General features: G+C 54.8%; 41 protein-coding genes and 6 pseudogenes (1 of these 47 running past the window's edge). 16 read left to right on the top strand and 31 right to left on the bottom strand.

The genetic code is table 11. The annotated features are described in order from the left end of the window. The 8 genes from ACR0I8_RS21470 to ACR0I8_RS21435 form a co-directional block, all read right to left on the bottom strand. Positions 1–249, bottom strand: the beginning of a protein-coding gene (locus tag ACR0I8_RS21470; protein WP_170693175.1) for a sugar kinase. 669 nt of this gene lie to the left of the window's left edge; only the first 249 of its 918 coding nucleotides appear in the window; it begins with the start codon at positions 247–249; its stop codon lies beyond the left edge, outside the window. A 62-nt stretch (positions 250–311) separates the two neighbouring features. After that, positions 312–1,502 (bottom strand): L-dopachrome tautomerase-related protein, encoded by a 1,191-nt coding sequence (locus ACR0I8_RS21465; protein ID WP_170693177.1) that lies wholly within the window; start codon positions 1,500–1,502, stop codon positions 312–314. A gap of 70 nt (positions 1,503–1,572) precedes the next feature. Beyond that, the gene (locus ACR0I8_RS21460) at positions 1,573–2,223 is read right to left on the bottom strand and encodes an RraA family protein (protein WP_170693179.1); all 651 of its coding nucleotides are present in this window, start codon (positions 2,221–2,223) and stop codon (positions 1,573–1,575) included. Continuing rightward, positions 2,220–2,876, bottom strand: a complete 657-nt coding sequence (locus tag ACR0I8_RS21455) for a bifunctional 4-hydroxy-2-oxoglutarate aldolase/2-dehydro-3-deoxy-phosphogluconate aldolase (protein ID WP_170693181.1) — start codon at positions 2,874–2,876, stop codon at positions 2,220–2,222. The genes ACR0I8_RS21460 and ACR0I8_RS21455 overlap by 4 nt, the downstream gene beginning before the upstream one ends. Next, entirely contained in the window at positions 2,870–3,838 is a 969-nt protein-coding gene (locus tag ACR0I8_RS21450) for a C-terminal binding protein (RefSeq protein WP_170693183.1), read from the bottom strand. Before ACR0I8_RS21450 ends, ACR0I8_RS21455 begins: the two co-directional genes overlap by 7 nt. Before the next feature lie 21 nt (positions 3,839–3,859). Further along, positions 3,860–4,870, bottom strand: a complete 1,011-nt coding sequence (locus ACR0I8_RS21445; RefSeq protein ID WP_170693185.1) for a DctP family TRAP transporter solute-binding subunit — start codon at positions 4,868–4,870, stop codon at positions 3,860–3,862. Positions 4,871–4,889: 19 nt separating this feature from the next. Next, on the bottom strand, positions 4,890–6,176 hold the full coding sequence (locus ACR0I8_RS21440; RefSeq protein ID WP_170693187.1) for a TRAP transporter large permease: 1,287 nt from the start codon (positions 6,174–6,176) through the stop codon (positions 4,890–4,892). 3 nt (positions 6,177–6,179) lie between these two features. Then, the gene (locus ACR0I8_RS21435; protein ID WP_170693189.1) at positions 6,180–6,686 is read right to left on the bottom strand and encodes a TRAP transporter small permease; all 507 of its coding nucleotides are present in this window, start codon (positions 6,684–6,686) and stop codon (positions 6,180–6,182) included. A 124-nt stretch (positions 6,687–6,810) separates the two neighbouring features. On the opposite strand from ACR0I8_RS21435, the gene ACR0I8_RS21430 reads away from it, so the two are divergent. Further along, on the top strand, positions 6,811–7,485 hold the full coding sequence (locus ACR0I8_RS21430; protein ID WP_170380665.1) for a GntR family transcriptional regulator: 675 nt from the start codon (positions 6,811–6,813) through the stop codon (positions 7,483–7,485). Between the two features lie 365 nt (positions 7,486–7,850). Here the strand turns inward: ACR0I8_RS21430 and ACR0I8_RS21425 are convergent, their stop codons facing one another. Together ACR0I8_RS21425 and ACR0I8_RS21420 are read right to left on the bottom strand one after the other, a co-directional pair. Further along, positions 7,851–9,326, bottom strand: a complete 1,476-nt coding sequence (locus ACR0I8_RS21425; protein WP_170693191.1) for a M81 family metallopeptidase — start codon at positions 9,324–9,326, stop codon at positions 7,851–7,853. Positions 9,327–9,409: 83 nt separating this feature from the next. Continuing rightward, positions 9,410–11,011: an ABC transporter substrate-binding protein gene (locus ACR0I8_RS21420; protein WP_480526400.1), complete on the bottom strand. Its 1,602-nt coding sequence runs from the start codon at positions 11,009–11,011 to the stop codon at positions 9,410–9,412. Positions 11,012–11,075: 64 nt separating this feature from the next. On the opposite strand from ACR0I8_RS21420, the gene ACR0I8_RS21415 reads away from it, so the two are divergent. Continuing rightward, entirely contained in the window at positions 11,076–11,927 is an 852-nt protein-coding gene (locus ACR0I8_RS21415) for a helix-turn-helix domain-containing protein (protein WP_170693193.1), read from the top strand. A 125-nt stretch (positions 11,928–12,052) separates the two neighbouring features. Further along, a pseudogene (locus ACR0I8_RS21410) lies at positions 12,053–12,274 on the top strand (DDE-type integrase/transposase/recombinase); the annotation flags it as partial. A gap of 133 nt (positions 12,275–12,407) precedes the next feature. On the opposite strand, the gene ACR0I8_RS21405 reads toward ACR0I8_RS21410, so the two are convergent. The 7 genes from ACR0I8_RS21405 to ACR0I8_RS21375 all read right to left on the bottom strand — a co-directional run bounded on the left by ACR0I8_RS21405 (position 12,408) and on the right by ACR0I8_RS21375 (position 21,118). Next, a complete protein-coding gene (locus ACR0I8_RS21405; RefSeq protein ID WP_170667756.1) occupies positions 12,408–13,472 on the bottom strand; it encodes an ABC transporter ATP-binding protein in 1,065 nt (354 codons plus the stop codon). Continuing rightward, a complete protein-coding gene (locus ACR0I8_RS21400; protein WP_480703618.1) occupies positions 13,472–14,719 on the bottom strand; it encodes an MGH1-like glycoside hydrolase domain-containing protein in 1,248 nt (415 codons plus the stop codon). The genes ACR0I8_RS21405 and ACR0I8_RS21400 overlap by 1 nt, the downstream gene beginning before the upstream one ends. Positions 14,720–14,724: 5 nt before the next feature. After that, positions 14,725–15,933 carry a carbohydrate ABC transporter permease gene (locus ACR0I8_RS21395; RefSeq protein ID WP_170693197.1) on the bottom strand — a complete coding sequence of 403 codons (1,209 nt, stop codon included), beginning with the start codon at positions 15,931–15,933 and terminating at the stop codon, positions 14,725–14,727. Beyond that, the gene (locus ACR0I8_RS21390; protein WP_170693199.1) at positions 15,933–17,168 is read right to left on the bottom strand and encodes a carbohydrate ABC transporter permease; all 1,236 of its coding nucleotides are present in this window, start codon (positions 17,166–17,168) and stop codon (positions 15,933–15,935) included. Before ACR0I8_RS21390 ends, ACR0I8_RS21395 begins: the two co-directional genes overlap by 1 nt. 58 nt (positions 17,169–17,226) lie before the next feature. After that, positions 17,227–18,582 (bottom strand): ABC transporter substrate-binding protein, encoded by a 1,356-nt coding sequence (locus tag ACR0I8_RS21385; RefSeq protein ID WP_170693201.1) that lies wholly within the window; start codon positions 18,580–18,582, stop codon positions 17,227–17,229. Positions 18,583–18,603: 21 nt separating this feature from the next. Next, positions 18,604–19,734 (bottom strand): substrate-binding domain-containing protein, encoded by a 1,131-nt coding sequence (locus tag ACR0I8_RS21380; protein WP_170693203.1) that lies wholly within the window; start codon positions 19,732–19,734, stop codon positions 18,604–18,606. 184 nt (positions 19,735–19,918) lie between these two features. After that, positions 19,919–21,118 (bottom strand): ROK family transcriptional regulator, encoded by a 1,200-nt coding sequence (locus tag ACR0I8_RS21375; RefSeq protein ID WP_170667793.1) that lies wholly within the window; start codon positions 21,116–21,118, stop codon positions 19,919–19,921. 188 nt (positions 21,119–21,306) lie between these two features. On the opposite strand from ACR0I8_RS21375, the gene ACR0I8_RS21370 reads away from it, so the two are divergent. The 4 genes from ACR0I8_RS21370 (at position 21,307) to ACR0I8_RS21355 (ending at position 24,964) form a co-directional block, all read left to right on the top strand. Then, the gene (locus ACR0I8_RS21370) at positions 21,307–22,326 is read left to right on the top strand and encodes a sugar ABC transporter substrate-binding protein (RefSeq protein ID WP_170380654.1); all 1,020 of its coding nucleotides are present in this window, start codon (positions 21,307–21,309) and stop codon (positions 22,324–22,326) included. Between the two features lie 117 nt (positions 22,327–22,443). After that, on the top strand, positions 22,444–23,514 hold the full coding sequence (locus ACR0I8_RS21365) for an ABC transporter permease (protein WP_170380653.1): 1,071 nt from the start codon (positions 22,444–22,446) through the stop codon (positions 23,512–23,514). Continuing rightward, a complete protein-coding gene (locus tag ACR0I8_RS21360; RefSeq protein WP_170429655.1) occupies positions 23,514–24,296 on the top strand; it encodes an ATP-binding cassette domain-containing protein in 783 nt (260 codons plus the stop codon). Before ACR0I8_RS21365 ends, ACR0I8_RS21360 begins: the two co-directional genes overlap by 1 nt. Continuing rightward, positions 24,293–24,964, top strand: coding sequence for a nucleoside triphosphate hydrolase (locus tag ACR0I8_RS21355; RefSeq protein WP_480703615.1), 672 nt, complete (start codon positions 24,293–24,295; stop codon positions 24,962–24,964). The genes ACR0I8_RS21360 and ACR0I8_RS21355 overlap by 4 nt, the downstream gene beginning before the upstream one ends. Before the next feature lie 765 nt (positions 24,965–25,729). On the opposite strand, the gene ACR0I8_RS21350 is transcribed toward ACR0I8_RS21355, so the two are convergent. Further along, entirely contained in the window at positions 25,730–26,011 is a 282-nt protein-coding gene (locus ACR0I8_RS21350) for an HlyU family transcriptional regulator (RefSeq protein WP_170693205.1), read from the bottom strand. 276 nt (positions 26,012–26,287) lie between these two features. Beyond that, complete coding sequence (locus tag ACR0I8_RS21345; protein ID WP_170693207.1) at positions 26,288–28,234, bottom strand: DUF3604 domain-containing protein; 1,947 nt, start codon at positions 28,232–28,234, stop codon at positions 26,288–26,290. Between the two features lie 595 nt (positions 28,235–28,829). On the opposite strand from ACR0I8_RS21345, the pseudogene ACR0I8_RS21340 reads away from it, so the two are divergent. Further along, positions 28,830–28,889 (top strand): annotated as a pseudogene (locus tag ACR0I8_RS21340) (hypothetical protein); the annotation flags it as partial. Positions 28,890–28,918: 29 nt separating this feature from the next. Here the strand turns inward: ACR0I8_RS21340 and ACR0I8_RS21335 are convergent. The 6 genes from ACR0I8_RS21335 to ACR0I8_RS21310 all read right to left on the bottom strand — a co-directional run bounded on the left by ACR0I8_RS21335 (position 28,919) and on the right by ACR0I8_RS21310 (position 38,102). Beyond that, entirely contained in the window at positions 28,919–29,392 is a 474-nt protein-coding gene (locus ACR0I8_RS21335) for a hypothetical protein (RefSeq protein ID WP_480703623.1), read from the bottom strand. 29 nt (positions 29,393–29,421) lie between these two features. Further along, positions 29,422–30,759, bottom strand: coding sequence for an adenylate/guanylate cyclase domain-containing protein (locus ACR0I8_RS21330; protein ID WP_170693210.1), 1,338 nt, complete (start codon positions 30,757–30,759; stop codon positions 29,422–29,424). A 296-nt stretch (positions 30,760–31,055) separates the two neighbouring features. Then, complete coding sequence (locus tag ACR0I8_RS21325) at positions 31,056–32,666, bottom strand: FAD-dependent oxidoreductase (protein ID WP_170693213.1); 1,611 nt, start codon at positions 32,664–32,666, stop codon at positions 31,056–31,058. Positions 32,667–32,830: 164 nt separating this feature from the next. Further along, positions 32,831–35,974: an efflux RND transporter permease subunit gene (locus tag ACR0I8_RS21320; RefSeq protein ID WP_170693215.1), complete on the bottom strand. Its 3,144-nt coding sequence runs from the start codon at positions 35,972–35,974 to the stop codon at positions 32,831–32,833. A gap of 1 nt (position 35,975) precedes the next feature. Then, positions 35,976–37,103, bottom strand: coding sequence for an efflux RND transporter periplasmic adaptor subunit (locus ACR0I8_RS21315; RefSeq protein WP_480669274.1), 1,128 nt, complete (start codon positions 37,101–37,103; stop codon positions 35,976–35,978). Between the two features lie 357 nt (positions 37,104–37,460). After that, the gene (locus ACR0I8_RS21310) at positions 37,461–38,102 is read right to left on the bottom strand and encodes a TetR/AcrR family transcriptional regulator (RefSeq protein WP_170380643.1); all 642 of its coding nucleotides are present in this window, start codon (positions 38,100–38,102) and stop codon (positions 37,461–37,463) included. A gap of 87 nt (positions 38,103–38,189) precedes the next feature. Here ACR0I8_RS21310 and ACR0I8_RS21305 point away from each other — a divergent pair, with 87 nt between their 5' ends. The 3 genes and pseudogenes from ACR0I8_RS21305 (at position 38,190) to ACR0I8_RS21295 (ending at position 43,199) form a co-directional block, all read left to right on the top strand. Beyond that, positions 38,190–39,350: an efflux RND transporter periplasmic adaptor subunit gene (locus tag ACR0I8_RS21305; RefSeq protein WP_170693216.1), complete on the top strand. Its 1,161-nt coding sequence runs from the start codon at positions 38,190–38,192 to the stop codon at positions 39,348–39,350. Positions 39,351–39,362: 12 nt separating this feature from the next. Further along, positions 39,363–42,506: an efflux RND transporter permease subunit gene (locus ACR0I8_RS21300; RefSeq protein WP_170693218.1), complete on the top strand. Its 3,144-nt coding sequence runs from the start codon at positions 39,363–39,365 to the stop codon at positions 42,504–42,506. A gap of 120 nt (positions 42,507–42,626) precedes the next feature. Then, positions 42,627–43,199 (top strand): annotated as a pseudogene (locus ACR0I8_RS21295) (site-specific integrase). A gap of 31 nt (positions 43,200–43,230) precedes the next feature. Here the strand turns inward: ACR0I8_RS21295 and ACR0I8_RS21290 are convergent. After that, complete coding sequence (locus ACR0I8_RS21290) at positions 43,231–44,679, bottom strand: aminotransferase-like domain-containing protein (RefSeq protein ID WP_170693220.1); 1,449 nt, start codon at positions 44,677–44,679, stop codon at positions 43,231–43,233. Between the two features lie 88 nt (positions 44,680–44,767). Here ACR0I8_RS21290 and ACR0I8_RS21285 point away from each other — a divergent pair, with 88 nt between their 5' ends. The 3 genes from ACR0I8_RS21285 to ACR0I8_RS21275 all read left to right on the top strand — a co-directional run bounded on the left by ACR0I8_RS21285 (position 44,768) and on the right by ACR0I8_RS21275 (position 49,589). Further along, the gene (locus ACR0I8_RS21285) at positions 44,768–45,916 is read left to right on the top strand and encodes an aminotransferase class V-fold PLP-dependent enzyme (protein ID WP_170693222.1); all 1,149 of its coding nucleotides are present in this window, start codon (positions 44,768–44,770) and stop codon (positions 45,914–45,916) included. A gap of 270 nt (positions 45,917–46,186) precedes the next feature. Beyond that, a complete protein-coding gene (locus ACR0I8_RS21280; RefSeq protein ID WP_170693224.1) occupies positions 46,187–46,879 on the top strand; it encodes an aspartate/glutamate racemase family protein in 693 nt (230 codons plus the stop codon). 193 nt (positions 46,880–47,072) lie between these two features. Further along, positions 47,073–49,589 (top strand): cation:proton antiporter, encoded by a 2,517-nt coding sequence (locus ACR0I8_RS21275; protein ID WP_170693226.1) that lies wholly within the window; start codon positions 47,073–47,075, stop codon positions 49,587–49,589. A 109-nt stretch (positions 49,590–49,698) separates the two neighbouring features. Here the strand turns inward: ACR0I8_RS21275 and ACR0I8_RS21270 are convergent. Together ACR0I8_RS21270 and ACR0I8_RS21265 are read right to left on the bottom strand one after the other, a co-directional pair. Then, positions 49,699–49,914 (bottom strand): annotated as a pseudogene (locus ACR0I8_RS21270) (IS6 family transposase); the annotation flags it as partial. A 305-nt stretch (positions 49,915–50,219) separates the two neighbouring features. Next, entirely contained in the window at positions 50,220–50,639 is a 420-nt protein-coding gene (locus tag ACR0I8_RS21265; RefSeq protein WP_170693228.1) for a CAP domain-containing protein, read from the bottom strand. Between the two features lie 982 nt (positions 50,640–51,621). On the opposite strand from ACR0I8_RS21265, the pseudogene ACR0I8_RS21260 reads away from it, so the two are divergent. Continuing rightward, positions 51,622–52,249 (top strand): annotated as a pseudogene (locus ACR0I8_RS21260) (IS6 family transposase). Between the two features lie 385 nt (positions 52,250–52,634). Here ACR0I8_RS21260 and ACR0I8_RS21255 read toward each other — a convergent pair. The 3 genes from ACR0I8_RS21255 to ACR0I8_RS21245 all read right to left on the bottom strand — a co-directional run bounded on the left by ACR0I8_RS21255 (position 52,635) and on the right by ACR0I8_RS21245 (position 57,179). Then, complete coding sequence (locus ACR0I8_RS21255; RefSeq protein WP_170693444.1) at positions 52,635–55,190, bottom strand: long-chain fatty acid--CoA ligase; 2,556 nt, start codon at positions 55,188–55,190, stop codon at positions 52,635–52,637. A 5-nt stretch (positions 55,191–55,195) separates the two neighbouring features. After that, a complete protein-coding gene (locus ACR0I8_RS21250; RefSeq protein WP_170693446.1) occupies positions 55,196–55,846 on the bottom strand; it encodes an acetyltransferase in 651 nt (216 codons plus the stop codon). Positions 55,847–56,126: 280 nt separating this feature from the next. Continuing rightward, entirely contained in the window at positions 56,127–57,179 is a 1,053-nt protein-coding gene (locus tag ACR0I8_RS21245) for a hypothetical protein (RefSeq protein ID WP_170693448.1), read from the bottom strand. Positions 57,180–57,421: 242 nt separating this feature from the next. Here ACR0I8_RS21245 and ACR0I8_RS21240 point away from each other — a divergent pair. Then, positions 57,422–57,637 (top strand): annotated as a pseudogene (locus ACR0I8_RS21240) (IS6 family transposase); the annotation flags it as partial. Between the last annotated feature and the right edge of the window lie 34 nt (positions 57,638–57,671).

Genomic DNA, 57,671 nt, shown 5'->3' with positions numbered 1-57,671 from the left:
CCCGGTATGAGCATCCGCGACCTGACGCACGGTCGAGGTGTCGATCCCCTCGGCCTTCCACAGGTCCATGAAAGAATTACCGAACGTATCAGCGCCGACATGCGTCACGTAGCCAACGGACGCACCCTGCCGCGCGGCGGCAATTGCGCAGTTTGAGGTGTCACCGCCATGTCCTGGCAGGTAGTTCCCGTCAGGCTGCTGGTTGAACTCCAGCATCGGTTCGCCAAGGCACAAAATATCGGGGGTCATGGTCATCTCATCTTTGCCAAAAAGGGTCAGCCCCGGTGGGCTGACCAAGGAGTTTGGGAGGGTTATTCGGCCGTATAGCTTTGGCCGACACCCGGAATCTTCCAGATACGGAAGTTCGGGATTTCGGGGTCTTCAAAGTTCATGTCACCATCGACCCAGATATGCAGGTGGTTCGAGACCACATACATCTCGCCGTCCGGACCCCAGGCCAGCGTATCCGGCCAGTTCATTTCCGGGTGGTGGACAAAACGGCTGACCTGACGGGTGGATTCATCGAACTTCATGATCCCGTCCAGCGACAGCGCGGTCATGTAGATGTTGCCCGCATTGTCGGCCGTCATACCGTCGGTGTTGGAAGGCAGCACTGCTGCGACGTCAACCGCGTTTTCAATCACCGTCTCGTTGGTCTCGAAGTCCCGCAGGATTTCGGTCGGCAGGCTATACAGGTGATTGCCCGTCAGGTTGGTCCAGTAGAGCGTCTTCTTGTCGCCTGACAACGCGATACCATCGGCACCAGTGCGCATGCCGCCATTCTTCAGTACAGGACGGTCGTCGATGTTGAAGAAGAAATTCGGCTCATCATTGGTGAACCGGTGCTGGTCCAGAATGCGGCGCACCGAGTTGGTGTTGCCGTCATAGACAATCAAACCGCCATGCAGCGGGTCACAGAAGATGCCGCTGTCGGCGATATAGGCAAAGCCGGTGTCGTTATCGACGGCCAGATCGTTCAGGAAAGAACACTCACGGTCCGCTTCTTCCGCCGTGAAGACATAGCGCTGAATTTCCCTGTTCTCTTTCAGATCCCAAAGCACCAGCTTGGCGTCGCCGTCTTCGAACGGAGGGCCTGCAACATGGCCCTGATCGAGAATCCACATCACGTCATTGCGGTCGATTTCAAAACCCAGCACGGCTTTCAGGCCATCGGGGTTCGACATGCTGTTCATGTCTTCAGACGGAAACGCCTCGAGTTCCCAAGTGTCGCCGTTCTTGACCAGCTTGGAGACGGTTGAGGGGATCTCTGCCCCACCCCAACGCGCGGTGGACACATAGATGTTGCCCTGGCTGTCGACCTTGGCGCCTTGAACCAACGCTTTGCCGTAAATCTCGCTCCCTTCCCAAGCGGATTTTGTCGCCGCGTCCTTGACGGCATAGGGCAGAGTGTTCCATTCCGCGACCACCTCGGGCCCGTTCGCGAGGGCCGGGGTAGCCAGAACGGCGGTAAGGGCCACCGTGTTGAGCATTCGTTTCAGCATGTATTCCTCCCTTGCTGAGATCTGGTGTCCCGCAGGTTGTTGCGAGCAACCTGCGGGACGGATTGTTGTTTTAGATACGGCCGTATTTCGCCAGACCTTCGCGCAGCGAGCCGCTTTCAATGATCAGACGCGCCTGTTCGGCTTCGCGCTCATCAATCTCGCGTGCCATGTCCAAGATGGGTTCTGCATGTTCACGGGGGACCACAACCGCACCGTCGATATCTGCAACGATGATGTCGCCGGGGTGTACAATCACACCGCCCATGTCGACTTCTACATTCGAAGCCAGAGTACGAACGCGGCCCAGAGTGGTACCCGGGTTAACGCAGCGGGAATAGACCGGGAAGTCATAGTCGCGCTTGATCTCGACCAGATCACGCACACCACCGTCCAGAACGGCACCTTCGTGTTTGTTGGCAACGGCTCCGGCGGTCATCAGACCACCCCACAGCGCCACATCGGTAGTGCCATTGGTCGAGATCACGATGACCGAACCGGCCTCGGATTCATCGATGGCGTCAAGCGCGTGCTGCGGTGGCAGGAATTCATCGGTAGGTCCTTCCAAGATTGTCACGGCAGGACCGACGATCTTCCTTTCATTGATGCGCGGCTTGATCGAGGCGGGCAGAAACCCGGTCTTGCCGGACACCTTGTCCACGGCATCCGCGACGGATGCGGTGGCCACGTCGCGAAACCCGGCAACGAGTTCTTGGGTGTTCATGAGAGTATCCTCTTACGTTGGGAAGATTGAAAAGATGCGACCGTGAGAGCCGTGTTGATTTGTGCGCGAGCCAAGTCGATGTGACCGGCCTCGAGCGCCTGGGCGGGCAGCAGATTTCCACCCATGCCAACGCAAAGCGCACCGGCGTTCAGATAGGATTGCGCAGTGTCAGGAGACACGCCGCCAGTCGGCATAAGGGCGAGAATGGGAAATGATTTGACGGCCTTCAGGAAGCCGGGCCCTCCGGCAGCATCGGCCGGAAGAATCTTGATCACCGCAGCACCGTTTTCCGCATGATGGTGAACCTCGCCCGGGGTCATTGCACCGGGCAGATAGGGCACTTTCGCAGCACCGGCTTCGCGCGCAGCAGCATCGCTCCAGCACGGAGAGACAACAAATTCGGCGCCGGCTGCAAGCATCTTTTCAGCCTGATCAGCGCTAAGAACCGTTCCCGCGCCGGTGCAAACATCAGGATAGCGCTGGCACAGCTCAGCGATCAGAGCTGCGGCATCCGGAACCGTAGTGGTGATCTCCAATGCTCGGATTCCGGCCTCGGCCAACAGGTCACAGGCCGTCAAAGCGATTTCGGGGTCGCTATGGCAGATCACCGGGACAATTTGCGCCGATCGCAAAGTGCTGAAGAAATCTACCATTTGTTCACCCAGTGATCGGGTTGCTCGTCCTCAAGGACTCTCGCGACTTCACGCGCAGCACATCGCTGCAGCACCGCAACCGAGCGCTCAGAGTACCAGGCAGCATGGTCCGACACGATGGTGTTGGGGCTATGCAAAAGGGGGTTGGTCAGGTCCACCGGTTCCTGTTCGAACACGTCGATCCCTGCCCCGAAAATGCGACCTTGGTGCAGGGCCTGAGCCAATGCGACTTCGTCCACCAAACCGCCGCGAGAGACATTGATCACGATCGAGGTCGGCTTCATCTGTGCGATACGCTCGGCATTCAGAATATGCCGCGTTTCGGGCGTGAGAGGAGCATGCAGACTGATGACGTCGGACGCTTTGCAGAGGTCGATCAAATCCACCTTTTGCACGTCCGCCGCTTGGGCTGCGTCGTCGCTAAGGTAGGGGTCGAACACCAGGACCGAAGAGAATCCCAGCGCCCGGAATTTCCGTGCAGTTTGTAGGCCGATCTTGCCGCAGCCAATCAGCCCAAGTGCGGCGTTTTCGCGGCTGGGGATCAACGCCGCCTGCCCTACTCCCCATTGACCCTGCCGCACTTCGGCATCCCGGGACGGAATGCGTCGCTGCACGGCCAAATACAACGCCAGCGCATGTTCGCTGACTTCGGTTTCCGCACCATAGTCTGGCACATTCGCAACATAGATGCCGCGCGATTGCGCGTAATCCAGGTCGATATTATCGACGCCCACCCCATAGCGGACGACGGCTTTCAGGTTCGGACAGGCATCGATCACGGCCGCATCCACAATGCGTTCCCGCACAAGGATGGCGACCGGATCCAATGCCTGCAGGGCCGGGACCGCCTCGGTTTCCGGCGCAACCGGCGCGATCTGAACATCCTGCTCGGCCAACACCGAAGCCTCGGTGTCATAGGCGGCATAGCCGGGTTCAAGAATAGCGATGGTTTGGCGGGTCATGTGGCGGTCCCTTGGCATGAGTTATTGGGCCTTGTAGGTTTCGACAGCGGCGTCGAGGCGATCGGGCCACTCCTCGCCGATCTCACCGACGATGTATTCGCGCACGGCAGGCTGCGCGGCTTCGCGGAACAGGGCCTTTTGCTCGGGGCTGACGGGGACCACTTCCATGCCTTTTTCCGACAGGATCGCCGTCGCATTCGCGTCCTGCGCGGCGGTCATGCCACGGTGGATCGTTTTTGAGATCTCAACGCATTGCTCGACGGCTTTCTTCTCGTCATCCGTCAGGCTTTCGAAGAACATGTCCGACATCAGATAGGCGTGCCAGCTGAACACATGGCCATCCAGCGAGACGTATTTCTGGTGCTGGTAGAGCGACGCGTTGACGATATTCGTCACGCCGTTTTCCTGACCGTCCACAACGCCCTGCTGCAGTGCACCGGGCAGTTCCGGCCACGGAACGGGAGTCGCCGATGCGCCGAGGCTTTCGACCAGAGTCACCCAGACCGGCGCGGTCATTACGCGCATTTTCAGGCCTTCCATATCGGCAGGTTCGGCCACGGGCTTCACGTTGTTGGTGAAATTGCGCACCCCGTTGTCGGCCACGCCAAAGCTGCGGATGCCGGTTTTCGCCCGCATGTCTTCAGCCAGCGCGTCACCGAATTCACCGTCCATCACCGCCCAGGCCATCGCCTGATCGTCGAACAGATAGGGCATCGCCAAAACCGAGAAGGGTTTATAGACAGCCGAGATCGGGCCGTCATGGATCGCCGCCATCTGAACGGTGCCCAGCTGCAGCCCTTCCATGATCTCGGACCCGCCTCCCAGCTGCGTTGCAGGGAAGATCTGAACATCAATCGAACCCGAGGTTTTGCCCTCGACGCAGGCCTCAAACGCTAGTGCGGCAGCGTGTTTCGGCGAGCTCAGGTCAGCGGCTTGAAAATGTGCGTATTTCAGCTCTTTAGTCGAGGCCGCACTGGCGGCGGTCATTGCAACAACAGCTGTTGCCATCATCAGTTTCGACATGGTTTTCATGAGGTTCCTCCCTTTCATGTCAGTTCGCAAATCCAAAGAAGTTGGGGATAAAGGTGCTGACGCCTGGCACAAGAATGACCAGAAGCAGCACCACGAGTTCAGCCAGCAGCAGCGGCAGAACCGCTTTTGACAGGCGTTCGATTTTCAATTGTCCGACCGTGGCGATCACGAACAGCACCGGACCAACCGGAGGGGTGATCATCCCGATGGTCAGGTTCAGCACCAGCATCATCCCGAATTGCAGCGGGTCGATCCCGGCGGAATAGGCAATAGGACCAAGTATCGGCGTCAGAATGATCAGCGCGGGCAGCGTGTCGATAAAGAAGCCGCAGATCAGGGCAAAAGCCGCCAGAATGAACAGAATGCCCAGACGGTTGTCGGTGATCTGAGTGATCAGTTTCGCCAGTTCCTGTGGGATTTGCAGGTAGGTCAGCAGCCAAGCAAAGATCGACGCCATCGCCACGATCAGGAAGACCGAAGACGTCACCACAGCAGCCCTTACAAAAGCGGCGTACAGAGCACGGACCGTGAAGGCGCGCAGGATGAACCCAAGGAACAGAGCGTAGGCTGAGGCCACCGCGCCCGCCTCGGTCGGAGTGAACACACCGAATAGGATGCCGCCCAGAATAATTGCTGGCATGATCAGGGCCGGAATGGCCGACAGGGTTGCACCGCGCAATTCAACCATAGTGGCGCGATGTTCGCGCCCGCGGTAGCCGTTGCGCGTGGATACGATATGGTTCGCGATGGCCAGCGCAACGCCCAGCAGAACACCAGGCACAATTCCGGCCAGAAACAGTCCCGCAACCGTCACTCCATTGGTTGAGATCGCAAAAATCACGGCCAGAATGGAGGGCGGGATGATCGGACCGATGGTGGCCGTCGCAGCGGACAGGACACCGGCGTAATTCTTCTCATACCCGGCCTCACGCATCATCCGCATGACGATGGCAGAAGGCCCCGCTGCATCCGCCAGAGCAGAGCCGCTGATCCCCGCGAACAGCATCGACACAAGGATGTTCACATGCCCCAGCCCGCCACGCACATGGCCAACCAGAGCGTTGGCAAAGCGTAACAAAGCGTTTGTTAGGCCGCAGGCCGTCATCAGTTCAGACGCGAGAATGAAGAACGGCACTGCCATCAGCGGGAAACTGTCGATCCCGGCGAACATGCGTTGGGTTGCGACCAGTGGGTTCAACGAACCGTCGATAAAAATCGCCGACAGCCCGGCGATCCCCATCGTGAAGGCTACGGGAACGCCCAAAAACAAAGTGGCAAAGAACAGGATGATCAGGGTTTTTGCCACGGCTCAGACCTCCGCCTCATCGCCCTTGGCGCTGGGACCGTGTTCAAACTCTTGGCTTACGAAACGTTTTGCGAAAAAGGTTAACTGGATCAGGAACAACGCGCACCCGATCGGGATGGCGAGATAAGGGATGCCACGCGAAATGCCGGTGGACATGGTTTCCTTGTTCCAGCCGAATTCAACGAATTTGACGCCCAGCCACAGCATCGTCGCCATGAAGGCAAACATGACGAAGACGATGCCCCAGCGCAGCATTCGGGCCAGAGCTTTGGGCAGCAAATCCGGAATTGTGGTGATCGCGACCAAGCGTCCTTCGCGCAAGGCAAGACCGGCACCGCAAAACGCGCCGAGGATCATCAGGTGTCTGGCGACCTCTTCAACCCAGGCCAGGGACGTACCGAACCCGTATCGCCCCACCACATTGGCGAAGACAATTGCAAAGACCGTAGCCAGCGCCAAAGCCACCAGCGCCCGGTTCAACGCAACAATCCATGTTTCCAGAGTTTGCAAAGACGCCCCTCCCAATGCCGTCTCCTCGTGAGAATCAAAACTGGCATACAGTATGCTAATATGTCAACACTAACACATTGTATGCCAGAAACAGGCCTGCTACTGTTGAACTGAGGAGAGCGACATGAGCCCATTCAACAGACCGAAATCATTGACGGAATTGGTGACCGAAAACCTGCGCGAGCGGATCATCAAAGGCGAGTTCGAACTGGGTGAGCAACTGTCTGAAGCTCGAATCGCCAAGAATCTTGAGGTAAGCCGCACCCCTGTGCGCGAGGCAATCAACCGGCTCGAGATGGAAGGTCTGTTGGTCGTTGAACCGCAAAGAGGCTCATTCGTGTTCAATCTGGAGCCCGAGGAACTGGCAAAACTTTGCGATGCACGTGTCTGCCTTGAAACAACCGCTTTGACCTCGGCCATGCAGACGAACCCAGAGGCGCTTCATGCCGCGCTTGATAAATGCGTTGATCGGATGACAGCGGCCCGTGAGGACGCGGATGATGCAGAATATCTTTATCAAGACACTCTATTTCACCAATGCCTTTTCGACTGTGCGGACAATCGGTTTCTGAACGACGCCTATCAAACGATTGCATTGAAAATGGCCGCTTTGCGCAGCCGGTTGGGGCATCACCCTGATCACATGGCTAAATCCTATCGGGAGCACATTGAGTTGCTTCAGTTCGTTCGGGATGGAAACGTTCCACAAGCCTTGGAAGTGCTAAAACTCCACATAGACAGAAAAGAAGGATCTTATTGGAGCGATGCGACGCAGCCCGACGGAACAGGTTCAGGATAGCGTGCGATGAATCGTCTAACCGGGAATGCCCAACAACGCGAGAACCTCGGCGATTCCGGGCCCATTTGACCAGTTGGTTCTCGTTCTAAAGAACGGCGCATTCTGGCCGGATGAAGAGCGTCAGATATCCTCTAACCTTAGACTCAAACCCGCGTGTTGGCATCATCGAGATCACGCTCCCGCAGAGGGCAGCACCTCTACGGCCAAAGCTTGATTCAGCAAGCCGAACAGGCGGTGGTAGTAGAAAGGGCATTAATAGTCCGAAACGGGTTTTATCTGGCGTGGCCCAAATCCCAAGTCATAGCACCGGATGCTGAGTATGTCTGCGATTGGATTCCAACCACTAGACCTATTGGTTGAAACCGCTATCCGGCGTCCATAAGATTTTCGTCTAAAAATGGCTGCGCAACCGCAGGCCAGAACGGCAGTTTTCGTTTGGTGAGCGCGAGGTCGTGGAACGCAGGCTGTGTTCCTCCGGGGCTGGCAACCTGCAGGATGTGGTTCGAAATTTGGCTGAACGGGCCGTAGAAATGGAACAGGGATTTCACCGCCACCACCAATTTCTCAGCCAGCCGGATGCCGATCTGCTCGAACGCTTCAGGATGGTACACCTGAACACGCAGATCGTTGACCAGCAAGTCGATCTCGCCACCCAAGCGGAGCCAGACCACGGTGCCCATTGGTTCAAGACCAGTGCCGAGATGCTGACCCAGGCCTGTCTCTATGTTCATAACCCTTGCAATCAGGTCGATCGGATCCCCTGAAACTACACCGGTTTTTCCACCAAGCCGAAGCTTCAATCTGCTTCCAATGCCCGCATCCTGACAAATCCGCACTACTCCGGGATCCCAGAACAAACCGCTGGCAAAATTTGTCATTCCACGCGCCAGCATGCCTTTCAGCAAATGGGTGGCGTCGCCCGGCGCTCCTCCGCCTGAATTGTCACCCATGTCCGCCAGAACGCATAGACCGGACCGTGTACCAATGTGATCCAGCGCCTCGGAGATCGGTAGATACCGCGTGGTTACTTCGTTTCGCAACTCAAAGAAGCGCCGCCCCAACTCCTCGGCCAGTCGCGCGGCCAGTTGTGCCTGGCCATCTGTTATTACCAACATCCGCGCGCCGACATCTTCGACATCTGCCCAGGGAAAACCGTGACTCAATGAAACCGACAACACACCGGGTCTGGTTTGAGCTGCGGCCATCTCGGCCACAAAATCCTTCATCGCCCCAGCTTTGGTCAGGTATAGGTTCATCATACGGGTATCAAAAAACGCCATCTTTGGCGTGATCTCACCCTCATGTGCCCGCTTTGCCAGATCAAACAGTTCGGCGGCGCAGGCTGTTGCATCGTCATGAGGGTATTCTCTGAAATGCACGATCAGATCGCTGGCGTTCAGCATCTTCTTTGTCAGATGAGAATGCAGGTCCAGCGAAACGCCGATCGTTGCATCCGGGCACTTTTTGCGGACGCGGGTCAGAATATCACCTTCGCAATCCTCTATATGCTCGGCCACCATCGCGCCGTGAAGTTGCAACAGAATGATATCTGCACCGCCGCATTCTGCGAGATCAGACAAAATCGCGCCGCTCAGCACGTCATAACAGCTGCGTGTGGTCAGACCGGCAGGTTCGGCTATGGCGGTCAGGCTTTCGACAACCTGCCAGCCCAGAATTTCGGCCTTTTCGCGCCACAGATGAAGCGCCTCCGTCATAAGGTTTGGAGGCTCCTGGGTCGCCGTACCATGCCGCAGGAAATAGTCCTCGAAACCCGACATCGCAGTCGGCATCGTGCAAAACGTGTTCGTCTCTGTCGACAGTGTCGCAATGAAAAGCTTCATAAATTCCCTGTTCCCAACACGTCAGAGGACGGCTGCAAGAGCCATCCTCTGATCTTTGGCGATGCAATCATATTTAACCAGAGTTATTCGGCTTTCCACCAACGCTCCATAAAGCTGCTTCCATCCAGATCCAGATTCGAGCCGAATTTTTCGGGCGTACCAACGCTTGGGCGCGTGGCAAAAACATATGAAGCAAACATCGGGATCGCGACACCACCCTGATTGGCGACGATATCCTGCATTTCACCATACATCTGGCGACGTTTTTCGGTGTCCAGTTCAGCTCGGGCCTCAACCAGAATCTTGTCGAATTTCTCATTCGACCAGAGAGATTCATTCCAAGCGACACCGGATTGGAACGCCAATGAGAACATAAGATCCTCGACCGGTCGTCCGGCCCAATAGCTGGCGCACCAGGGTTTTTTTGTCCATACCTCGGACCAATAGCCATCGTTAGGCTCTCGTTTGACAGAAACGTTGATCCCGCATTTCGCCGCCGAGTTCGAAATCAGCGTCGCCGCGTCCACCGCGCCAGGGAAAGCAGCGTCAGAGGACGAGAGTTCGACATTCAGCGACTCCAGACCAGCCTGTTTCAGATAGTATTTTGCTTTGTCCGGATCGAAAGTCTTTTGTTCAAGCTCAGCATTGAAATACTTCTGACCGGACCCGATTGGATGATCATTGCCGACCTCGCCGTAACCCAGCAGAATCTTGTCCACCAGCTCTTGCCGATCGATGCCCCATTTGATCGCCTGACGCACGTTGTTGTCGTCAAACGGCGCGGCATTGGTCAGCATCGGGAAGGAGTAGTGCTGCGTACCGGCAACTGAATGCAGCGTAACATTTGGATCACGCGAGACAAACTTGGCCGTCTTTGGATCAACCTTATCGGCAATGTCGACCGACCCCGCCGACAGCGCCGCCATCCGTGCGGTCGTATCCAGCAGCACCAGAAGCTTCCATTCGTCCACATGCGCGACATCGGGGTTCCAGTGGTTCCCGTGACGGGCCAGATCCGCCGAAATCCCTGGCTGGAAATCCTTCAACTGATAGGCTCCGCAACCGATACCGGATTGCCAGTCAATGCTGTCACCCTCTGCCGGCAGAATGGCAAAGCGGTAGTCGCTGAGGATAGCCGGGAAATCTGCGTTACCGCCCTCAAGCTCGAAAACGACGGTGTTTGGCCCGTCCGCACGCAGTTCCTTCACACCGGCCAACAGCGGCGCCCCAGTCGAGGTTGACCCTTCTCCGCGGTGAAAATTGATCGAGGCAATCACGTCCTCAACTGTCACTGTACGACCATTGTGGAACTCGACCCCGTCGCGCATCTCGAAGGTCCAAACCGACGCGTCCGGCGAGGCCTCCCATGATTTTGCAAGTGACGGCTGCACGTTGCTGTCCGCGTCGATCGCAGTCAGGAAACCGTTCATGCCCAGGCTCAACGGAATCAGGAAACCCGCTGATATCTGCCCCGGATTGAGTTGCTCGGTCGTCCCGCCATGACCAATCCCGGCAATCATGCTGCCGCCCTTTTTGGGCGTAGCCGCAAAAGCGCGATCCGCCAAAAGCGTTGCGGCACCGACGGTCATGCCGGTTGCCAAAACACCGCGCATGAACTGGCGACGATCCACCTGACGCAATTGCAGACGCTGTTCCATCTGCCGCACGTATTGAAATTTATCCATTGCTTGACCTTCCCTGAGCATTCTTCTGTTGCCCGCAAGATCACGCACCAATTTGAGCTTAACAATGATGCCACATTATGCTTTCTTTAGCGAGTTTATGCTAGCCAAGGCCCAACGACCGATGCACCAGAATTTAGCTGCAAACCTGCGTCACCTTTGTGCGGATTACCCGTCAGTGGCAGCTATTTGCAGAGAGATCGGCATCAACCATCAGCAATTCGCCAAGTACCTCAACGGCCGCAGCATGCCTTCGCCAAACAACTTGCGCCGCATTGGCCGGTTCTTCGACGTGGGCGAGCATATCTTGCTGGGAGATCATGCAGAACTGCGGCGCCACACCACCCAACTCGCCAAAACCGAGGCGGATCGGCGACGAGACCCTCTGATCGATGTGTTCCCAGGTGATCTTCAACGGCTGCGGCCATTTCTCGGATCTTATCAAGTGTTCTTTCGCGCACCGAACGATCCAACCAAAGCCATTGTCAACGTTGCCTTTTTGGATGAGCGGAACGGGACGGTTTACAGCCGTGTCGTCGAAGCCTTAACCGAAGGAAAGTCATCGACGCGCCGCTGGACAAGATGTGATGGCAAAGCCGCCTTCCGCGCGGGGCAAGTCTTTGTCGTCGATTCCGAACGCGGTCCAGACGCACCTGTCAGCCTGTACATTCTGAACAAACCCCATCGCGACAAGTCAAAGCTATTGTTCGGCACGATGTCTTATCTCGCTTCGTTGTCCGGCCGAACGCCGACCTCTTCTCCTGTCGTCTGGAAGAGAGCTGAAAACTACCGCTCAGTGCGAGAGCTGTTTTCGAAAAGCGGTATCGTCGATTTGAAGAGCACCAAACTGGATATGAAGGTTCGTCAACACCTTCTTGGTGCGTCCACAGACTCTGGTGCGAATATTATTACTGAGTAGCAGAACCGCAGGATACCTGCGTATGGGGGTCGGTGCCCATTTGTTTCTGCTGGTGGGGGTGGATCACGTCTCAATAGCGAGATCGGTAAACATGTCTGATCTTACCTTTTTTGCATGCCGTGTAGTTCTATCTGCGGTACACGGTGCCTTGTCGTGACCTCGAAGAGAACGCGGCGTGCGGATGGACCACGCCACTTTCAACAGGTGAATTGCTGAGTATTCGCCGATGGTCGCAGCGCGCGCAATTGAAGAAGCGACCAACGCTGAGTTCCTGGCGCATGGACGAGATATATGCTCGTGTTCGCGGCAAATGGATGTACCTCTATCGAGCCGCCAACATTGCTGGAAGCGGCAATTCTCTAGCTCCACGCCGGCTAGTTTTCGGTTATTTGCTAAGATCGAAGGATGGGTGCGTTCAGTAAGTCGCTGGTTCTGGCCGTCGCATAGGTTTGCGACGCATCCTCAAACATCTCGAGAGTGTCACACCCGTTCATCTGGGCTGATCGTCTGCCCTGCCCCGTCGAAAAATTGCAGTTTCTCGGGTGCAAAATACAAGCCGATTTGCGTTCCGGCTTTGATCTGCGTGTCCCCACCAAGGCGAACCGTCACCTTCTCTTCAAACCCGCAATCGACGATGATGAACATATCTGCGCCAAGATACTCGACCACCTCAACTTTGCCGTCGCTGTGACCCGAGCCAGGTTCGACCACACTGATATGTTCCGGACGGATGCCCAGCATCGTGGCTGTACCAGTCCGATCAAACGGGCCACCTCCGCCGTTTTCCAGCTGAAACTGATCGCCAGACACGGTGCAGGGAATGACGTTCATTTTCGGACTGCCGATGAACTGCGCCACGAACAGGTTGGCGGGGCGTTCGTATAGTTCGCGTGGGGTCCCGACCTGCGCGATCTTACCGAATTCCAGCACCACAATGCGATCGGCCAGTGTCATCGCCTCGACCTGATCATGAGTCACATAGATCATCGTGCGGTTGAGGCTCTGGTGAAGCTTGGCAATCTCATACCGCATTTCGACCCTGAGAGCGGCGTCTAGGTTGGATAGCGGCTCATCGAACAGGAATGCGGTGGGATCACGCACAATTGACCGACCGATTGCAACGCGCTGACGCTGGCCGCCAGACAGGTCTTTAGGTTTGCGCTCCAAATAGGGTTCTAGCTTGAGCACCTCGGCGGCTTTGCCCACGCGTTCGGCAATCTCGCCCTTGGATACGCCCGCCACTTTCAGCGAGAACCCCATATTTTCGGCCACCGTCAGGTGTGGATACAGAGCATAGGACTGGAACACCATGGTCAGCCCGCGCTTCGAAGGCGGGTTGTCAGTAACGTCATCCCCATTGATCAAAAGAGACCCGCGCGAGATGTCCTCGAGCCCACCGATCATCCGCAACAGGGTTGATTTACCACAACCCGACGGGCCAACGAAGACGACGAACTCACCCTCTTCGATCTTTAGATCGATGCCTTTGATCACCTGCACTTCGCCGAACCATTTTTCGACGGAATTGAGCTCTATGCTGCCCATCAGTTCCTCCCTGCCCAATGCAGCCAGACGGCAGCGGTCCATGTGAACGAGTTGCCCCCGGCAGGACTGCCGGTAATCGGGTCGTAATATTCGGCAAATCCGTGGCCAGCGATCAGACGACCGGTTTTCAGGCGTAGTGCTTCGGCCTCAACCCCGTGGCCCATATCCTTCAGACCGAACCCCGTCAGCATGTTCATGAACGCCCATGTTGGCCCACGCCAATATCGGCGTTCGTCAAACTTGGGCGAATTGTGATCATAGCTAGGGATTGGGTGCGGGACCGAGGTCAAAACAGTTTTCAAACGGTCCAACATTTGCTGAGATTCAATGCCTGCGTACCAACACAGATAGCTCGCATTTGAGACGCTTTCGGCCCATTTGCCCGTATGCGCATTTCGGGAGTCAAAGGTGCCCAAAGCCTCGTTCCACAGTGACTTTGCACCTGCCTCTAGCCGGTCCACGTCTTCACCGAGGCCTTCGGCCCTGATCCCCAATTCCTCGCTGATCGCCAGCAGATCGCGGGCGGCGCGCAGGGTTGTGAAACTCATCGTCGGATCGGCGACGCGGAAGGGGTTCTTCTCTAGCAATTGCTGCTGATCCCAGCCCGCTTCACGCCCAATCTGAACCAGTTTGATGTAGCGGTCATAGTCGTATTTGGTGGGCCGGTCGGCGCTGTTCACGTGGCTCGTGTCGCGACGCTGGTATTCGCCCACGTCTGAGGCATCAATACTCGCCATTGCGTCGTCCCAGTCCGGTGCATTGTCACGCCCAGCCTCCCAAGGGTGGGTGGTGCAAACCGCGCCGTGGTCATCGAGACGCCATGTCATGAACCATCGATGCCAGGCCAACATGGCCGGGAAAAGGGCGCGGAGGCGGGCTTCACCAGCCGCGCGGTCTTTCTCCCATACCCGCCGGGCCATGGTAGCCGCCAACGGTGGCTGGGTTACGCCAGAGGAGGCAATCGGCCCGATGCCGCCCCAGACATCCGGCCCGGGGAAATAGCCCGGATCCGTTTTGTGGAACAGGATGTGGGGGACCATGCCGTCCTCCCACTGGCCCGAGAACAGCGTCTCAAGCTCAGTCCAAGCGCGGTCGATATCGAACTCGGCAAAGCCCAGCGCGGCGATCGCGCTGTCCCAGTTCCATTGGTAGGGATAGAGCCCGCTGGTCGGGATCGTATAGCCGCCCCGATCATTGGCGATCAGGATATTGCGTGCTGACTCTGTCGGCGAAGTAAAGTGGTTCATTTCTGTCATCCTTTGACCGAGCCAGCCGTCAGGCCTTTGGTCATGAAACGTTCAAGGCCCAGGAACAGGGCCATGATTGGAACAGTCGCAATCACCGCGCCAGCCATGAGGTGTTGGCGAGGGATTTCCGAGGAGTTCAGCATTGTGACGCCTCGGGTTAGAGTGAATTTCGAGGGATCGTCCAGCAGCATGAAGGCCAGCAGGAATTCGTTCCAGGCGATCATGAAGACATAGAGCGACACCGAAGCCAGAGCCGGCAGGCTGAGCGGCAGGGTGATCTTCCAGATCACCGCCAAGCGCGAGAGACCATCCATCAGGCCGGCCTCTTCGACCTCGGTCGGGAGACCACGGAAATACCCCTGCAGCATGTACAGCGCGACTGGGATCGTGGTGACCGGGTAGATCATGACGATGCCGAGGATCGAGTTGCGCAGGCCGGTCAACGAAAAGGCGATATAGATCGGCAGCGCCAGAACGATCATCGGCACCATGTAGATCAGCAGGATCGAGCGCGAGAACGCCTTTTGCCCTTTGAACCGGAACCGCGCGACCGCATAGGCCCCCGGAATGCTGAAGGCCAGTGTGATAAAGACCGTGAGCACTGAGACGTAGAAGGACGTCCACAGGTACGAGCCGAAATTGAAGTCGCGGAACAGTTCCGTATAGCTACGGAACAGCGCCCAGCCCTGATCCAGATCCAGCGAGAAATCCAGCGGGTTCTGCAACAGCGCCTGCTGCGATTTCAGGCTGGTCATCACCATCACGTAGAAGGGGATGACCACGATCGCCGTGAAGAAGATATAGCCAAAACCAGTGCAAAACCTGATCACGGCGTCTTCGAACTCATGACGGGTCAGTTCACCAAAGGGCAGCTCTTTCAGGATTTCAGCCATCGAAAGATGCATGACGACGGCGATCGAAACCACGGTGGCCGATAACGCCAGCAGAGTTGTGTCCGAGCCGATCAGAACCGGGCCAAAACCGGTCAGGCAGGTCAGACCCAACAGGGCCGACACGCCCAGACGCGCCCGGGCATGACGAGCGGGAAAGCGGACATATGCCAGACCAGCTAACGCGCCCCAGGTCAGGCTCAGCAGAACTTGGGGACGGAAGGCGGCACCCGTGGCGAAGGACATGGTGACCGCGATGGTGGTAGCAATCACTACCAGCCACAGCGCACCCAGGATCGGGCCAGTGATATACCCTTGGCGCATCACAGACCCTCCTCACGGCTTATGAATTTGAAGAAGACAAAGCTGAAGGCGATCAGACATAGCAGGATCACCACGGCCACTGCCGCGCCCGCCCCGATGTTCGAGACCGCAAAGGCCTGTTCATACACGTTCACCGTCAGCGTGCGGGTGCCCGCGTTACCACCGGTCAGCAGGAAGATGTCGTCGAACTTGTTGAACGTCCAAATGAAGCGCAGCAGGAACAAGACCGACAGGATACCCAGCAATTGCGGGATACTCAGCAGCCAGAACTTCTGGAACGGTGAAGCCCCATCCATATCCGCCGCTTCATACATGCTGGAGTCGATGGACTGCATCCGCGCCAGAATGAACAGGAAGGACAGCGGGAAATAGCGCCAGATTTCAAAGACGGTGACCATGATCAGCGCCAGTGGGCGTTCCCCAAAGAAGTTGATCGGCTCGCTGCTCAGCCCCATCTGCACCAGCAAAGCATTGGCCGAACCCGAGAACGGATCAAACAAAGTGACCCAGGTAAAGGCCACGGCGATGACGGGGGCCACGTAGGGGAACAGGTAGAGACCCCGGATGAAGCCCTGCCCCTGGAAGCTTTTGTTCAGCAGCAAGGCAGCGAACAGGCCCATGACCAACGCGCCGATGGTGCCGAAGACGGTGTAGAACAGGGTGACCCAAAGCACGCCCCAGAACTCGTCGCCGTCGAACACACGGGCGAAGTTCTCTAGGCTGAACTCGAAGTTTGTCAGCACGCTGGGGCCGCTGCCGGTGACCGTTGGTTCAGACCCTTCAACCAGATCTTCGAAGGAGTCCGGGTCGCCATCGACCGCAACGGGAACGCGAATACGCTCGCGCTCGCCGCCTTCCAGCGTACCAAAGTCGCAGAACAGCTCTTGCCCGTTCAATACACAGGGGGTTGCAATATCGCCAAGTGGCGTCACGCCATCGGGCAGGACATCCCGGACTGTCACGCCGTCGATCGCAATATCCTGACTAGAGTTGCGCAGGCGGTATTCGATCCGCAGATCATCACCCGATCCGCGCAGGCTTTCACGCACGACCGGAGCAGGCGGGCGCAGGTCAGACAGGGTGAAGGGTTTGAAGCTGATCCAGAAGATCGCCAGCAAAGGCAGGATCACAACCAGCGACACACTGATGATGGTCGGAGCCAGCAGCGTCCAGGCCAGACGCGCCTCGCGTTTGGCTAACGCCCCGGTTCCTGTCGGTGGGGAGGCCGAAGTCATGGGTTACCTCGAAGGGTTTAGGGGCAGCGGCGCGCACGCCGCTGCAGGTGCCGGGTGGTTACTGAACCTTGGCCAACTCTTCGTTCATCGCCGCAATGGCTGTGGCCGCGTCGATCTCGTCGTCAATATACTGGCGAACGACGCGGTTTATGGCCTGGCTGTTGATCATCTTCGATGCCAGCGCCAGTTGGCCTTCGGCCACGCCCCAGCGCTGCGCCACATCCAGACCGCCAACGATCTCGTCGATCATGGATTGTTCGTACAGCTCGCCCAGGGGCGCTTTGCGGTCGACACCAACAGGCAGCTCTGCCCAGGCTTCCGAGAACGCGGTCGGGTTGTCGGCATTGCCACGACGGACCGGGAACTTGCCTTCTGGCGCGATTGCCAGCGTCTGGGTGTAGCCGTCGTCCATGGCGAATTTCACGAACTCCATCGCCGCATCGGTATCGGCGTCGTTGGTGATACCGAAGTACCGCACATCTCCCCATGCCGCGCCATCGGGGTTTGATGGGCCGGACAGCTTGGTCACGATGCCGGTCTTGCTCGCCAGATCGCGCGAGGTCGGATCATCGTTGATGGTTGGCGGGGCACTGTCACGCAGACCCGCGAGTTCGTCCAGAATAAAGGGCGACCAGATGATCATTGCGGCTTTGCCGTCAAAATACAGCTCGCGCGATTGCTTCCAGAAAAGCTCACCCGGAGGCGACGCCTTGGAGATTGCTTTATAGAAATCCAGAACCTCGGTGGTTTTGGCTTCGTCAAGCGGCTGGAACCCATCGGGACCCACAGGCGACACTCCATTGGCGAGGAAGACATGTTCCAGCACCTGGCTCATGAAGTTTTCGTCCACTTTGGTCGCCGAGACAAAACCGTACATTTCCGGCGGGTTGTGCAGAGCCTCAAGCGCGGCCTGAATATCGGCAAAGCTGTCGGGGGCTTCCAGACCGGCCTCTTCGAACAGGTCCTTTCGGTAGACCACCATCTGGGTCCAGCCATCGACTGGCACCGAGGCGGTTTCGTCGTTGAACGCAGCCATCGCCAAGGCACCGGGGGCAAAAGTGTCAGCACCCAGTTCTTCTATCACTTCGGTCGCAGCTTCGGTGTCCAGAATACCAGCCTCGGCCCAAGGCAGAGCGTACTGCAGCGTGTGATAGACAACATCCGGCAGGTCGCCCGCAGCAAAAGCGGCCGTCGCGCGCGTGCCCAAATCGCTCTCGGTGACCGGGATCACCTCAACCGTAGTACCGGTTTCGGCCTTAAACTGGTCCGCCATCTCTTGCTGTTTGGCCAGACGTTCAGGTTGCTCCTCTGTGGTCCAAAAACGGATCGTGTCGGCCTGCACGGATAGCGCTGTCAGCGCCAGCGCTAGCGACGAGCCAAGCATCAGCTTCGCAGCTTTTGGTGTTAGTTTCATCGGTGTCCTCCCCGGTTATGTTCACGTCAGATGGTTTAGTTTCTGCGCCAATTCGTGTGACGTCAGATGTGGTGGCCCGTCCGAGTCACCTTCGATCAGGGCGGCCTCGGCCAGTTCTCGCAAGTCTGCAGCCGCTTCGCCACGGATTTGCCTTATCAGTAGGGTCGCCAGCCGTTCGCCGGCCGCACGAGAATCGACGGAAAATGTCGTCAGTGCAGGGCGCGCGTAGCGGCATTCAGGAACTCCATCATAGCCGATCACCGAGATGTCGCGCCCGATCTCGAAACCCTGATCCTGCGCATCCGCGCAGAATCCCAGCGCGGCCAGGTCGGTCGCGAAGACAATCGCCGTTGGAGGTTGATCCAAAGCCATCAGCGCCCGTCCCTGCGCTGCGCCATCTTCACGCGTGCGCGCGCCCTCCAGGATCAATTCCGGATCCAAGGGTAGACCAGCAGCATGCAAACCTTCGGCATATCCGTCACGGCGTAGATGCGCGTAGTTGAACTTGGGATCGCTCCCGACAAAGCCTATGCGTGTATGTCCCAAATTGCTCAGTCGCAAAACGGCGTTACGCATTGCGCTTTCCCCAGCAATGTCGAACCAAGAAGTCTCGTCCCAGTTATTTGGTTGTCCATAGCCGGTGCGCCCATACAGAATATGAGGCACCCCGAGACTGCGCAGAAGGCCAATACGCGCATCCTTCACCGCAGTCCGCGGGAGAATGAATCCATCGGCCTTCCGTTCTTCGTAAAGGCGGCTCAGCACCTTCAATGTGTCTTTTTCGGAGGTCGCCGTGGAAATGGTCATGGTCCAGTCGAGGCTACTTGCCGCTGCGCAGGCTCCGGCCAGAAAATCCTGCAAGAAGGGATTATGCTGATCTGGCTCCTCGCTGTTGATAACCATAGCTATCGCACGAACTTGTCCGGTACGGATCGCCTGCGCATGGCTGAGCGGCCGATATCCCAACACCCGAGCTGCTTTTTCCACCCGTGCGCGCGTCGCCGAAGAAATATCCGGATACCCGTTAAGCGCGCGTGAAACCGTGCTTTTGGACAAACCCAGATGCGCTGCCAATTCGTCCAGTTTCACCCGGCCCGTGACGGTTGCGTTACCTGACTGGTCACGCGGTGGATATGAAAGATTCGCGGTCATTGAAGCTATTTGTTCGTTCCGAAACCGGTTTCGGCAACAAAAAAGTTAAAAAAAGTGCAACCTGGCTATTTTTTGGACGTTATCTGAATTGCATCAGAACACTTAAAGAACACGCGGAAGGGCTTTGTCGTAGAGTTGGGACCAATCACGCTGGTGCAGCCAAGGCGTGTCTGTTCGAGGGTCGCTACATCCCAGAAAGCCCAGCATTGGTGTTCAATAGAAACTGGCGGAAAATTGGGCTGCTTGCCGCTCCGATACCGCGGGCGTTTTCTCCGACTGCTGCCGCTTCAACGACTGGAGGAATCAAACCGCGTTTGTCTTGGTTGGCCAGGTAGCGACGAACTCGTGAGACCAGTTCTTCCCGTATTTCAGGTGGGAATGCGCCGTCGATGAAAATCGCTTCAAAATCTATGACCGCGCAAATAGACAGCGCAGCCTTGGCCAGTTCCTGTGCCGTGGTACCGATCCAGGGTTCGACATAGCGAGAAATGCTGCTCCAATCCTGCGGCTTTTTCCATAAAATGACCGGATCAATACCCGCTTCGATCAGCCTGTCCTCGAGCAGAAACAGCGATGCAGTGTCGATCAGTTGCTGGCTTTCACCCAAAGGACCCGTTGTCCGCATGGCGCCCAAGGCACCGGCATTGCCTTGGTTGCCCTCAAATACGGTGCCATTCAAGGCAACGCCTCCGCCAATCATTGAGCCGATGAAGAAATAAAAGTAGTCTCGGTACTCGGCCCCGCGGCCGTAGAGATGTTCGGCGTGACACGCGGCCGTCGCGTCATTGACCACAAAAACAGGCAGGTCGCTGAACTTGGCCACTTCGGAAAAAAAGTTCACGTTTCTCCAGGATTTGAATTTCTGAGCCGCAAGCCCAGACAGGTCGTGCCATTTCCACAGCTCGAACGGTGTACCGATCCCGATCCCGCATACACGGTCGCGAAGCTTCTGGGGCTCATTGGCCAGAAGCTCTTGCAATCCCTCCTCCAAAAAACCAAACACAGCTTCGGGCAGCGGGTAGTCATAAGTCGTCGAGAGCTGTTGGCGTGGCTTACCGGTAAAGTCGATCAAAAGAAGATCGGCGCTGCGGCGACCGATCTTCATTCCCACCGACAGAATGCCTTCGGGATTGAGCTCCATGGGGATCGAAGGTTTCCCAACTTTGCCCTTCAACGGCGTCCCACGTTTGAGAATCTCATCCTTTGCGAGCTTACGTAGAATGATCGACACGGTCTGCGGGGACAGGCCGGTCAGCCGCGCGACATCGGCCCCGGCGGCAGGTCCATGCCGTTGTAAAACCGTCAGAATCAGGCGTTCGTTGTGATCACGAACACCGCTTTGGCTTACCCCGCCGGTAAGTATTTTCAGCGCCTCTCTTTCCATTACCCTAAACATAAACACCTTGTTTTCTTATGAAAAGATGCGCAGCCAAATTAATAAATAAACTTTATTTATTTATTGACACAGAGGCTAGAATCACGGTTTCTTGAGCAAGACCTTCATTGGAGGATGGAGGCGCGCCTTGTCGCTATTCCACGCAGGGCCACAACAATTTTCTGGGAGGAGACTAAATGAGAAATCTATTTAAGATTGCCGCATCCGCCACAGCGCTGACTTTGGCTGCAGCATCTGCGCAGGCTGCCGGGGAAACCGTTTGCCTGATTACCAAGACCGATACCAACCCCTTCTTTGTCAAGATGAAGGAAGGCGCAACCGCCAAGGCAGAAGAGCTGGGCATGACGCTCAAGGCGTTTGCTGGTAAGGTCGATGGCGACCATGAAACTCAGGTCCAGGCTATTGAGACCTGCATTCTTGATGGCGCAAAAGGCATTCTGCTAACGGCATCGGACACAAGCTCGATTGTTCCCGCGGTCAAGCAGGCGCGGGATGCAGGCGTTCTGGTCATTGCGCTGGATACGCCGCTTAGCCCGATTGACTCTGCGGACGCGACATTCGCGACGGACAACTACAAGGCCGGTCTGCTGATCGGTCAGTGGGCCAAGGCTAAAATGGGCGACGCCGCAGCCGATGCCAAGATCGCGACGCTGGATCTGAACGTCAGTCAGCCGACAGTGGACGTTCTGCGCAATCAGGGTTTCCTCGACGGTTTCGGTGTGGACCTGGCGGATCCGAATGTCATCGGTGACGAAACCGATGCGCGTCTGGTCGGCAGTGACGTGACAGACGGCAACGAAGAAGGCGGTCGCCGCGCGATGGAAAACCTTCTGGCCAAGGATCCATCCATCAACGTTGTTCACACGATCAACGAACCGGCCGCTGCGGGCGCCTATGAAGCTCTGAAATCCATCGGGCGTGAAAACGACGTACTGATCGTTTCGGTCGACGGTGGTTGCCCCGGTGTCCAAAACGTCGAAGCCGGTGTGATCGGTGCGACAAGCCAGCAGTACCCGCTGTTGATGGCTTCGCTAGGTGTTGAGGCTGTGAAGAAATGGGCCGAAGAGGGCGTGAAGCCCGAAAACACACCCGGCAAAGACTTCTATGACACGGGCGTGGCACTCATCACCGACCAGCCGGTTGATGGGGTTGAGTCGCTGTCGGTTGCAGAAGGCCTGGATCTCTGCTGGGGCTAGAGACAGCTCTCTAGGTGAGGCGCGCCGCAGCGCCTCATCAATCCTTTCACCAGCAAACCGAAACTTCCTGTACACTGATTTCGTGGACGCGATGCCAGCCACGAAAAGGGGGGAGATATGTCTGAAGCAAACCAAAACGCCCAGGAATTCGAAACCGCCGCCAATGCGTCAGAAACCGTTGCGGAGTTTGAAGATCACCGGCGTGGTGTTCTGGGGAAGTTGCAGCATCTTCTCCACGTCAATCCATCCTTTGTGCCCTTGATCGTTCTGGTTGGCGCGATCGTTATTTTCGGCCTGCTGCTGGGATCAAAATTCTTCTCACCCTTTGCGATGACGCTGATCCTGCAGCAGGTTCAAATCGTCGGCATCGTGGCCGCGGCACAAAGCCTTGTCATTCTGACTGCCGGCATCGACCTAAGCGTCGGCGCGATCATGGTGTTTTCATCCGTCATTATGGGTCAGTTCACCTTCCGCTATGGCATCCCCGTGCCCATAGCCGTGATGTGCGGGCTGGCCATGGGGACCCTGATCGGGGCTCTCAATGGATGGCTGGTCAGTCGCGTAAAGCTGCCGCCCTTTATTGTCACGCTCGGCATGTGGCAGATCGTTCTCGCGACAAACTTCCTGTATTCCGCAAACGAAACAATTCGCAGTCAGGATATCGAGGCCAACGCCCCGTTCCTGCAATTCTTTGGCACAAAATTCAGCGTCGGTGGCGCGACCTTTACGGTTGGTGTTATATTCATGCTCGTTCTGATTTTCGTGCTGGCCTACGCGCTTAAGCACACGGCCTGGGGCCGTCATGTCTATGCGGTGGGGGATGATCCCGAAGCCGCCGAACTATCCGGTGTGAACGTCCACAGAACGCTGATGTCGGTTTATATGTTGTCCGGATTGATCTGTGCCTTTGCAGGCTGGGCCCTGATCGGGCGCATCGGGTCGGTTTCACCTACATCCGGTCAATTGGCCAATATCGAAAGCATCACTGCGGTCGTGATTGGCGGTATCTCTCTGTTCGGCGGGCGTGGCTCCATTCTGGGGTCCCTGTTCGGGGCTCTCATCGTCGGCGTCTTTACTCTGGGGCTCAGGCTTCTGGGCGCGGACGCGCAGTGGACCTTCCTGCTTATCGGACTTCTCATCATCGCAGCCGTCGCAGTCGACCAGTGGATCAGAAAGGTATCGGGCTAATGTCAGACACAACTCCAGTCGTCCAAGGCCGCGGGATCGTGAAGCGCTATGGCCACGTCACCGCCATCGACCATTCCGATTTTGAACTGCGGCAAGGCGAAATCCTTGCGGTGATCGGAGATAACGGCGCGGGCAAATCGTCCATCGTCAAGGCGATCTGCGGTGCCACGATCCCGGATGAAGGCGAGATCCTGATCGAAGGCAAAAAGGTCAACTTCACCTCGCCGATTGATGCCCGGAACATGGGGATCGAGATCGTCTATCAGCAGCTTGCCATGTCCCCTGCCCTGTCGATTGCGGACAACATGTTCATGGGGCGCGAGATTCGCAAACAGGGTTTCATGGGCAAATACATGCGTCAGCTGGATCGGCCTGCGATGGAGAAGTTCGCCCGCGAAAAACTGACTGAGCTTGGGCTGATGACCGTGCAGTCAATCAATCAGGCGGTAGAGACACTATCCGGCGGCCAGCGCCAAGGCGTTGCCGTTGCGCGCGCAGCTGCCTTTGCGACCAAATTTATCATCATGGACGAACCAACGGCTGCTTTGGGCGTGAAGGAAAGCCGCAAGGTGCTTGAGCTGATCCAGGACGTAAGGGCGCGTGGCATTCCGATCATTTTGATCAGCCACAACATGCCGCATGTCTTCGAAGTCGCCGATCGCATCCATGTGCACCGGCTGGGCAAACGTCTTTGTACGATCGACCCCAAGGATTATACGATGTCCGATGCCGTGGCCTTCATGACCGGTGCCAAGGAACCTCCAAAAGAGGACGCAGCGTGATCGAGCAGGATGCAAAGCACGTTTGCGACCTGATCTCCTCCCGGAGGCAGGTTGGGGTTCGGACGATTGTTGCAATCGCCGGCCCCCCTGCATCCGGAAAGTCGACCTTAGCGGAAGCCGTTGTTCAATCGCTGAACGCGCAACAGAGCTCGGCGGTTCCTTCAGCCACTCTTGTGCCAATGGATGGTTACCATTTGGACAATCGCGTTTTGGAAGCGCGCGGCTTGCGTGCAAAAAAAGGCGCACCAGAGACCTTCGATGCCGTTGGGTTTTGCAAGGCGATTAGGGCGCTGCTATCCGCGCGACATGAATCCTTTCATCCTATGTTCGACCGCCAAATGGACTTGGCAATCGCCAATGCGATTGCGGTTCACCCTGAAACTCCGATTGTGGTTGTAGAAGGGAACTACCTTTTGATGAAAAGCGACCCGTGGAGGACGTTAGAGGATGTTTTCGCCCTAACGGTTTTTGTCAGCCCCACATTGGAAGAACTCGAAAGCAGATTGCAGCAGCGCTGGATTAAGCACGGATTTGACCCGGAAACCGCGCTACAACGCGCGAAAACCAACGATCTGCCCAACGCAGAACGTGTCATCCGTGATAGCCGGAAAGCCGATCTTACACTGAGTCAAAACTACACCGAATTCGGGATGCGCTACGCGTTCTGAACCCGTGCACTGACTTCAGCCAGACCCTGGTGCAGCGCCTCTGGGCAGCTTCAGGTGCAATCCAAGTCACCCCAATACGCGATGAGGTCAACTGATGAAATTCTTCGAGGACACCGCAGAAGTAAACGATAACAAAGACCCGACAGGCTTCGGATTATTGGATTGAATGACCACCAATCCAAGCCTAATCGCCAAGTCAGACCGCATTTTCAAATAGGTCATTGCATAAATTCGCAGTCTGACGGATACGGCGGTATCGGTTGAGGTTGCAGCTTTGGTTGCCGCGGTCGTGATTGCATAGGCAGAGCACTTCGCGGGGATCGCCAACAACATCATTGTTAAACGGTTTTGTTGCAAAGTTTTGGACGCGCCAAATTGTTTGGGCGATCTCTATTGTCTTATGCAGCCACTTCAGCAATTTGTTGGAAAGGACAGATTTCGGGCTTGAGCTGACCTTTGCGGATCAGGTTTGTGACCTCGACCCCTTCAAGTGTCGCGACGGCTGAAGCGAGTGCTGAGAACCCCAGCGTTTGCTTCGTGTGATCCGCTACAACGCCGCGTTCGCACATTATTTCTGTCAGGTCGCGCTGGGAGCCACCCTATCGAGCATAAAAGGTCATTGCGAACAGTATCACGTCCTTCCGATACTGCGCGCCTGAAAAAGAAATCATGATCCAACCTTCAACTGGATTTAGCCGGTCGCCGCACAAGTGCTAACGCTACGAAGGTCAAGCGTCAAAAGATGGCGATAGAACCGGCTTCAAGTTACCAATTTCCTGAGCCAAAAAGGCGTTCGCCCTGCTCGTCTATAACCTGTTTCGCCTTGGCGATGCTGAAGCTTTCGGCCTGGTCTCGGCTTTCGAAAACATCCGCCCGGATCACCGTGTGGGTCTTGCGATCTCCGTCGATAACCTTTTCGATACGGGCCAACAGGCGGTATTTGCCACCCTCGGGCATCAGGTCGGGGAATATCTCGAACCCTTTGTACAAGATCGGCTCCGGTTCCGACTTTTCAGCGCCACCGAAGAGTTTTGAGAACAGGGACATAGGGCGGTTCCTTTCAATGTTGCTAGTTTTGGAAGCGAACTCCGCAATGTGCTGATGTGAAACAGGTCGTTAGATCAGATCACCCGCCGTCGATCCGATAGCACGCTTGGCGCATGGTCTGAAAGCCCCGAACCGCAGCGAAAGCCCGGTCCACCGCTCCACTATCCATTGCATGAAAGAGCCCTAAGTGGACGTTCGCACAAACCGACTAGCCCGATGTTGCGGCGACGGGAACAGCCGGGCTTTTACGACACAAACATAGGGACTAGTTACATTTCAGCCTTTGGGCGTATACCAAATCGGCGAAGTGTAAGCACGTTCCTGCGTTGACGTAGGCACCTCAGCAGGCACCTCGTCTCCAAACCGAACGGCGTCATAAATTGTCCACCTCGGAGTTGGAATCTCTAGTACACGTGCGTAGTAGAAAGCCCTGACTGAAGGATCGAACTCAGGATCCGTCCAAACACTGATCAGCTCTGGAGACCCTATCGAATTGGTAAACGTGCCCGTTGCAACATCCACTGTGTTCCCCACCGCTGGCAGCTTGCCTTCCCCATCAAGTTTTCGGTCTCCCGACCAAGCCACGTCATAGACCCGCTCTTCAGTTTCGCCATTGGCATTTAACCAACCTTTCACAATCTGAACACGGTCGAGATTGCCGGAAAACGGATCTTTCAGCGCAGCAACTAGGAATGTTGGGGCGTCCGCGCCTTCTGTTGCATCTGCGAGGTCCCCTCCCATCGGAACGCCTTTTTCATATCCTATTTCGGCGGGCAAACGAGACCTTGCATCAGCTTCGGTAAAGTCCCAGCCACCAAAGAAGCGAACCGCGATGCGACTACCAGTCGTCCCATACACTTCCTTCCGTTCCATTGCGTCGAATATTGCTTCGCGTGTGTTATCTTCGGCCCAGACTGCGGCGTAACCAGACGCCGCCATTTCCCATCCAAGAATTCTTGTCGTATCGAACTCACCAACGACGTGCTGCCAACGACCGGGCTCGGGTTCGACGCCAGAGTGTTTGCCAAAGAAGTTGTCTTCTTCCGCCGTTGCCAAAGCAGTATGGCTGTCTGTCGAACCTACCACTCCGAATTTGTATGGATTGGTGCCTAGTTCAGCCTCAAGCTTAAGTCCGTTCTTCAGAGCCTCTCGGGCATACTCGTACTGGAGCATCCAGTCTTCTTTAGGAGTTGGGCCGAGGTTGGATTTGTCCCAAGTCTCATAGTCTGCGAACTCATCGTTTGGGCTTAAAAACGGATGCGTTTCTCCGTCACCTTTGATTTGGGTGATCTCATACATCGGCTCCCACTTGGCACGCCGCTCTGCGTAATCTTCTGTCAAAGGCTCACCCGTTTCAGGGTTTGTCTCGACCGGAAACATCAGGCCGTTAGAGACGTTGCCGTTGTGTGCAAGGGCCAGTACACGGCCGCCAGTCTCTTGTTCATATGTTTCCATCCAGTCCCACAACCGTTCCGGATTAAAGGTTTCAGCGGTTGTAAAAGGCAGCATTTGCCGCGCGCGAATGGCATCATCCCGGTAGATCACATTGCGGTGCAGGTTGTTGCCAGCTTCGGTGGACGTCCATTCGTATCCAATGAACGCAGTGAATGTGCCAGGGGCGTTGTGATGATCCGCAGTTTGCGTGAATTCGTCCCATATAGATTGTACAAACCTGCGGTCTGAAACAGCCTCGGGTAGAGCATCGCCGGTAATGCCAGCAAAGGTTTCAATCACTTCCATGGTTGCACCCAGAGCGACGTCGCCGCCGGCATTTAGGCGTTCGTTCCAGTCTCGAAGCGTTGGGTCACGCATAAGCGTAGAGTTCCCCGCCACGATCTCATTCATAGCCCCCATGGCATCAGAGTGATCGGATACGACAAGCCAGTCGAGCGGACGCGACAGCTTCACACGGAGGCCATGCGATGTGGTGACTTCGTCACCACGTGCAAACCTATAGGCATCGTCTGGGCTCAGAATGACGCCAAATCCGCGCGCATCGAGCGAGTTTGACGTGTGCAGGTGAGTGTCACCCCAAAGCGGGCGCGTAGGAAAATCTCGACCTGCATACGGCGAAAAATCAGTAGGCGCTGGTTCACGCATATCATCAACTGATATGGTCATCTCTCCAACTTGCCCGCCTTGTGCGGCGTCTTGAGCATTTGAAGAGCTTGCTATGAACGCTATGGAAACTATTGCTGTCGATGTCTTAAGAAAAAACTTCATTTGAACCTCCCAGCCGAGCTGAATTCTAGTCTATGGCAACATCTGACCCGGCTGTTCGTCAAGGAAAACAAAGGTTTTTCTTATATGAGCTTAAGAGATCCCGGGTGAGGCTCGACTAGTCCCGGGCCGCAGCTTCGCCCAAAACTTTGACGCTCGGACGCGGTGAAAAGCACCCCTACGAGTGCACGTTCTTGACGACTGGTGACTTGGCTCGCCAGTCTTGAAACAGAGACCTTGATCGGAGGCCTTGCCGTAAAGAGGTTGTCGCGAACACCCCTATTGTCCTTATCCCTTTTTATTTGCCTCGGTCGTTTCAGCTCAAGATAAGCTCAACATCATATTCATATTTCAAGATAATTTTGACTGGGGCAAACCTGGGCTCACGGAGGCGGCATGATCCTCGGTACGGCGAACCCCGAGATGGACGCCCTCGCTGCGGAAGGATTTCGACTCACGAGTTTCAACGTGGAAAGCGAGTGCACTCCGTCCTGCGCAGTGCCCATGACAGGACGTTACGGTCAACCATAGCGTCCCACTTGGGGGTGGCGTTTACGGTCTGTCTCAGTGGGAAATCACAATTGCAGAGTTGCTGAAGGTGGTAGGCTACAACACAGCCATGTACGGCAAGTGGCACCTTGGCTGGACCGAGGGGCGCTATCCAACGAATCATGGATTCGACGAATTTTACGGAGTTGAAACCACGGACGTTACAGTCTGGCGCACGCTTCCGGGTTTTGCTGAAGCCAATATGGAAGAGCCTGTTGTGATGCGAGTGTTACAGGCGAGCCAGTAACCATCGCGTGGGACTACAATCTGGACTATCGCGGCGAGATCGATGGCGACCTCACAAAAAAGGCTATCGACTTTATCGAAGCGAAGAGCGCCGAAAACGCGCCGTTTTTCACTTATCCTGCGAATACGCAGACCCACTATCCAAACATCGCTTCCGAGGAGTTTGATGCCGCTAATGGAAACAGCGTTTGGGCCGATATTGTACTTCAGACAAATACGTAGATCTGGAGTAAAGATGATGCGCTTGAGGCCGCTGCTATTTCCGGCGGCACGGGGGTGATCTTTACGCGTGCGGAACTTGAATTGAACCGAGTTTAGCCGAAGAACTCCGCAAGGAAACGCAATTGTATAATTTTCTTGTTCCATTCATTCTCAGGTAGATTTCTCGGCATCAATCACTGTTTGCTAGTACCAAATACGGCGACAGGTTCGGCCAGACCATCGATCTCAACCGAACCAAAGCTCACTAGCCAATCGATCTCCGACAGAGCTTCATTGGTTGCGGCATCCAAAAGCATTGCCGCGCAGAGCGATTTGCATTTGGCCTCTAACCTAGAGGCAAGATTTACAGGATCTCCGTACACCGTGAACGACTGGCGGGTGTCGGACCCGATCGTGCCTGTGACTAGCTCTCCGCTTGCGATGCCAATCCGGGTTGAAAACCCATGCCTGACGGCCGTCGCGTGCAAGGCTTCTGCAGTTCTTATCGCAGCATCCGCTGGCGTCTCGACTTTGACTGGTGCGTTGAATGTCACAAGAAATCCGTCGCCAAGATAAGAAATAACGATCCCATTTTCGGCTGAAACTTCCTCGGTCGCGTCCGTGAGAAAGAGGTCCAAGCGTTTGATCACTTCGTCCGGATCATGCTGTGAGGAAAATCTTGTGAACTCGGCAATATCCAACACGAGCGCCGTACCAAATGATTTCTGAGGCCTCAGCGGAGCGTTGTCGTCAATGAGCTTCTTCGCGATTTCTTCCGGCAGGTATTTGCTAAGAAGGTCCGAGACATGTTGTCTTTTTGCGCGTTCGCGACCGCGCTCCAGATCAGCTTCAACTTGCGCAAAGAAGACCGCTCGGCTTCTGAAGACGGCAATTGCTAAAATGCACGTCGCAAATAGCAGCATCCCGGTTTCTTCGATGCGATTGCCGCGACCGATGAAATCAATGGAAAGAAACACAGCCTCATAGGTTTCGCGGGTGGCCATCGCTGACATATCTGCCCATGACAGTGTCCGCTCCATCGGCAACGTGACCCAAATGAATGCCGCCCACCATCCAACTACGCAAAGGCCTCCAGTCCAGAGCACAAGACGCCAGGAAAGGCTGAGGCACGACAAAGCGACTATTGGAAAAAGGTAGTATATTCCGTAAGCGCGGAACGCGATGATCTGCGGTACGTCGTCGGCCCTGCTGATGGGGACGAGCGCAAAAAGTGAACAGATCGCCAATGAATCCAGTGCGTAAACGGCGTACTTGATCCAGGCCCTGTCATAGCTGGTGCCAATCAATAAGAGATGGGCGACGCCGATTGCAGTGAACGCGAACAATGCGAAGGTCGTAACTTGGCGCGCACTGAACTCAGGAAACAACAATGTTGAACCCAAATACCAGAAAAATGCTGCAGCGGTAATGAAGGTGCGACAGGCAATCGCCAAGCGTAGTCCGCGCTGCTCGGCCTTTGTGAGTCTTCTTTCGGCCTCCGTTGCGAATTGTTGCGCGTCGATTTCGGTCAAAACTGGCTCCGCCGAATTGGAATTAAGTCAAACACTGCCGTCGCAGGTCGCAGGGGCTTTTGCTTCTAATTTGCACAATATCAAAGTGTCTCGTGACAGACATTCATGCCTTCTTGACCAACGAGCCAAAACGCGGATGAAGCGCATCTATTTTGACCCAAGCTCCGCTGAGGACCAAAACAACCTAGCAATAAAGGCCCAACTGGAGACCGCGTTGAAAAAGAGAAATCTCTGTTTGGTTGTAACCGGGCGAGCCTAGGCAGGACAGCCAAGTAGCTCTTATACGGATAAAAACACTAGTTTTGCAGGTATTCCCAAGCTTGGGATATGACAACTGACCCTTCTCCCACCGCGGAAGCAACGCGCTTGACCGATCCTGCGCGGACGTCGCCCACGGCAAAAATCCCGGGACAAGACGTTGCGAAAGATGATCCGGCATTGGCCTCGTTGCCCGTGACCACAAAGCCGCGTGCGTCCAGCTGGCAGCTCTGCGACAGCCATTCGGTATTGGGTGCAGCCCCAACCATAACAAAAGCGGCGCTACAATCGAGTGGCCAGTCTGATCCGTCACGCTCAATGATAACCTTGGACATGGATTTGTCCCCAAGAAGTGTCTTTAGCTGGGACTTGTAGTGGATGGTGACCGCCGGGTCCGCCTCTAACCTTGAAAGCAGGTAATCGGACATCGATGCAGCCAAGCTGTCTCCTCGGACCAATACGTGGACATGTTTTGCGGATCGCGACAGGTACATCGCTGCCTGCCCCGCAGAGTTTCCGCCCCCAACGACGACGACTTCTGCGCCCTTGCAATAGCGCGCTTCCATTTCAGTCGCGGCATAGTAGATGCCCAAACCCTCAAAGTCCTTCAGTCTGTCCAACGGCAGGCGCCGGTACTGGACCCCCGTGGCGACTACGACCGAACGTGCCCTTAGCTTTTGCCCATCGTCCAGTGTTACACAAAACACGCCATCAGATTGCCGATGCAATTGAGTGGCCCGTTTTGGGCGAACAAATCGGGTGCCAAACTTCATGGCTTGGACTTCCCCTCGCCATACAAGGTCTGCACCCGATATGCCTGTCGGAAAGCCCATGTAATTCTCGATCCGGCTGGACGTCCCAGCCTGCCCGCCGACCGCGAGCTCCTCCACAACAATCGCAGACAGCCCTTCCGCACCAGCGTAGACCGCAGCTGCAACCCCGGCCGGGCCACCTCCAACAATCAAAACATCTATGACCTCTCGACAATCGTAAGACTGTTCGAGCCCGAGCAATCGAGCGACCTTGGCTGGGGTCGGGTTGTCAACCACCAGGCTGTCACCAAAGATAACCGCCGGCTGATGGCCTGTCAGGTGACAGGACTGCGCGACCTCACATGCGCCCTCAGAACCTAGGTCCATCGTTTGGAACGGGATCTTGTTTCGGATAGCAAACTCTTCGATTTGACGGATGTTGCGATCCAGGTCAGCGCCAATCAGTTTCAGAGAGCTGTCGTTGTCTTCGATTTGACGTCGGCGACGTGCGGAAAAGACAGTGATGACGATATCTGACATCTCTGGAATGCGCGACATTGCGTCCAGCATCTTCTCGCGCGGCACGGAGATAACGTGCGTGTCCTCTCGCGCACGCATCGGCAGCGAATAGACCCCGCCGCTGAGAAATGCGATCTCTCCCAGGAACTGCGTCGGCCCAAGGGACGTGGGTAGATAAGCCTCTCGCGTTTGTGGATCAATTACCTCAACCCGACCGCTGACAATGTAGATGAACTGGTCCATTGGAACGCCAACCTCAGCGATCATTTGGCCTGCCTCAAAACTCACTTCAGTGCCCAACGCTTTCAAGGTTTCGACATGGCTCTGATGCAAAGGCGTTCGCGTCATTTCGCGAAGATTGGCAGCAAGGCTCTCCATGTGCAGTTCTCCTGACGTTCAGCGCTATTACAAGACCTAGCGGCTATTTCGAGGTTTTCACCTATTCACTTGGCACTAGGGCTGCCGCAATAGACCCACCGACGTTTCGCATGCTGCTTCCCGAGCAATGAGCCATGCAATGCAACGGTCACTGCACCATTGGCTTACGTTGTGGCTTGTCGCATCGGGAAAACCTTGCGCATGGCCACATAGAAAACAGGTGTGAAAAACAGCCCAAGCAGAGTTACGCCCGACATGCCAAAGAATACTGCCGTTCCAAGAGCCTGTCGCATCTCTGAACCGGGGCCGACTGCAATCATCAAGGGCACAACGCCGAGTATAAACGCGAATGCAGTCATCAGTATTGGCCGCAAGCGCAATTGGCTGGCCTCGACAGCGGCATCAATAGCCGACAACCCACGTTCTTCCTGCGCTTGTTTGGCGAACTCCACGATCAGAATGGCATTCTTTGCGGCAAGCCCCACAAGAACAATCAATCCAACCTGCGTCAGAATATTGTTGTCCATACCTCGAAACATCACCCCCAGCATCGCGCCCAATACAGCCAGTGGAACGATCAAAATAATGACCAACGGAAGCGTCCAACTTTCGTAGAGCGCCGCGAGAAAAAGAAAGGCAAACAGCACCGAAAATGCAAAAATATATGCTGCCGTATTGCCCTGATTTCGTTCCTGCAAAGCAAGCTCGGTCCATTCAAAGTCCAACCCCGGCGGCATGACGGCTTCTGCGAGTGCTTCCATCTCCAGCAATGCCTGACCCGTTGACACACCGGGTGCTGGCGAGCCCTGAACCGGCACAGACACCTGTTGATTATAGCGCTGAACCAAGGCGGGCCCCGCGGTTTCGCGGACGGTAACCAAGGTACCCAACGGAACCAAAGCTCCTGTTGCGGAACGGACTCGCAGACTTCGAATATCACTCTGGTTCAGACGGAACGGCTCGTCCGCCTGCGCGCGCACCTGGAAAAGACGCCCGAAAGCATTGAAGTCGTTCACATAGGCAGATCCGAGGTTGATCGAGAGTGCTTCGAATATTTCGCCAATCGGGACATTGAGCATTTGTGCCCGAACGCGATTGATCTCAAGGTACAGCTGCGGTGATCCGGACGAAAAGGTTGTGAACACGCCCTGAACCTTGTCCGACTGGCTTGCACTGCCCATGACTGCATAGGCAGATTGCAACACGCGTGACATGTCTGCACTTTCAAGTTCCTGAAGCTGAAGCTTGAAACCGCCACCAGTGCCGACCCCGCGGACCGCCGGAGGTGCAATGGCGATGATAAAGGCTTCGCGCAGGGCCTGCATCCGGCCAAAAAGCTGGCCCACAATAGCACCTGCAGTCAGCCCGTTTTCCTGACGGCTTTCGAAGCTCTCGAAGGTGGTAAAAATAACACCTTGATTGCTTGCATTGGTAAACGTCGCCCCCGAGAAACCCGCAAATGCCACAGCATTTGTGACCCCGGGTGTTTCCAATGCTATCTCAGTCGCTTGCTTGATGATATCGTCGGTCCGGTCCAGTGCTGCACCATCTGGCAGTTGCACCACAACGATGGCGTACCCCTGGTCCATTTCAGGGATGAAACCGGTCGGTACTTTTGTCGTGATCCAATATGTTCCGCCCATCAATCCGGCAAAAACCAAAAGGACGATGCTGCGCATCCCGGTTGAACCAGACAATGCGCGCACGGTCCGACCATAAGCGGACGCCATTGCGTCAAACCCCCTGTTGAACCCGTTGCTAAGTGGGTCTGTGACAAAGGCCAGCGGATTTCGTGTTGGTCCACTGGAGTTTGGCTTCAAGATCACGGCGGCCAACGCTGGCGAAAGGCTAAGTGAATTGATGGTCGAAATAACTGTTGCGACGGAAATCGTGACAGCAAATTGCCTGTAGAATTGGCCGGTAATGCCGGGAACCAGAGCGGCTGGCACAAAGACAGCAATCAGAACCAGTGTTGTCCCGATGATCGCATTTTGGACCTCGTCCATGGTGCGGGCGGACGCATCTTTCGGAGACATGCCGTTTTTGATGTTTCGTTCAACGTTTTCGACAACAACGATGGCATCATCAACGACGATCCCGATCGCCAGAATAAGCCCGAACAGCGTTAGCAAATTCAGAGAGTATCCAAGCGCCAACATCACGGCAAATGTCCCGATAAGTGACACGGGAATGGCGATCAACGGTATTATGGCCGTTCGCCAGCTCTGAAGGAAAACAACGATCACAACAACAACCAGCAATACGGCTTCGAACAAAGTTCGATAGACCGCGTTCACCGAGGCTTCGATGAATTCTGTAGGGTTGTACACCACCTGATACTCAAGCCCGGATGGGAAATCCTGTGACAACTCTTCTACAACCGCCAAAATCTCATCCGCCGACGCCAATGCGTTCGAACCTGGTCGTTGGAAAATGCCGAGGGCCACAGCCGGTTTGTTGTTAAGGTACGAGTTTGTCACGTAGGAGCGTGCTCCGATTTCAACCCGCGCCACATCCCTAACTCGTACGACGCGCCCGTCGTCAGTCGACTTGACGATAACCCGACCAAATTGGCGTGGATCTTCCAATCGACCTTGCGTTGTGAGCGTCACTTGAAAGGCGCTGTCGGTCGCATTGGGCGGTGATCCCAAGGAACCGCCCGAAACCTGAACGTTTTGTTCGCGCAGCGCCGCGACGACATCTCCGGACGTCAATCCTAGCGAGCCAAGCCGGTCCGGGTCCAACCACACGCGCGCCGAAAACTCCCGTTCACCGAAAATAATCAGATCGCCAACACCATCAAGACGCACAAGGCGATCTCTGACACGCGAACGGGCGTAGTTGGATACATAAAGTTGGTCAAAAGTCTCATCGGGTGAGAGCATATGTATGACCATCATGAGATCGGGTGAAGACTTGTTCGTCGTGACGCCGAGCGCCCTGACCTCCTGCGGAAGGCGCGGTTCAGCGATAGAAACGCGGTTTTGGACAAGAACCTGAGCAGCGTCGAGATTGGTGCCCAGTTCAAACGTTATCGTCAGCGACATAGACCCGTCAGCCGTCGAATAGGAAGACATGTAGAGCATGCCCTCAACACCGTTTATTTCTTGCTCCAACGGGGTCGCGACCGTAGCGGCAATCGTTTCAGCGTCTGCTCCGGGGTAACTCGCCCTGACCACAATCGATGGAGGCGCGATTTCCGGGTACTGCTCAACGGGCAGTTCGAAATACGCGAGCAACCCAACGATGGTTGTCACAACCGCGACAACGATCGCAAAGATGGGTCGAGTGACAAAAAAACGCCCCATATCAGTTTTCTGCGACCAACGGCAGCTCGATCAATTCCGCAGCAACGACCGTGCCCGGACGAGCGCGAACAAGACCTTCGATGACCAGTGTCTCCGAACCATCCAAACCTTCACGCACGACCCTGTAGCCGTCTATTCTGGGGCCCGGTCGGATTTCCTTTGGAATGACATTGCCTTCTGCATCCACTGTCATCACAAGTCTTCGGTTCTGATCGGAAGCAATCGCCTCATCCGGGATCAGAATGCCCTCATATGGAAGCGATCCGGGAACGTTCACGCGTCCGAACAGACCGGGTGTCAAAAGCTCATCCGGGTTGCGCAGAACTGCGCGTACGCGCATCGTGCCAGTTTCGTCATCAATGCGGTTTTCCGAGAAATCCAATATTCCGTTTTGAGGTGGTATACTCCGGTCAGCCACTGTTACCTGAACTTGAAGATTGTCCGCTCCTTCTTGCAGAACGGATCCCCGGGCACGCGCATCCCGCGCGTATGCCAGAAAATAACGTTCATCTATATCGAAATAGAAATAAATCGGGTCGGTCGAAACGATCGATGTCAACAGGGTGTCCTGGGCTATGATCAGGTTTCCTGGATCAACCCGGGCTTGGTCGATACGCCCTGACATTGGTGCTCGGATCTCCGAGTACTCCAGATCAAGCTCGGCCAATTCCAGTGCAGCGCGCGCTTGTTCCAGAACACCTTGCGCCGCAAGAAAAGCTTCGCGACGTTGGTCCACCACGCTCTCCGCGATGTTTCCATTTCTGATCAAAGCCTCAGCGCGTTCAAGCTGATCAGTCGTAAAGGCACTTGTTGCTTCAGCAATGCTGATCTGTGCCCGGGCTTGCCTCAATGCAGTACGAAACTGACGCTGGTCGATCGTAAAGAGCAAATCGCCCTGTTCGACGAGAGTTCCGTCCTTGAAATGCACTTGGTCCAGAAAACCGGAAACCCGCGCTCGAACGTCCACGTCAGCCGCGGCGCCGAAGCGACCGACAAACTCATCATCTTCAACTATGGACTTCACAACCGGCTTTGCCACCGTCACGGGTGGAGGACCCTGCTGAGCCACAAGAGCGCCTGAGAGGGCGATCAAAATGACGGTGGCGATAGGAAAAACCCTGATGATCATGCTCATGCCCCCGGGATAGATGATGACTTAAGGTCAAATCTGCCATCGAACACTTTAGAGTGTTCTAGCACAAAGGGTCTAGTTGATTTGATGTTAGTGATCATTCTGCTCCATTTCTGGACCGCATTCAGCGAACTACGACCAATTTTTTAGCAGTGAGCGAATTATTAGTTCGGCCCAAAGCTGACGCGCACGCCAAAGCCTCGATGCAGCGGTTGCCGCCCGCCTTCCGGACATTCGCAGCGCTTTCCAACAATGTCTTTTGCGTGAACCAGAGCAATCGTTAGGCGTAGGCGTGATAGTGGCACAGATTGCCTCCTATCAGTGGTTAGTTGGATTCGTATAGCTTGAGAACGCTCAACTCAGCATTCTTTCCGAAACGTCCTCTAGAAGTGTATGAAGATCAAACTCTTCACCTTTCTCGGCAAGCCTTTTGTCATGCAGAATGAAGGATAGCCCGTGCACGAAACTCCACAACAAAAACCCACGGCGGCGAACGTCGTCTGTGATGCCCGGTTCACCGAGACATTTTGCTACCTCAGTCAATAGAATCCCGAAACTTTGCTGGCCGCCTTCCTCTAGCCGCGGGTCCGCGATGCGATCTGTGAAGCCGCCAAATTTCAGCCTGAAGATCCCAGGCTCATTTAACGCGAAGGCAATATACTCCATCCCTATGGCAGTAATGCGCTCGGGAGATCCTTCAGGAACGCCTTCCAGCGCAGCAAGCATATTGTCTCGATGCCGATCCATTCCCTCAAGGACAGTGGCAACCAGCATTTCTGTCTTGTCTTTGAAGTGCTTGTAAGGTGCCGCGGTTGACACGCCCGCGCGTCTGCACGCCTCGGATACGGAAAAACTGTCCGGACCTTTTTCTTCTACCAACTGTCGGGTTGCTTCGATCAGTGCAGCGCGGAGATCACCGTGATGATAGGCCTTCTTGCTGACGGAAAGACCCGCCGTTTGTCTGTTTGTCGGATGACTTTTTTCGATGCTGCTCATGATCCAACATGTGCCAGATCACGTATCTCTTGTCAAAGTGAGAACTTCTAACATATGTTAGAGACACTAACTTGATGAGGTCCCCAAATGCCGAACCCTGCAAATTCATCTACTGAAGCGACCAAACCGAGCCTATTTGTACGTGTGTTACGCGGCAGTGTGCGTCTGGGAGTGACCGTCAGTTTTGTAGCAATTGCGGCGGCCGCTGTTCACTTCGGCGCATCCGAGCTCACGCGTCGAGCGGAGGCGGTGCCAGCACCGGATGCCGCCGCTGTTACACCGGTGTCCGTGACGCCGATCACCTCCGAGAGCGCGTACACGGTCGACCGTGAGTTCATCGGGCAGGTCGAACCTCAGCGTTCGGCAGATATCTCTTTCGAACTGAACGGGACGCTGGATCAAATTCTGGTGGATGAGGGTGACGAGGTTGCCAAGGGTCAACTTCTTGCGACACTGGACATCGCACTGCTGGAGGTCGAACGCGACCGTCTGACAGCATCACGCGATGCCATTGCAGCCCAGCTTGCATTTGCAAGAAAGACGGTTGAGCGAAACGCGAAACTCATCGAACAAGGCTTTACCAGTCAAGCCCGTTTGGACGAAGCCGTTTCTCAGCAAGATGAATTGTTATCCAGAATTGGTGAGCTGGATGCGGCCTTGCGCGATGTGACCGTTCGGATTGAGAAATCCAGCATCGAGGCCCCATTTGCCGGTCAAATAACCGCGCGACACGTGGACGGCGGCGAAACTCTGCGCTCGGGCGAGCTGGTTCTGGGAATGGTCGAGGTCGTGTCGCCGCAGGTTCGGATCGGCATTCCTCTCGATGTTGATCCGGCGCTGCTAACTGATGTTGAGATCGAAATAGCAGGTCAAAGTTACCGGGCTGAGCTTGCAACCTTGCGGCCCGATATTGACCCGGTGACCAGAACCCGCACCGCGCTGTTCGATCTGAAGAACGCTCCCGATGTTGCTTTCGGACAAACCGCACGTGTGCATGTACTCGATCCTGTCCAAAGTGCCGGAACGTGGGTGCCCACAACATCACTGAAGGAAGGAACGCGCGGGCAATGGACACTGCTCGTAGCCGACGCGCAAAAGACTGTGCGCCTGGCGACGGTCGAAGTACTGCATGCCGAAGATGACCGCGTATTTGTGCGTGGCGCGTTTCCGGAAGGCACCGTCCTGATCGATCAGGGGCCGCAGCGGGTCAGCGTTGGTCAGCGCGTCGCCTTCAACACTGGCGAGTAACGGAGCGATCTGATGGAAACCCTTACCTTTCGCCATCCCCGGCTGGTTGCCCTGATCATTTTGGTGCTTGTATCTGCAGGCCTGTCTTCGTTCCTATCGCTTGGGCGACAGGAAGACCCCACGATCACCAATCTCTTCGCAACTGTAACCACGCAGTTTCCGGGCGCAGACCCCGAACGGGTCGAAGCATTGGTGACCGCAGAAATCGAAGAAGAGCTGCGAAAGATCGCCGAGGTGGATGAGATCAGTTCAGTCTCCCGCTCGGGCGTGTCGGTCGTTTCTGTTGAATTGCTGGAAACACTAGACGAAGCCACCATTGAGCAGGTTTGGGCCGAGGCTCGGGACGCCGTTGAGGATGCGCGCCAGAACTTCCCGGCAGGAGTTTTGCCGCCAGAGTTTGATGCCGAGGGTATTGCTGCCTATTCCGCTGTCATTGCAGTCGCGGCCGAGGACCCTGACTTCCCGTTAACTTTGCTGTCTCGTCATGCCGAAGCACTGGGTGACAGATTGCGCGCGATACCTGCGACACGAGCCGTCGACTATTTCGGTCAGCCGGAAGAAGAGGTGCTCGTAAGTGTCGATATGGACAAAGCCGCTGCGCTTGGGCTTGGCGCCACTGAGATTTCCCAGCGGATCGCCGAAGCAGACGGAAAGGTTCAGTCTGGGCGGCTGCAATCCGATGTCGACCTGACCATAGGCGTCAGCGGAGAAATTGAGAGTTTGGATCGCATTCGGAGCATCGTCCTGCGTGAAAACGCAGACGGTGCAGTGGTGCAACTCGGAGATATTGCCAGCGTAGACCGGGGCGCACGCGAACCGCAGTCCTCAATCGCATTTGCAAACGGAAAGCCCTCCGTTTTGGTGGGGATTCTGGCGCAGGACGGCGTGCAGATCGACCGCTGGACAGGCTTTCTACGGGATGAGCTTGAGGCCGGCGCCGCATCAGTGCCTTTGGGCATGCAGGAAATACTGCTGTTTGATCAAAGCCAGTACACGACGGATCGTTTGTCAGAGGTTGGGATCAACATGGCCATTGGTGTGGCTCTAGTCGTGGCAGTCTTGTTTGTTACGTTGGGCGTTCGTGCAGCTGCGATTGTGGCCTTGGTATTGCCGGTTGTCTCATTGGCAACTCTTGCGACTATGAACATGATTGGATTGCCAATTCACCAGATGTCCGTGACTGGCCTGATTGTTGCCCTCGGTCTGCTCGTTGACGCAGCCATCGTGATGACGGATGAAATTCGTCGTCGTTTGCAGGATGGGATGGAGAGACTTTCAGCCGTGCGAGATGCTGTTCGCCGGTTGGCTGCGCCTCTGCTGGCGTCGACTGTAACAACGGCGCTCGCCTTCACGCCGATGATCTTGCTGCCTGGCCCCGCCGGCGACTTTGTTGGTGCTATCGCTATCGCCGTGGTGCTTATGCTTGTCTGGTCACTAGTTGTCGCTTTGACGGTGACCCCCGCGATTGCGGGCTGGGTACTGTCCGACCGCCCCGACGCAGGAATGCTGAGCCGCGGTATCAGCATCCCGCCGCTTGCCCGAATGTTCGAGGCCTCAATTCGATTGTCAGTCACTAATCCGGTGCGATCCATCGCGTTGGCACTGGTCTTGCCCGTGCTTGGCTTTGCGGCCTTTCCAACGCTGACCGCGCAATTCTTCCCGGGCGTCGACCGCAACCAATTCTATATCGAGGTCGACATGCCGGGTGGAACATCAATTGCCACCACCGAAGCAACCGCCCGCCAGATCGATGAGATGCTGCTGGCAGATGATGGGGTCAAAAGTGTCTACTGGACAGTCGGAGAATCCGGCCCTGCATTCTACTACAACATCGTTGGCAACCGTTCACGCGAGCCCGGTTTTGCACAGGCCATGATCACGACCGACACGGCCGACGACGCAGCCCGCCTTGTCGGAGCCCTGCAGGGTCGTTTGGATACCGACTTTCCTGACGCGCAGATCATCATTCGTAGTCTCGTGCAGGGCCCTCCGGTCGACGCACCAGTTGAAGTAAAAATTCAGGGGCAGGACATCACGGTTTTGCGCGATCTGGGCGACGAGGTGCGTTCAGTTATGGCCAATCTCGACCTGGTGACGCAGGCGCGCGCCAGCGTGAACGGCGGCAATCCTCAAATCCGGTTCGAGATTGATGAGGTCAAAGCCCGTCTGCTGGGATTGGACGTGGCCGACATAGCCGGTCAGTTGGACACGGCACTTGTTGGCGTCACCGGAGGATCACTGATCGAAGGGACTGAACAGTTGCCGGTGCGAGTTCGTCTTGGTGACGAGGTGCGATCAGACCTAAGCGCCATTGTCAGTATGCCCATCCTGCTGCCCAATGCCGCCGCCATATCCGCCACTAGTGTTTTCCCTGCTGTGCCGCTGTCTGAACTGGCCACACCGGTGATCGAACCAGCGGAGAGCGTTATAACCCGAACGGATGGCGTGCGCGAAAACACTATCCAAGCGTTTATCGTCCCCGGTGTTTTACCCGAAGAGGCGTTGCAGGACGTACTAGAGGCGCTTGATGCGTCCGGATTTGTGTTACCACAAGGCTATTCTATGTCCTTGGGCGGTGACAGTGATGCCCGATCCAATACTGTAGGCAATCTGCTTGCCTCTGTTGGTTTGATTGTCACACTCTCCATCGCGACCATTGTACTAACCTTCAATTCGTTCCGACTAACCCTCGTGACCTTGGTCGTGTGCGTGTTGTCTGCAGGCCTTTCCATGCTGTCGCTGGCCGTTATGCAATTCCCGTTCGGAATAACGGCGATCATCGGAGTTATCGGCTCGATTGGAGTTTCGATCAACGCGGCGATCATAATTCTGACTGGGTTGCAACAAGACGTTGACGCAAGCCAAGGCGACCGAGCAGCTATGGCGCGTGTTGTGTCCGGTTCAAGTCGGCATATCATCTCGACAACGGTTACAACCTTTGGCGGGTTCCTACCCCTAATCATAGGTGGTGGAGCATTTTGGCCACCATTCGCGGTAGCCATCGCCGGAGGGGTGCTGTTGTCGACCGTCGTATCTTTTTATTTTACGCCGCCCGTTTTCGCATTGGTGTATCGTGGCAAGCTCGACAAGCCGCTTGAGGCGAAGAACCAACCTCCCCAGCCTAGAGAAGGAATTGTCGCGCTTGTGGCAGAATGAGGATTGAGACTACTTCTCGTCCCGACTTGGTGTGTTTCAAAACCGTCGGTTTTCGAAGCAAAGTTAAAGGTCTGCCATGGGCCGCGCGCCGGACTTTGACCAGCTTGGAACAAAGGGCGTATTGTAGGTCAAAAACGCACTCTTAAAGCAAAACATGTCAAAGCGATACAAGCTTGCCTTGAGCATGGCGAAAACCATCGCGATATTGCACTCTTCAACACGGCAATCGACAGTAAGCTCTGCAGCTGCACTCTGGAGAAGATGAAGGTGGCCGGTTTCGTGGCATCGGGTCAAATCACGGAACGGGCTTCTGTACTGCAAAGCAACACACAGAATCCTGTTCGCTTCGAAATATCCGAGGGAACCTGCACCGCTATTGCGAAATAGATGGAAGACGAACTCATGGTCGGGCCAGAATACCTTTGGCCCGGTCGGCTTCACGAACGATTGCTCCTGTCGACGCGTCAATACGCACGGCTTGCAAGAGACTGGGTCACATCAATTGGTCTCGAGGCAAGCGCCTACGGAACTCATTCAATGAGGCGTACAACAGTAACCCAGATCTACAAGAAAACTGGCAACCTCAGATCCTTTCAGTTCTTGCTTGGCCGTACCAAGATGGAGAGCACAATCCGTTGTATTGGCGTCGTACTCGAGGACGCCCTGGCCATCGCAGAAGCCATTGAGATCTAATAATACTCGGTTGCCAACGCTGAATTTTAGCTTAACGCCAAGCCCTTTTTTTCCGAGAAGACTCTACCACTGACCGAAGAGTCGTCAGGGCGTTTTCCATAGTCGCTCGACTGCGAGGAGCGCCGATAGAAAGCCGGAGCCCATTTTGTAGCCCCGAGCGTTCGCCCTTTGCCGCGAACTGAGAGGCGGCGGACACCAATACATTTGCATCAGCCAAAGCTTCGACCACCCAATCTTTCCGGGCATTGGACGGGAGCGGCAAAAGCACATGCATGCTTTGCGGTTGGGTAATGACCTCCATGCCGTCTAGGACGCGGCGTAGAATTGCTTGGCGTTTGAAGACCTCTTTGCGCTTGGCACTGACAACCAGATCGTATTGACCAGATGTAATGATCTCAGACGCAACTGAAGCCATGAGTGGCGCGTTCATCCAAACGGAGGCACGCTGGGCACGGTCCACGGCATCTCTGTAACTGTCTGGCGAAACGAGGTAGCACACTCGCAGGCCAGGAGCCCAACTTTTGGAGAGCGTTCGGATGTAAAGCGTGCGATCTGGGGCAAGCTCAGCGAATGACGTCGGCGGCTGTTCAAGCAGGAAACCATAGGCGTCGTCTTCGATAACCATGACATCATTCAAAATGGCGATATCCACGATTTCTGAACGGCGTTCCATCGGCAGCGTGGTCGAAGTCGGGTTTTGTACGTTGGGGATACAGAAAAATGCTGAGACATCGTGCTTTCGACAAATCCGATCAAAACTTTCTGGGATTACCCCATCACCGTCGGCGTCCACTTCAACCACGTCGAGCCGGAGCATCTCACAGGTCAAACGCACCATCGGATAAGTCAGACGCTCAACGGCCACGACTTGCCCCGGACGGCAGGTTGCCATCAATGCCAAAATCAAGGCGTGTTGCCCGCCGCTACAAATGGTGATGGCCTCATGGCTGTCGATTGGCCTGGCGCGATCTTTGTTGAGCCATCGCCAAGCCGTTAGTCGGTCATACTCTGCGCCCGGATTGTTCCGGTAATCTAAAACATCACAGCCAGGATCAGCCAGCACCTTTGAAATCGCTTCTTGGAAGATGCCGTCCTGCTCGGGCAGAACCAGGTGGTTTTTGCTGAAGTCCACTACCGCTTCACTCGGAGTCTCGTATGAAAACTCCATCGCACGCGCGTCGGCGTTCATGCGGACGAATGTTCCTCGACCAACCTCGCCGATTGTCAGCCCCATGGCCTCCATCTCCGAAAACACCTTCGTTGCGGTCCCCAACGACAATCCGTGGCGATGTGCGAGTTCCCTATGTGTCGGCAAGCGATCTCCCGGCTTCAGCGTCCCACTTCGGATATCTCGGGCCAGGTCGGCAGCGACGTCTTTGTACTTTGCTCGCATGGGGCGATCCGCTTTTTGAACAATGTAGAGATTGTATTGAATAGCTGAGGTTTCACAAGGACGCTTCAGGTATGAGAAGAAAATCATTGTCTTATATACAATGAAACTATTGACCACACGATGTGATACAATCAGGAATTTGTTCTATATTATTTTTCCAAAGAGGCGACGCGAGATGACGACAATCCCGTCACAAAGACACATGTTCGATATTCCGCCGGATCTCGCGTATTTCAACTGTTCCTACAATGCACCGCTGCTGAAGAAAGCAGGTGACGCCTTGGTCAAAGGGGCCCTTTCCAAATGTCACCCTTGGGAACGCAAGCCGAACCACTTCTTTGAGGACGCCGAGGCTTTCCGCACGGCCGCATCCAAAGCGTTTGGCGTCAGCGCCGACAATCTTGCCGTTACGCCGTCCGCCAGCTATGGATCGTCAACAGCGGCTCGAATCCTAGAAGAGCGCCTATCAGATCAGGACGAGATCATCGTCTTGGGCGAGGCGTTCCCGTCCAACTACCTCCCATGGCAGCGGCTGGGTCAAGAAACCGGGGCCCATTTTGTCGTCGTACCAACGCCTGAGGACTTCGGTTGGACCCAAGCCGTGCTGGATCGCATCACGCCGCGGACCAAGCTCGTCGCCATTCCCAACTGCCATTGGACAAACGGCGCTTTGTTGGACCTCGACAAGATCGCTGAGGCTGCCCGGTCCGTAGGATCTTACTTCATCCTCGAAGTCACGCAGTCCTTGGGGGCAAAGCCAATCGACATCGCTTCCTTGAAACCTGACTTCCTGATCTCCGCTGGGTACAAATGGCTGCTCTGCCCTTATGGCCTCAGCCTCTTCTATGCAGATCCCAAGTGGCATGATGCTCGCCCGCTGGAAGAGACCTGGCTCAGCCGAGCCGATGCCGAGATGTTTGAGAACCTCGTCCAGTACAACGATCAATACCAAGTCGGAGCCCGCCGGTTCGAGATGGGGCAGAAGAATATTCCATCGATCCTGCCCGGTGGAGTTGTGGCTTTGGAACAAATTGCCAACTGGGGCGTCATGAACATCGCTAAGACCCTTGAAGGCATCAATGACAGCATCGCGGCGATCCTGGAGCCCTTCGGCTTTCTTCCAGTCCCCAAAGAGGTTCGGAGTCCCAACATCCTGGGCGCGGGCCTTGAAGGCGGCATTCCAGAGACGCTCCTCCCAAGCTTGGCCGAGCGCAATGTCTATCTCAGCCGCCGCGGCAGTTCCTTGAGATTCGCCCCATACCTGCATGTCACGGACAACGACCTCGATAGACTGTCCGAAACCCTGAAATCCGTTTTCCACTAGAGGCGAGCATCTGCTCGATATCGCATGTCGATCAATCAACGCTTGAAAGACATTGGCATTCAACTGCGCGATGCCGTCGCCGCTGTGGCCAATTGCGTTGCGATGCATTTGAGCCCGGATGAAACCCTCTATGTTTCCGGACAAATCGGGTTTGTCGATGGGGTTCTCGCAGATCGCGGAACACAAGACGGAACGAACTCGGTTGAGGACGCTTTAAGGTCAAACCGACCTCCTTTGCCTAGAAGACCAAATGACTGAGGAAGATCGACGATGAAAACTATTGGCATCTTAGGAGGAATGTCAGCGGCATCGACGCAACTCTACTACCGTGAGCTTTGTGATCTCACCCGCGAAAGACTCGGAGGACTTCATTCGCCACAGTTGTTGATCAGGTCGGTAGACTTTGCAGAGATCGAAGCGCTACAGGCCAAGGGTGCTTGGGACGCCGCCGGAGACATCCTAAACCGCGAAGCTAAGGCGCTGGATCGAGGTGGAGCAGACCTCTTGATCCTAGCCACGAACACCATGCACAAGCTGGCCGATCGGATGATGGAAGGTGTCGGCATTCCCCTGATTCATATTGCTGACGCCACCGCCAAAGCAATACAGGCTGCCGGACTTCAACGCCCTGGACTAATGGCCACAGCGTTCACGATGGAGCAGGAGTTTTACACAGATCGTCTGAGAGCGGCTGGGTTGGAACCGCTTGTTCCAAACGATGATGACCGCGCTGAGACGCACCGGATCATCTATGACGAGCTTTGCAAAGATATCACGACCGAGGCCAGCCGCAGCACCTATGTCGAGATCGCTTCACGCCTGGTAGAAGCCGGTGCGGACTCTCTGATCCTTGGATGCACGGAAGTGGGTATTCTGCTCAATTCTTACAACGTTCCGGTTCCAGTCTTCGATACAACTCTGATCCACTGCAAAATTGCATTCGATCGAGCGATGGATCCTTGAACATTGCTTATGCGGGATCGGCCCTTTCCAGCCGTTCACTCGCCGCGCTGGTGTGGCACTGCGGCCCTTCGGTCCTGGCATTCGTTCCTACTGCAAACTCTGGCCAAGTGTGAGTACACAAATCGATTCCACGTGGTCGATCAGGGTTTAAGAGTGGATTCCATTAGTTCGAGTTCTCAGGTAATACGTAGTAATGGATATTGTCGTCATTACGACCATCATCACTTCTTTTTTTGTTGTAATCGGCGTGGCGGAACCATTGGCTGCACGTATGCGCCTGCCTTACAGCGTTATCCTAGCGGTCCTGGGGATAGTGATCGGACTTGGCGCAACGTTCTTTCTCAACACTGACTTGACGGATGCATTGAACCCGGGAGCGCAGGCGATTATTGATTTGCCGATCCGGTCGGACGTCTTCCTCTATGTTTTCCTGCCAACGTTGCTCTTCCAGGCGACACTTGGCATGAACCTGCGCAGGATGCTGGATGACTGGATGCCCATCCTGATGATGGCCGTTGTCGCGGTGATTGTGGCTACCCTCTCTATTGGCTATGCGCTCAGTTGGGTAAGTGCGCTACCGCTGGTCGCCTGCCTGTTGATTGGTGCTATCGTATCGACAACGGATCCCTCGGCGGTTGTCAGCATTTTTAGGTCAATCTCCGCACCACGTAGGTTGTCGCGAATAATTGAGGGAGAAAGCCTCCTGAACGATGCTGCCGCGATTGCTCTTTTCGGGCTATTCATGAGCTTTGTGATGCTCGGCAGACCTGATCCATCACTAAGTGAAGCCGTGGGGCAGTTTCCGCTGTTGATCGCCGGTGGCGCACTCACTGGTTGGCTTATGGCGCGTATGGCGGTTTGGATGATGGCTTTCGTAGACCGTTGGGACAAGGCGCAAATTTCAATTTCTGTCGCGCTGCCCTACCTCGCCTATATCGTTGCGGAACAAAGCGTCGGGGCTTCGGGTGTTATCGCAGTGGTGGTCACAGGACTAACGCTCAACCTCACCGGCCCCGGTCGTTTGTCCCCAGTCGCTTGGACAAATCTGCAAGAAGTATGGGATCTCCTGGCGCACTGGGCCGGAGCGCTGATCTTTATTCTTGCAGCATTGTTGATACCGCGACTTTTGGAAGGGGTGCAGCCATCTGACTTTGGCCTGCTGGCAGTGGTGGTTCTTGCTGCAACACTGGCGCGGGCGGCGGTTCTGTTCGGCTTGTTGCCCTTGCTCACGACAATCGGTCTGTCGCCAGTTGTGGAACGCCCCTATCGCACCGCAATGCTTTGGGGTGGGCTGCGGGGCGCTGTGACTTTGGCATTGGCGCTGGCAGTCACTGAAAGCACTCAAGTGCCGCTCGAAACCAAGCGTCTGGTCGGTATTTTGGCCACTGGCTTTACGCTGTTTACACTGATTGTCCAAGGGACAACCTTGCGAACGGTGATCACAAAGCTAGGGCTCGACAAACTCACTCCGCTTGATACGGCATTGTCGCGCCAGGTGGTCGCGGTCGCCTTGCAATCAGTCCGCGAGGATGTGTCCCGCACCGCGGAAAACTATGACCTGACCCACCAAATTGTAAGAAACGAAGCCAAACAATTTAGCGAACGCCTCGACGAGGCTGTAAAGGCCGCCGAGGACAGCGCGGAGATCCTTGATCGCGACAGGATCACGCTTGGCCTTATTGCGTTAGCCGGTGCAGAGCGGGATTCAGTATTGGCCCGAATGCGAGAGCGTACCATGTCATCCGTTCTCAGCGAAAAAATTCTGTCCGATGCTGATCGGCTCATTGAAGGCGCAAGGACCGGTGGTCGGATCGGCTATCAGCGCGCGTCCAATCGATCTGTCGTCTATGGCAAGTCTTTTCGGATCGCCGTTTTCCTGCACAACCGCCTACGAATCTCGTTTCCGCTCACTCGTATAACAGCGGACAGGTTCGAAAGACTGCTCATGCAACGTCTGATCCTTCGAGATCTCGATGGGTTTGTCCGTGGTCGCATACGCCGGATCCACGGTCGCCGGGTTGCGGAGTTGCTAGACGACCTGTTGGAGCGCCGATCCGAGGCGGTTGAGACAGCGCTTGAAGGATTACGGCTCCAATATCCAGGTTATGCGGAAAAGCTGGAGCGGCGGTTCATCCGAAGGACAGCATTGCGACTGGAGGAGCGAGAATACGCGGTCATGCGCGAGGATGGCCTGGTAGGCGAAGAGCTCTATTCAGTGTTGATGCAGGAAGTGGCGGCACGACGTGCTTTATCCGAAGGGCGTCCTGTACTGGACATCGCCCTGAAGGGGCGGGATCTGGTCAGGCAGTTTCCACTATTCTCTGATCTCGACAAAGCTTCATTGCGAAAACTCAGTAGAGCGCTGCGTACGCGCTACGCCAACGCTGGCGACAAGATCCTTTCCAAAGATGAATTGACCCGGAGTGTGTTTTTCATCGCTTCTGGAGCAGTCGAAGTGGAGTTCGGCAGACACACCACACGTTTAGGTCGTGGCGAAATGTTTGGGCAATTGGCCATGCTCATGAAACGGCCCCGTCGGGTAAATGCGCGAGCGCTGGCGCCCTCGACACTGCTTATGCTTGACGAAGCAAGTTTCCGGCGCTTGCTGCGGCGAAGCAAGGCCATGCGGAAGTCGGTCGAAGTGAGTGCTGCCAAGCGTTTGATCGACCCAGCAGTGTTGGACCTGGATGAACCTTCAACTACCTCCTGAACACGGCTCAATTTCTCTAAAGAGAACCAATCTGAAAGGACCTGCAAAACAATAGTATTGTTTCGCGAGGCATCAGTCGGCTTCGGTCATAGGTCTCGTCCATGCACTATGAACTCAGCGTTGGGCGCTTTTTTGATTGCGCACGAGCTGCGACGATCGGCGAGTATTTCACAATCCACCTATTCGATGTGGCATGGTCAACTCGCACATCGCGCTCAGCCATGATCTCTTCCAAATCACGATAGGACAACGTGTACTGTAGATTGAATTAAACGGCGTACAAAACTGCATGCTTGGCGAAATGACAGCCCTTTAACGAGATCATGCTCAAACAACTTGTTCGAAAATTACGCGTCTAGTACAAACCTCAGATCACGCAGGCTCGTCAACTAGACCTCAAATTTTGCGACGCATCTTAACGCCTTACACATAACGAACCAATAGCTCTGAATTCCCAAGATTGTCGCTCTGATTGGTAAGATCCAGTGTCGCTGTAGGTGTCACGCAGCCGGGGCTGGGTTTGAATTGAGATTGGGAAGATAAGATGCGCAGTGTGTTTGCTTGGACCGTGTCGAACAAAAGGATTGGCCGTCACCATTGTTTCAATTGACCCGCTGATCCTGCGCGAAACTAGCAGGGGGCGGCCAAAACCATTACCCAAGTTCGATCTGCGGCTTCGTAAAGCGCGAATTCCCTTGCCTCGCGAGAGAGCATGTTCGCTCGATGTCCGGGTGATCGAGCCCAAGCCGACACGACTGCTTCCAACCCTTGCTGCCCCTTTGCGATGTTTTCGGCAACGAAACACCAATTGTAGCCTGCCCCGAGAACCCGCCTTCCTACATCAGACCCGTTTGATCCGGTATGCGAAAAGAAACCTCTCTTCGCCATGTCCTCTGCATGAGATTTCGCAGCTTTCTCCAGTTTTTGGCTATATTGCAAGACGTGAAGACCTTGGCTTTCGCGAAGTGAATTCAATGCGTCCGTCGCCAATGTGTTGGCCACGACGGTTGAAGGGAGTAGGTACGCCAAGACTAGCAGTAGACGGAACATTTCAGTCATCCCCGGTTTCTTCCAATAGTTGCAACTCTGGCTTGCTACAAACGAAGATAATTGGTCGTAGGTCTTGCTACGATAAATGTACCCATTCAGAGACGAGATATACGCTGGCCAAGGCTATTGCGGCCTAATGTACGACGCGCCGAACTCGTACCCCCTCATTGAAAATCGTAAACCCCATTCTCGACGCGCCGCATTCTTTCGCTATCCAGTCGGAATGTTTGAATTGTGACAGTTTCATTAAAGAAAAGGTAATATACACCTTGACGTAACGGAAAGCTGCATGTCGCTATTTGTGTTTGATGCTGAGGTTCGTCGGGCGACACACCGAACCAATTAACCCCCTCAAATCCAGTTGGAAAAACCAGAACGTTCTAAAATAAAAGCATGTCGCCCACAGACAGAGGGTCGCATTATGGCGGAATTGTGTCCACGATTCATTGTGAAACTTACCGTTTGAGATTTGGAAACAAACCGTTTCGTCACAGACTTGGGCATTACGGGGTTTCCCCAATTTCGGGCTGAGAACGTTTCTGCCAAGTTTGTTTCAAACAGAAGACAACACCACTCATTCAAGGGTGAGAGAAAGGGGCTGGCTTTGACCCCCTCGGCCAGCCCCTCACACCCCCACAAATCAGAGCTCAGGTAAGATGGGTGGTTTCAATGTTCGGCTGCGACTATTCAATTTACATGTTTGTTCTGTATTTAAGTCTACTCACCAAATTTGGGGAGTGACTAAAAAATGAAACCTTGCTCCAATAAACTTCTGCGTGCGTTTCTTCGAGCCTTTCATGGCCTCCAACCTATCAAAGTCCCGTTGCAGCGATGCATCGAAAATCTGCGTCGCTGTGGACGTGACAAACTGTGGAACGCTAAACTATTACCGACCATTTACCCTTGGCGCGAGAACTGTTGCAAAATTTTTGGCTGTCTACGACGTCAGATGCTGCGGGTGAACGACTTTCGGTATAGTCAGTTGATGGTTTCCTTCGAAGGCACGCAACATCCCGAGGCTGTGATCCTGTTCGCGGTGTTTTTCTATGTCTGATTCCGTGTGTCTTACCGGGATCAAAAAAGAAATCATGGCCGCGTGCTGTGTATCAGTGGACCACAACCCTCTAAACCGATTGCCAACACGGTATTCTGGTGCAATCGCTGAGGTAGCACGCCGCCGCAACGGGCCATGTAATCTTTCGCGAAGAATGGACGAAACGTACACCTAAGTTAAAGGCGCGTGGGTTTACCTCTATCGAGCTGTGGACAAGCACGGCAAGACCCTTGATTTCACGCTTTCACGGCGTCGCAACAAACCAGTCGCCACCAAGTTCTTCGCCAGAATGTGGGATATCAATGGATTGCCGAGGGAGATTGTGATCGACAAGAGCGGTGCCAACACCACCGGCATCAAGGCTATCAACAAATTGCTCAAAGGCTTTGGCTGCCCGATCCCAATTGAGATCGTGAGGCGGAAATACTTGATCAATATCGTGGAACAGGACCACCGGTTCATCAAGAGACGCACGCGGCCTATGCTGGGGTTCAAAGCCTTTACTTCAGCGGCGGCAAAGATCGGCGGAACTAAAGTGGTGCACTTGATCGGCTAGGGGCAAATCATGCCAGGCCTCTACCCATTGCAGCAGTTCGTTGAGCTCGCCACCTGATTCACAAGCGATTGCTGAAACAACTCAACGGGCTCTGATTTTTGCAACAAAACCAAGGAGCCTGCGGCGTATGGGCCTTTTTAGACGCCGTACAACCTTTGGAAGCGGTGGAGCGACAAGGGCGACTTCGTTCTGTCACAATCTTTTTGCTGGCATAGCACCAGTCGAATTGGTGGGCAGTTGAGTCTACCAGTTGGCAGAACTGCTTTTGAGAACTCAGTACCCGAACTCTGATTACCTTTTTGGTCAATAATCTACGTGCTGCACGATTCATGAAAACGGCAAAAATAATTAGAAAAACAACCTTTAAGGAGATAAAAAAGACTTCCTATCTTTTAGTGAGTTTACCAACTATGTTGTTGATTTCAGTTGCAGTGCGTTGGCATGAAGCATCGTCAAAAAGGATTGTGCGATGATCTGCGTTGATGTCGTACTGATCAACTTCACTTGCAAAAACATCCCAAGACAAATTGGGCGAAGGCCCAAGAATTGAACGTCGTTTTGTAGCGCGCAGAAGACAAATTGTCCCTTTGTAATAGCTGGGCTCGTATCTAGAAAGCGCATTGTAAAACTGGCGAACTGTTGCACGTATTGACGCTGGATGACTTGATAGCGCAACAGGGAATAAGCCGGGCTCATCCAACACTTCACCCTTTGTCGAAGCAACACTCGCGAATACGCGGCGGAAGGACCTAAATCGCCAGGCCAAAATCCGTGCGTGCCACTCGATTTTATCTGAAAAGCGTTTTCGACGCAGTCTAGATGGAACTGCGGAATCTAACAGCACAGGCACGACGGTATTCTGGGACTCATCCTTTAGAATGTTAGCGGTTTCGTATGACAAAAAACCCCCAAATGAGTATCCGACGATTAAAGTAGGTTGAAAAATTCCATGTCCGAGAATGATCCTTGCGCATTCCTGCGCGTATTCAGCAATTGATTGGTTGTCGCGCTCTCTTAACATTTCCGTATTGGGTCGAAGGCCCAAAACTTCGCAACGATCGTCAATAAAGGGGAGGATTTTGTTGATCCAAAGCGGAACCCCGAAAAGATCTGGCATCGCTATCACAGTGATACCTCCAGTTCCACTTCGTAGCACCTCAAGGGGCCCATCCTGAGGTTCCTCGGGCTCACTTGTATCAGGCGCTTTGACTTGCCTCGCAACAGTATTGGAAAGATCTTGAAGCGTTTCAATATTGTTGATTTCAGACATCGATATCTGAATATCAAAATGAGCTTCAACTTCCATAACCAATACTGTGTGAGAATAGCTGTCCCACCCCCCTATTTGGTCTGGGCCAAACGAAATGTTCAAAGAGCCTTTTTTCGCCCCAAACACTTCGGCGGCAATATCCAAGATGACTGCATCGTGCTCGCTATTGATGTCACGGGTGATGGTCGATTGGTTCTGCAAAATTTCTTTCAGTGCAGGCAGATCAACTTTTCCTGATCCTCGACGCGGAAGCTCTTTCAAAAAAACAACTTTCTTGGGTACCTTTTGGCGTTCCAGCTTAGTTCGACAAAACTCCAAAATGTCAGACTGTTCCAGAGGCTTCTGAGGGACAATTGCAGAAACTGGTAAGGCCCCAAAGTCTTCGTCCGAAACACCTACGGTCTGCGCCTCAAGCACATCCGGGTGTTTTAAGAGCACTTCATCAATCTCTTCAGGGCGTATCAAAAATCCACCGCTATTGATCGCTGTGCTCATTCGTCCAACAATACTGAAGTTCCCCCGCGGCGTTACGGTTGCAAGGTCTCCCGTGCGGAACCATTCGCCACGGAATGCTTTTTCCGTTTCTTCTGGTCGGCCAAAGTATCCGGCAAAGATGTAGGGCCCGCGCAAGCACAACTCCCCAACTTCACCTTGCGGCTGTTCTTTTCCAGTTGACGGATCGACAATTATTGCTTCGCAATCGATCGGTTTGCCGATCGTATATCGTTCACCCATTTCCGCGTGCGGTCCAGCAAAGTGACTGGCGGCGACTGTCTCAGTCATACCGTATTCATTCACAATCGGTTTTTTGAATCGCTCCTCGAGTCTGTCCCAAAGATCTGGGGCCATTGGCGCGGAGGTCGTCAGGATCGTTTTAAATTCGCTACGATCAAAATAGTCTGATCGGGCCGCGTGTCGGTCGATCAAGGCATACACCGTTGGGGCACTAATCATATGCGTGGCACGACTATCACGTAACCAACACAAATCCTGTTCTAGCCGGTTCAATGAAAATGCATCGGGCCGAAGCAGTGTTGCTCCATTGAAGGCTGTCAATACCGGCCCCTGGACCAATCCATCGGTATGATAGGTTACAAGACCATTAAAGATTTTTGATCGGCGTTCCAGTTCCCAGACGCGCGAGATTGCGGCCAACTGAGTCTGCAAGTTCGTGTGCGTCAGCATCACGCCTTTGGGTTGCGACGTGGTACCCGACGTAAATAATAGATAAGCCAAACCGCTTTCGGGTTGCTTCAAAGACGGATCTCGTTTTTCAGCGTTGGGAAGGTTGTTGGTAAAAAATGAAACCCACGAGTCGGATTCAGCCCAAGGCTGATTGCAGCGCTCAGTATCGGCGACGATCAGACTCGGTTTGATCAATTCAGCGATGCCGACAAGCCTGTCCTCGCTGGAGTCCGGGGCAATGATTGAAGGGACCTTTCCGTCAAGTACTGCCGCGATCCACAACGTGGATGCGACCCAATCGTCGTTGGAGACGATGACCAAAGGTTGACCGCTCTCCAGTCCAATGCTGTCGAATCTTCCACAATGCTCGCAAATTGCACGCGTAAGATCGTCATAACTGTGTGCGTAATCCGGACCTTGCCAAAATATCTTTTTCGGATCTGCCTTAATTTGTTGCCACAAATGGTTTGCAAATTCAGAGTGCAAAACAACTACTCCTGATCGTCGGAACCCAGTGTGCTGCGCGAGAGATCCAACTCCTTAACGGTCGCAGGGTTTCCAGCAACAAATGCCCCATCAGGCACGTCTTTGCGGACAACGGATCCGCCTGAAATGATACATCCAGAACCAATTTCGACATCTGGGTAGATTATCGCTCCAACGCCAACAATACTACCGGATCCAATCTTAATGTTGCCAGCAAGCGTGACGCCGGGCGCGAGACTCACACCGTCATTCAGAACGCAGTGATGTCCAACGCTTGCGGTTCTGTTCACGAGAACCCGTTCGCCCACAATGCTTGCGCCACCGATTACAGCTCCTGCATTTATGAAACTCATTGCTCCCACCCGCGTTGACCGCGCGAGCACCGCTGTAGGATCAATCATGGCGTCAGCGGGCTTGAGTCCATGCTCTAATGCAATTTCCGCCAGTTTTTTACGGCGTCTTGGATGAAACGCACATGGCCAGAAAACTCCATCAGTATCCCCTAGATCGTCGAGATGAACCACCGACCTACGCGAAAGCACGCGAACAGGATCCCCGAGTGACACACAAAAATCGGCCGGCGTATTCAATCGCCGAAGCGTCTCTTCATAGTCAACAACCAGAGGGCTACGAGCTCCAAAAAGTATTCTTTTCAAAAAGATTCTCCCGATAACGCCTTAAACTAGACCAGCGAACATCTAAATTCGTAGTTCGTCAACATCACCCTGCGGGGCGCGCTTTCGCGGCCTCAAATGTCCGGTGGTCGAAAAACCAAAATTTGGGTCACAGGTACAAAGATCGCTTGCAAGACGGATGTAGTAGCCGGCTGAGTAGAAACGGCATCTAACTTAAACAGAATGGCCCCCAAAAAGGTATGTTTGAGGCGCCGCCACAGTTTTCTCCTGGCTGGAAAGCTAGCATCAGCAGTTTGCCTAGTTAGCGCCCTGCTTCGCGGTTCGCGGACAAACGCGCGCTGACGATCTCACTCACATTTTCAAGCTCGGGGGTCGCCTTTCCAATTTGGTCTGCAATCAGGTTTACGAGCAAGTCCACCCGTTCGACTTGCCCTGCTCCTGCTTCAATTGCACGCGCTGCAGAAGAGGGCTTCAATAAACTTTTTGCCGCGGTCGCATATTTTTCGAACGGTACTTTGTCTTTTGGATCTGCTCCCAATTGACTGACAATACCGCTCACCGTTTCGTATATACTCTCGGACAGTTCGACGTCGCTGTGAACGGCATCCTTAATGGCACGAGCTCCTTCGGGCAAAACACACCTATAGTTGCCTGCAAAAAGCATACTCCATTTCGCGAATGGCACGAATAAGGAGTCGAAAACCCTTAGCTTGACAGGTACGTCGTTTCCTTCAACGCGAACTGCATCAATCGCAGTTTCTAGATTTCGCAGTATTTCATTGTGCTCATCGCTTTCGAATGGTGCGGCTTTGAAATTGGTTGGTAGACCCACGTGCAAGACATTTGCGCCCTCTTCCACGACCCGATATGCCTGAGGGTCGGGACTGCATAGAGTTACATTCCCCGGCTTGAAGGCGCTCCAGCACTCGGGGCACGTGAAACACGACTTTAGCCTTTCCACATCCAGCCCTTCGATGCGCTGCAAATAAGGCGGTGGCGGCATATTCATTATAGATAAGCAGGGTTTCCCAGCATTTGCGATCCGCTGAAGCAAGTTTGCAATCGCTTCATGACAGTACTGCGGCTCTGACATTGCAAGGGCAATCAGATCGTATTCATTTGGGTCGACCTGGTCAGGAGGCATTGCGTTCAGCTCTCCGGGAAGGTCATTCGAGCTGAACGACCTGTGCTTTTCTTCACCGCGCAGCTTTATACGAACACGTGTCCCCTCTCGATTTATTAAATCGGCAGTTTCTTTGCGACAAACAAGCGTCACATCTTGGTTAGCCATCAATAGTTTAGTAGAAAGAAGTGATCCGTACGAAGCTCCCAAGATCAATATCTTATATTTCACTAGTTTAATCCCTTACAAACACAAAACTCTGTAATTTAGGTCAAAACGAATTGATTCTAGCAACAGAAAAGCGATTGAGCGTAGCTATCGACTTGACACGATTTACTTCTCTTGAGGCCTCGGGGTGGCATGGTTCTGACGCACACTCTGCTCCCAACGGATCTGTTGCAAACTCTTAGCCGCTGACGTGATCAGATGCTGCGGATGAGTGGCGTTCGGTAAAACCCGTCGACAGTCAGTTCATGGCTTCCTTCGAAGGCACGCAATATCCGAAGGCTGTGATCCTGTTCTCGGTGTTTTTCTATGTCCGATACAGTGTCTCTTACCGGGATCTGGAAGAAATCATGGCCGAGTGCCGTGTTGCAGTGGACCACACCTTTCTAAACCGATGGGCAACATGATATTCTGGTGCAATCGCTGAGGCAGCACGTCGCCGCAAAGGGCCATGTATTCGTTCGTGAAGAATGGACGAAACGTACACCTAAGTTAAAG

This window comes from Ruegeria sp. BG9 (genome assembly GCF_056538305.1).
This window is presented reverse-complemented; position numbering and strand designations above follow the sequence as displayed.

Excerpts from the sequence above, each read along its gene's own strand:
- ACR0I8_RS21425 (WP_170693191.1), bottom strand. The coding sequence starts at position 9,326 with ATGAAGCTTTTCATTGCGACACTGTCGACAGAGACGAACACGTTTTGC.
- ACR0I8_RS21360 (WP_170429655.1), top strand. The coding sequence starts at position 23,514 with ATGTCAGACACAACTCCAGTCGTCCAAGGCCGCGGGATCGTGAAGCGC.
- ACR0I8_RS21455 (WP_170693181.1), bottom strand. The coding sequence starts at position 2,876 with ATGGTAGATTTCTTCAGCACTTTGCGATCGGCGCAAATTGTCCCGGTG.
- ACR0I8_RS21280 (WP_170693224.1), top strand. The coding sequence starts at position 46,187 with ATGAAAACTATTGGCATCTTAGGAGGAATGTCAGCGGCATCGACGCAA.
- ACR0I8_RS21385 (WP_170693201.1), bottom strand. The coding sequence starts at position 18,582 with ATGAAACTAACACCAAAAGCTGCGAAGCTGATGCTTGGCTCGTCGCTA.
- ACR0I8_RS21370 (WP_170380654.1), top strand. The coding sequence starts at position 21,307 with ATGAGAAATCTATTTAAGATTGCCGCATCCGCCACAGCGCTGACTTTG.
- ACR0I8_RS21375 (WP_170667793.1), bottom strand. The coding sequence starts at position 21,118 with ATGGAAAGAGAGGCGCTGAAAATACTTACCGGCGGGGTAAGCCAAAGC.
- ACR0I8_RS21325 (WP_170693213.1), bottom strand. The coding sequence starts at position 32,666 with ATGGAGAGCCTTGCTGCCAATCTTCGCGAAATGACGCGAACGCCTTTG.
- ACR0I8_RS21275 (WP_170693226.1), top strand. The coding sequence starts at position 47,073 with ATGGATATTGTCGTCATTACGACCATCATCACTTCTTTTTTTGTTGTA.
- ACR0I8_RS21420 (WP_480526400.1), bottom strand. The coding sequence starts at position 11,011 with ATGGATAAATTTCAATACGTGCGGCAGATGGAACAGCGTCTGCAATTG.
- ACR0I8_RS21430 (WP_170380665.1), top strand. The coding sequence starts at position 6,811 with ATGAGCCCATTCAACAGACCGAAATCATTGACGGAATTGGTGACCGAA.
- ACR0I8_RS21405 (WP_170667756.1), bottom strand. The coding sequence starts at position 13,472 with ATGGGCAGCATAGAGCTCAATTCCGTCGAAAAATGGTTCGGCGAAGTG.
- ACR0I8_RS21345 (WP_170693207.1), bottom strand. The coding sequence starts at position 28,234 with ATGAAGTTTTTTCTTAAGACATCGACAGCAATAGTTTCCATAGCGTTC.
- ACR0I8_RS21310 (WP_170380643.1), bottom strand. The coding sequence starts at position 38,102 with ATGAGCAGCATCGAAAAAAGTCATCCGACAAACAGACAAACGGCGGGT.
- ACR0I8_RS21320 (WP_170693215.1), bottom strand. The coding sequence starts at position 35,974 with ATGGGGCGTTTTTTTGTCACTCGACCCATCTTTGCGATCGTTGTCGCG.
- ACR0I8_RS21300 (WP_170693218.1), top strand. The coding sequence starts at position 39,363 with ATGGAAACCCTTACCTTTCGCCATCCCCGGCTGGTTGCCCTGATCATT.
- ACR0I8_RS21395 (WP_170693197.1), bottom strand. The coding sequence starts at position 15,933 with ATGCGCCAAGGGTATATCACTGGCCCGATCCTGGGTGCGCTGTGGCTG.
- ACR0I8_RS21290 (WP_170693220.1), bottom strand. The coding sequence starts at position 44,679 with ATGATTTTCTTCTCATACCTGAAGCGTCCTTGTGAAACCTCAGCTATT.
- ACR0I8_RS21400 (WP_480703618.1), bottom strand. The coding sequence starts at position 14,719 with ATGAACCACTTTACTTCGCCGACAGAGTCAGCACGCAATATCCTGATC.
- ACR0I8_RS21315 (WP_480669274.1), bottom strand. The coding sequence starts at position 37,103 with ATGATCATCAGGGTTTTTCCTATCGCCACCGTCATTTTGATCGCCCTC.
- ACR0I8_RS21335 (WP_480703623.1), bottom strand. The coding sequence starts at position 29,392 with ATGGAACAAGAAAATTATACAATTGCGTTTCCTTGCGGAGTTCTTCGG.
- ACR0I8_RS21305 (WP_170693216.1), top strand. The coding sequence starts at position 38,190 with ATGCCGAACCCTGCAAATTCATCTACTGAAGCGACCAAACCGAGCCTA.
- ACR0I8_RS21365 (WP_170380653.1), top strand. The coding sequence starts at position 22,444 with ATGTCTGAAGCAAACCAAAACGCCCAGGAATTCGAAACCGCCGCCAAT.
- ACR0I8_RS21380 (WP_170693203.1), bottom strand. The coding sequence starts at position 19,734 with ATGACCGCGAATCTTTCATATCCACCGCGTGACCAGTCAGGTAACGCA.
- ACR0I8_RS21415 (WP_170693193.1), top strand. The coding sequence starts at position 11,076 with ATGATGCCACATTATGCTTTCTTTAGCGAGTTTATGCTAGCCAAGGCC.
- ACR0I8_RS21465 (WP_170693177.1), bottom strand. The coding sequence starts at position 1,502 with ATGCTGAAACGAATGCTCAACACGGTGGCCCTTACCGCCGTTCTGGCT.
- ACR0I8_RS21350 (WP_170693205.1), bottom strand. The coding sequence starts at position 26,011 with ATGTCCCTGTTCTCAAAACTCTTCGGTGGCGCTGAAAAGTCGGAACCG.
- ACR0I8_RS21445 (WP_170693185.1), bottom strand. The coding sequence starts at position 4,870 with ATGAAAACCATGTCGAAACTGATGATGGCAACAGCTGTTGTTGCAATG.
- ACR0I8_RS21450 (WP_170693183.1), bottom strand. The coding sequence starts at position 3,838 with ATGACCCGCCAAACCATCGCTATTCTTGAACCCGGCTATGCCGCCTAT.
- ACR0I8_RS21460 (WP_170693179.1), bottom strand. The coding sequence starts at position 2,223 with ATGAACACCCAAGAACTCGTTGCCGGGTTTCGCGACGTGGCCACCGCA.
- ACR0I8_RS21265 (WP_170693228.1), bottom strand. The coding sequence starts at position 50,639 with ATGTTCCGTCTACTGCTAGTCTTGGCGTACCTACTCCCTTCAACCGTC.
- ACR0I8_RS21285 (WP_170693222.1), top strand. The coding sequence starts at position 44,768 with ATGACGACAATCCCGTCACAAAGACACATGTTCGATATTCCGCCGGAT.
- ACR0I8_RS21390 (WP_170693199.1), bottom strand. The coding sequence starts at position 17,168 with ATGACTTCGGCCTCCCCACCGACAGGAACCGGGGCGTTAGCCAAACGC.